We start from the raw sequence: 46,322 nt of genomic DNA on the forward strand, positions 1-46,322 counted from the left end.
CTCGGAGACCGTACGCGCGGCGCTAGAGTTAACCAAGCGGCGCGGGCGCCCCAGCGCATCTCGGCCCGGGTTATCTGGACAATATGGAGAAACGTACGGACGCAACAACATTGCCCAAACCGTTGGGGCAACGCTTCTGTTTCCGTGTGGGGCCGGTCGAAGTGCTCGTGCTGTGCCCACCAACTAGCTGTAGCGTAGTGGGTGGAAAGGAGGCTGCGGAACAGCCGCAAACCTCCTGTTCTCACATACTATTAATCGGCAACGTTCTCGGAATCCGGAACGGCTACCTTTTCAGCGACCGGTGCGTTCTCAGCAACCGGTGCGTTCTCGACCGCCGCCGCGCTCTCAGGAACTGCCGTCTTTTCGGGAGCAGCTGCCTTCGACGCGACTCTCGCCAGACGACCTTCTTCGAGCTTGGTCGCGCGGACGCCGTCTTCAGGCGACACCCGTCCGGCTTCCTCTCCGGAGAGGTCAACCCGGATTGCGCCTTCAACCATGGACGTCCAGTAACGGCTGCCACGGCACCAGATCTTGATCGCGGCGCGCAATTCCGTCTCGCTCAGCGCGAGTTCCGTGGCATGGGCGAGAAGATCTTCGAAAATTCCAATCTTCAGCGGCACCTTGGGCGACGGATTTTTCGGGAACGCTTTCGGGAACCGTTTTTGCAGTTTTCCGATGGTCAAGACGACGGGGTCCACGGGTTTCGACCTGACAGCGACCGGAGCAGGAGCAGCCGGCCGCGCCGCGGGCCGGGGATGGCGCGGCGGCTTGGCAACGGGTTTCGAGTCAGGCGCGGAGGCCTGCTTCGAGATCGGCTTGGCGGTCGGCTTCGAGGCGGGCTTCGAGGCAGGCTTGTGCGCAGGCTTCGCCACGGGCTTGGATTGCGCGCGTTTCGCCTGTTTTTCTTTCTCGAGTTGTTGTTTCAATACAGCGAGCTGTTCAAAGCCCATAGCACATGACCAGGCAAGTAAAACGTCAATTCTAGCAGCCCGCCGCGCCCGGCGTTCTGCAAGCCGGGGCGGGAAGGCAATCCTCAGGCAATTGCGACGCCTGTCGACGCCCATAATCGCCCCGAAACGGCAGTCAGACGTCGACAAATAGCGGGGTTAACCAAGATGACATCTGCACACCACGGACGCTCTCAAAGCCCTCTAATCAGGCCCCGGAAGCGTCCACCGCCGCAACTGCAGCAATCGTTCAGAGCGAGATTTCAGTTCCAAGCCGTGCGAGGAACTGACCGAGCCACTGCGGATGAGCGGGCCACGCCGGGGCCGTGATGAAATTGCCGTCTGTGACCGCGCTGTCCACCTCGATGTCCGCATAGTCTGCGCCGGCCAACCGGACTTCCGGTGCGCAAGCGGGGTAGGCCGAAATCCGCTTGCCGCGAATCACATCGGCGGCTGCCAGCAACTGCGCGCCGTGACAGACGGCTGCGATCGGTTTTTCAGCAGCAGCGAATTGCCGTACGATTTCGATTACCCGTTCGTTCAGCCGCAGGTATTCCGGTGCACGGCCGCCGGCGATCATCAGCGCGTCGTAGTGGGTGACATCGACGTCGTCGAAATTTGCATTCAGCGCGAACAGATGTCCCGGCTTTTCAGTGTAGGTCTGGTCGCCCTCGAAGTCGTGAATCGCGGTCTTGATCTTGTCGCCGCTCTTCTTTCCAGGGCATACGGCGTGCACTGTATGGCCGACCATTTGCAGCGCCTGGAATGGCACCATCGTTTCATAATCTTCCGCAAAATCGCCGGTCAGAAATAAGATCTTCTTGGCTGCCATCTTGTTCTCCTGTCAAAGAAAATCACGCACGAACGCGGCCCGGCCTACGCGGCCCGTCCTAACGCAGCCCGGCCTACGCGGCTCGGCCTACGCGGCCCGACCAAACCGGAACCACTCGATTTATCTTAGCGTGTCTTCATGGCAGAACGGGGATACTTTGCCGCTTGCCGGATAAATCGCGATTGAGCATCGAGCCGGAAGGAGGTTTTTCTTCAGAGCATTTTCCGCCTTAGGCCCGCCATTTTTGCTAACGTGCTGAACCTTCACGGGTCCGCGCGACAATGACGCGACCGTGGCCTTTCGAACTTGGTTCGCCGCGTTCCCTCCCTGACATCCGACCCGCATGACCGATCCGCTGATTCCCGCCACGCTTGCATTCCGCCCGAATGGGTCGCCGTATTCGCCCGAATACGGCGATATCTATCACAGCATAGTGGGCAGTCTTGCACAGTCGCACCATGTGTTTTTGCAGGGCAACGGCTTGCCCGGACGATGGCAAGGCCGTCAAACGTTCACCGTGCTCGAAACCGGTTTCGGCATGGGCATCAACTTCCTGACGACCTGGGCCGCGTGGGGCGCGGACCCCGAACGCGGCGAACGGCTGCATTTTGTATCGATCGAAAAGCACCCGTTTTCGGCGGACGATCTGGGTCGTGCCTACGCGGTGACCGTGGACGATGCGTCGGCCCTTGCACTGGCGGACGCGCTCATCGCAGCGTGGCCGGCAATGGAACCGGGCACGCATCAACTCGATTTCGACGATGGCAGCGTCACGCTGACGCTTATATTCGGCGACGCAGTGGATATCCTGCCCACCCTGCAATTGCGCGTCGACGCGTTTTATCTCGATGGTTTTGCGCCGGCGAAAAATCCTGAACTTTGGACGCCGGCGATCTTCAATTCACTCGCCGCCCTGGCAGTAGACGACGCGACGTTTTCCACCTACACCAGCGCCGGCGATGTGAAACGCGCGCTGTTGCAAGCGGGTTTTGAATATCGGAAAGTAGCAGGCTTTGGATGGAAACGCGCGATGCTCGTGGGCCGCTTTGCGCCGCGCTAAGAGGCTGGTGGCAAGCCGTATAACGCGCGCGCATTGCGGGTGGGAATCGCGTTGAGCACTGCTTCGTCCGGCGCCGCCGATCCGCAGGATATTCGAGGCGTTGCCGATGATTCCCGCCATGAAACACGCGATCGCTCATTGGCTAAACGATGATCAATGGTGCACAGTACGTCCACCGCTCGAGCACTCGGACCGCGATGGCGGCGGCGCGCCTGATCGAACAGTTGACGGCAGTCAGCTTCACTATGCCGGGAGCATCGCAATAGACTCCATAGACGCTCACGCTGCCTTGGCAAACTGGAATCCAACCGATGCCAAGGCGCGATACATCATTTATTGAATAGGGTATTCCCCAATGACCGATCAATCCGACAAGCCGGATGACAAGCATGGTAAGCAGCAAGCCCCGGCCCCTGCGACCGGCATGAAACGAGGCCTGACCTCGTACGGCGACCAGGACTTTTCGCTGTTCTTGCGCAAGGCTTTCATCAAGGGCGCCGGTTATACCGACAAGGCCCTGAACCGGCCGGTGATCGGTATCGTCAATACGGGGAGTGCCTATAACCCGTGCCACGGCAACATGCCGCAACTGATTGAAGCGGTGAAGCGCGGTGTGATGCTTGGCGGCGGCTTGCCGATGGACTTCCCGACCATCTCCATTCACGAAAGCTTTGCGTCGCCTACATCCATGTACCTGCGCAATCTTATGTCGATGGATACCGAGGAAATGATTCGCGCGCAGCCCATGGATGCGGTCGTTCTCATAGGCGGTTGCGACAAGACCGTGCCCGCGCAATTGATGGGCGCAGCGTCCGCCGGCACGCCTGCCATCCAGCTCATCACCGGTTCCATGCTGACCGGCTCGCACCGTGGCGAACGCGTGGGCGCATGCACCGATTGCCGTCGCTACTGGGCGAGGTTCCGCGCGACCGAGATCGACGAGGAAGAGGTCGCCGACGTCAACAACCAGCTGGTCGCGAGCGTGGGAACATGTTCGGTGATGGGCACCGCGAGCACCATGGCCTGTATCGCGGAAGCGTTGGGCATGACGGTTCCCGGCGGCGCGTCGCCTCCTGCAGTGACGGCCGACCGGATTCGCGTGGCGGAAGAAACGGGCGCGCAAGCGGTTCGGATGGCGCTCGACGGTCTCACCATCGACAAGATTCTCACCGCAAAAGCCTTCGAAAATGCGATGCGCGTGCTGCTGGCCATTGGCGGCTCGACGAATGCGATCGTTCATCTGACTGCGATCGCCGGACGACTGGGGCATCGGATCGATCTGGACACGCTCGACAGGATGGGCAAGGAAACGCCCGTACTGCTGGACCTGAAACCGACTGGCCAGCACTACATGGAAGACTTCCACAAGGCGGGCGGCATGGCTACGTTGCTGCGCGAACTCAAGCCGTTGCTCCATCTGGACGCGCTGACCGTCACCGGGCGCACGCTTGGAGAGGAGATCGAGCTTGGCGGACCCGGATATCATCAGGACGTTGTACGTTCATTTAGTGATCCGATCTATCCGCAAGGCGGCCTGGCGGTATTGCGCGGCAATCTCGCGCCGGGTGGCGCGATCATCAAGCAATCGGCTGCCGATCCGGCGTTGATGGAACATGAGGGGCGCGCGGTCGTATTCGACGATCTCAAGGACATGATTAGCCGTATCGACGACGAAGCGCTCGACGTCACCGCGCAAGACGTTCTTGTGCTGAAGAACATTGGCCCTGTCGGTGCACCGGGGATGCCCGAAGCGGGTTACATCCCCATTCCACGCAAGCTGGCGCGAGCGGGCGTCAAGGACATGGTTCGGATCTCCGATGGCCGCATGAGCGGCACCGCGTTCGGCACGATTGTTCTGCACGTCACGCCGGAAGCAGCGATCGGCGGCCCCCTTGCCCATGTCCGCAACGGGGACCGGATTCGTTTGAGCGTGATCAACCGGGAGATTGCGCTGCTTGTCCCGGAAGCTGAATTGCATCAGCGTGCGCTCGACAACCCTGTGGTTCGTCCGACCGCAGGACGTGGTTACAGAAAGCTGTTTTTGCAGACGGTGACGCAAGCGGATGAGGGGGTGGACTTTGATTTCCTGCAGAGCGAAAGTCTGCGGCAGGAGAACAAGGCGGGTGAAAAATAGAGGGTGTCGGTGGGCTAAAAAAATCGCGTTCCGGGCCGCGCCTGGCATACAGGTGAAAACACAGGCGAATACGCAGGCGAATCGAGGATCCGCGTGCGGCGCAACCGTATCAACCGTATTGCGCCGCAACAGGAGCTAGTCCTGGTCGAGACCCGATGGTGTCTCTGCATCCCGCATGTTGTAGGCGGACAGGATCCGGTACAGGGTCACCCGGGATACACCGAGTTCGCGCGCCGCGTCGCCGACGCGTCCGCGATTTCTCAGCAAGGCCATTTCGATTGCCTGCCGCTCTCCCACTTCGCGCGCCTGCGCAAGGGACATGGGCACGCACTCGGCAAACTCGCCGAGTTCGAGATCATGCGCGCCGATCAGGCGGCCTTCGGTCATTACAATCGCGCGCCGGACGCGGTTGATCAGCTCTCGCACATTGCCAGGCCAGCTATAGTTATGGATCGCGGCGATGGCGTCAGGAGCGAAACCGCGTATGCGCCGGCTAGCGTCTTTCTCGAATCGCTCCAGCATGTGCCGGGCCAGCAATTCAATGTCCTTGCCCCGTGCCCGCAACGGCGGCTCGTCGATCTGCAGCACGCACAACCGATGGTAAAGGTCAGAGCGAAACCGGCCTTCAACCATGGCCGTCTGCATGTCCACGTGAGTGGCCGAAACAATGCGTACGTCCACGGCCGTGGACTCATGGCCGCCCAGGCGCTCGATCTTGCGCTCCTGAAGAAAGCGCAACAGGCTCGCCTGGCTCTCTAGCGGCAAGTCGCCTATCTCATCGAGGAACAGCGTGCCGCCGTTCGCCGCTTCAACGCGCCCTATCTTGCGCTGGTTTGCGCCGGTGAACGCACCGCGTTCATAACCAAATAACTCGGACTGCAAGAGATGAGCGGGGATGGCCCCGCAGTTGATCGCCACAAACGGTTCGTTGCGCCGCACCGAGCGCGTGTGAATGGCGGCCGCCGTCAGTTCCTTACCCGTTCCCGATTCGCCGGAGATGAACACGGGGGCATCGGTCATGGCTACTTTGCGGATCGCGCGAAAGAGCGCAAGCATGGCGTCGCATGAGCCGATCATGTCGCCTTCGGCGTTGCTGTCGTTCTTCGCGTTGACCGGGTCGCGTGAGCCGCCGTCATGCAACGCAGCGATTCCGTATGCGTGGCCCAGTGCGTTCAAGATGCGCTCGCCCGACGCAGGGAGCGTTACATAATCAAAGCAAAAATCCCGGACGAGACGCCTGATAGTTGAATCTTCAAGTTGCGCCGGCGACAAGAGCGCCAGCCAGCCCACAGTCTTTACCGATAGCCAGGTTTCCGCCAGCCGCAGATTGGCTGCAACGTTTCGCGCCGAGAAATCGAGTAACCCCCCGCTGGGCTTCGATGAGAAATTCCCCGGCTCACGGTGCAGTTCCAGGGATTTGACCGTCCAGCCGCGTGTATCCAGGAGCGAGCGAAGTTCGAGCGTCAAAGGATCGCCTACGTAAAACAGATGCCTGGGAAGCGATGAAGAATCAGCCATGCAAGTCATACCGGTTAGTTATAGCGAACACCGCTATCAAGACGCTGCGGGGTCAGCACATTCTGGGCACGTGGCGAAAATTGCAGTTGCCGTCCGTACGAAAACTGCACGCGCCTTAGTTATATCGACTCAGTACGCGAAAACTTGAAGGAATAGAAGTTTGACCGGCTGTCCGTGGTCATGCCATAAAGCCCCGTTTGAATTTCGCGTTTGTCTTGGGTTTGTCTTCGGTGAGCATCAAGAAGAAACAGGTAGCAAGTTTCTTGTCCTCACCGGCAAGCATTTTTTGCGGCAACCCGCTTTTATAGCTCTTAATATCACATGTTGTCTGCGCGTGTTGCCGGGCCGTTTCCTTTTTGCCACCTTGACTCATTATTTCACGAGATTTCACGTTCGCCCATTGCGGCTATGGACCACGGTCGATTGTTATAAGAACCCAACACGTCGGGCGAGTTCGAATCAGCTGCCGATTAACCAGTTTCGGCATCGGCGATGGAGGCAAATAATACTAATCTAGGCTGAAAATAGCGCTTTAGCCAGATTATTTGTATGAAGGTAACGAGGACCCGAGTAGCGGGGCCGGGCCCATATCGGATCTATCGGGTTAGCCCTAACCCGCATCATCCCAACACCAGCCCCGCACCCTTTAGCGCATCGCGAATTCCAAGCGCGGGATAGGCCTGGTCGACGGTGCGCATGTCCGCACGCGTCTCCTCGACAATCCAGTCCCGGATCGCTTCGACCACCGGACGCATCGGCCGGCTTTCTGGCGATACCAGACAACACCGCCTGCTGGTCACGAGCAACTCCTGCTCGGCCGGCAGCAACGCGCCTTCCGCCAGCCAGTGCGAGACGACGTTGAGCCAGCCAAGCGCGATTCCTTGCCCGAGCAGCGCAGCCTGCACGACGATCGCGTAGTCGTTGAAGCTCAGCATGCTGGCCGCACGCCGTTTGTGTTCGCTAAACGCGCTGAAGCGGTCATGCCAGCCACGCTCGCCATCGTCCATGACGATCACGGTGTCTCCATGCGTGGCGGCCTCATCCAGCAGCGCCTGTTCGTGATAGTGGCGGTTGCACACCGGCAGGAGGACTTCAGGCATCACCAGGACGCTGTTCGCACCTATCTCGTCCTGCGTCATGAAGCGCATGCCAAGATCGACGTCGACAAGCGGTCCGCCAATGCGCCCGGAGATCAGTTGAAAGCGCAGGTCGACAGAAGGAAATGCCTGGTTGAGCCGGTTCATGCGCGGCATCAGCCAGTGTGTGGTGAATGCGGTCGAAACCGATAACGTCACCGACTCCACCCCCGTTGCGCGCGCCTCGATCTCGCGGATCGCACCTTCGATTCCGCTAAAGCCCTCGGAGATTTTCCGGTAGAGGATCCGGCCGTTCTCCGTCAGTTCGATGCCGCCGCGCACGCGCTCGAACAAACGCACGCCCAGATGGTCTTCCATGCGCGCCAGCATCCGGCTAACCGCGGGCTGGCTGACGTACAGCTCCTGCGCCGCGCGGGTAAAGTTGCCGCAACGCGCGGCAGCTTCAAACACGAACAGCGCATTCGCGCTTGGCAGTTTCTTGCGTAGATTGGGCATGACCTCATGTTATGCCTGATCCAACAATTCGGGAATTGCCGCCAATAAAAGCGCGCCGTATATTTTGATCAACCGAAGACTGACAGGGCGAGAAAACACGGTATGGATGCAAGGGCGAAAGCAGGTGTATCGATCCGGTCGGCCACGAAGCGCTACGGTTCCGTGGTCGCGCTGGACGACGTATCGCTTGATATTGCGCCCGGCGAATTCGTTTCTCTGCTGGGTCCCTCCGGCTCGGGCAAGACCACGTTGCTCGGCATTCTGGGTGGCTTCGTCCAGCCGAGTTCCGGTGCGGTGTGGGTAGGCGAGCGGGATATTACATACGCGCCGCCGCACAAGCGCGAAATCGGCATCGTGTTCCAGAACTACGCGCTGTTCCCGCATATGACGGTCGGCGAGAACGTCGCGTTCCCTCTGCGCGCCCGGCGCCAGCCGAAAGCGGGCTGGGCTCGCAAGGTGTCGGATGCCCTGGCGATGGTCGAGCTGAGCGGTTATGAAAGCCGCGGTGTTGCCCAGTTGTCGGGCGGCCAGCGTCAGCGCGTGGCGCTCGCTCGGGCGATGGTCTTCGAGCCGCAACTGATCCTGATGGACGAACCGCTGTCCGCGCTCGACAAGCAGTTGCGCGAGACCATGCAGATCGAATTGCGCCGCTTGCACAGGAAGCTGGAAGCGACGATTGTCTATGTCACCCACGACCAGCGCGAGGCGCTCACCATGAGCGACCGCGTGGCCGTGCTCCGCAATGGCCGGCTGGTCCAGATCGATACGCCGGAGCGCCTTTACGACCGCCCGTGCGATGCGTTCGTGGCGAGTTTCATCGGCGAGGCGACGTTGCTCGACGTGACCCGTGCCGGCGATAACGCCGTGACGCTCGGCGGTATTGTTCTGCGAACGGCACATCCTTTGCCGCCCGGCGAGAAGCTTTTGCTGGCGGTGCAGACCGAAAAGCTGGTGATCGACGGCGGGTATGAAAGGCCTGGCGCGAACAAGTTGGTATGCCGTGTCAGTGAGGTGCTGTACCAGGGCGAGAGCTTGCGCGTGTTCGCCACGCTCGCCGACGGCACGCCGATCAGCCTGAGGCAGCCCGGCAGTCACGACGCACGACAACGCATTCCCGCGCCCGGCGCCGAGATGACGGTCTTGCTCGATCCGCAGGACACCATCGTCGTTCCTGCCTGAATTGTCGTATGCCTGTCGTATGCCCGTGAAGACGGGCAACACAGTGAAGGTTTCAAACAAACTATAGAGGATTACGAATCATGAAGCTGAAGGATTTCAAGGTACTGACGTTCGATGTGGTCGGCACGCTAATCAATTTCGAAAGCGGTGTGCTGGCGTCGGTACGGCGCCTGGGCGGCGCAAAGGCGAAAGATCTCACTGACGACCAGATCTTCGAACCCTACATGCGTGGCCGAGCGGCGTTTCCCGGCCGTTCCAGCCAGGCGATGGCAAGCGTTTATCAGTCGCTCGCCAACGAACTTGGCTTAGCCGCGGATGACGAGACCGCTGCTGCGTTCCAGCGCGACGTGCTCGACTGGCCCGCGTTTGAAGACTCGGTGGCGGCGCTCAAGCGGCTGCGCAAGCACTATCGGCTGGTTGCCATGACCAACGCCGACCGCGTGGCGTTGTCGGCCTACGCTCACACGCTAGGCGATCCGTTCGACGACACAGTATGTGCCGATGAAACCGGCGTCGCCAAGCCGGACCCGCAATTCTTTGCGTATAACCGCGGCCGTCAGGCAGCGTTCGGCTATAAGTTCAGCGAGATCTTGCACACGGCGCAAAGCCAGTATCACGACATTGGTGTTGCGACCGAGCTGGGTTATGCGACCTGCTGGATCGAGCGTCGTCAGGGCATGAAGGGTTTCGGCGCGACCCCCACGCCCAGCGCCGTCATCACGCCGACGTTCAATTTCTCCACACTCGCCGCACTCGCCGACGCAGTGGAAGCTGAAGCGCGCGCCGCATGAAGCAAACGGTGATCCGGCCGGGCGCGCCCTCGCTATGGGTCGACATGGCGGGGGCTGCGCCCTCAGCGGACGCGCCCGTCAGCACGGGCGCGCCACTCGATCGCGATATCTCTGTCGAGGTGGCGGTGATCGGCGCGGGCTACTCGGGATTATCAGCGGCGCATGCGTTGCAACAGCGCGGCGTGCAAACAGTCGTACTCGATGCCAATCCGGTCGGCTGGGGTGCGAGCGGACGCAATGGCGGTGTGGTGTCGTCGAAGTTCCGCTTGTCGTTCCCCGCGATCGAGCGCTTGCATGGCATTCAAACCGCGAAGACCATGCATCGCCTCGCCCACGACGGCGTGCGCGTGGTCGAGCAGTTCATCGATGAATTCAAGCTCGGCCAGGCCCGTTTCGAACACACCGGCAGCCTGCGCTGCGCCCACACCGAACGCGCATTTGCCTCCATTCGCGCCGAGGCGGAGTGGGTGAAGCAACAACTCGGCGACACCACGATGACCGTCCAATCGCGCGCCGAGGTCGAGCATGAAACGGGATCGAAGGCGTTTGTCGGCGGCGTGCTCAGCACGGACGCGGGCACCATCCTGCCGCTTGAATACGTGCGTGGAATCGCCGCCGGCCTCACGCGGCGCAAGGTGGATATCTACGAATCGACGCCCGTGCTCGAGATGACCCGCGCAGACGGCAGCGGCGGCGTGACCTTGCGCACGCCGAACGGCACGGTCCGTGCGAAGCAGGTGATCGTCGGCACGAATGCCTATTCGAACCTGACGCCCGCAACCTCTGCTTATCAACGCGAGCTGGTGCCGTTCCGCAGCGCGATGATCGCGACGGAACGTTTGCCTGCCGTACTCGATGCCCGCCTGATGGTCGAGCGCCGCAGCTATACCGAGACGCGGCGCACGATGAAGTGGTTTCGCAAGGTCGACGGCCGCATGCTGTTCGGCGGTCGCGATGCGTTTGGCAAGGAAGGGCAGACGACCGGCTTCGATGCGCTGCAGCGTGCGATGGTCGAGCTCTTTCCGGATCTGGCCGGCGTGCGCGTAGAGTACCAATGGTCGGGTTATGTCGGCATGACGTTCAACTCGCTGCCGCATGTGGGCCGCAGTGACGACACGACGACTTTTTGTCTCGGGTATAACGGGGCGGGGGTCGCGATGGCGAGTTTGCTCGGCCAGCACGCGGCAGCGCTTGCACTGGGCGAAACGCCGGAGCTTTCGCTGCTTGCGGCGTCCGGCTTGAACCCGGTGCCTTTCCATTCACTGCGTGCGCCGGCCGTTCGCCTGGTGGCCGCGTGGTATCAATTCCTCGATGCCGTGGGGGCGTGATGAGGGGCGCCGCACAGACCTTTCAAGGACAGACAGCAATGCACGCAACGCCTGCCGATCCTTCCATCCTGCATCAACGCCGCGAAGATCGCACGATGCTGCTGCTGATGACGCCCGCGCTGTTGGTGATCGTGTTGCTGCTGGTCGTGCCGCTTGCATGGCTCTCGTGGCAGTCCATCTGGGACCACGGCTTCACGTTCGAGAACTACCGGCGCATGTTCTCGGGCGTGTACCTCGACACGTTCTTGCTCACTTTTAAGCTCAGCATGATCGTGACGGTCATGACCTTGCTGCTCGGGTATCCGGTGGCGTATCTGGCGGCGTCCGTACCGCCGAAGGTCAGTGCGCTGATACTTGGCATGGTCATCCTGCCGTTCTGGACCAGCGTGCTGGTGCGTACTTATGCCTGGCTCGTGTTGCTGCAGCGCACAGGCGTGGTCAACAAGGCGCTGATGGCAAGCGGCCTGATCGATCATCCGTTGCAACTCGCTTATAACCAGCTCGGCACGGTGGTCGCCATGGTGCATATCCTGTTGCCGTTCATGGTGCTGCCGCTCTATTCGGCGATGCAGAAAATCCCGCAGAACCTCTCGCAAGCCGGCGCAAGTCTCGGCGGCTCTCCGCTGCATGTGTTTACGCGCGTGTTCCTGCCGTTATCGATGAGTGGGGTGGTGGCAGGCATTACGCTTGTCTTTATCCTGTGCCTCGGCTTCTACATTACGCCCGAGCTGATGGGCGGCGGCAAGTCGGTCATGGTGTCCATGGTCGTGAGCCGCAACGTGGAAATCTACAATAGCTGGGGCGCGGCGAGTGCGGTCAGTGTCGTGCTGCTGGTCTGTGTGTTCGCCATCTTCTATGCGGCGAGCCGCGTGGTCCCGCTTGAAAAAACCCTGGGTGCGAAATGAGCGGAATAACCCACATGAACGATATGAAGCCCCTTTCGTTCGGCCGCGTCGTCCTCGGCTTTGGCGTCGTACTGATCCTCGTGTTCCTGATGGTGCCGATCCTGATCGTCGTGCCGCTTTCGTTCTCCGACACGCGCTTCATGACGTTCCCGCCACCCGGCTACTCGCTGCGCTGGTATCACGCGTTCTTCAGCAATCCGGCGTGGATAGATGCTGCGCGAACCACGCTGATTGCGTCGACCAGCGCCGCGCTGATCGCCACGCCGCTGGGGGTGGCGGCCGCTTATGCGATCCAGAACGGCACGCATCGCAGCATTCGTTATCTGCGTACCGTGCTCATGTTGCCGCTCATGGTGCCTATTATCATTGTCGCGGTGGGTGTGTTTTTCGTGTACTCGCAGATGGGGTACGTGAATACCCTCGGTGGTTTGGTTGTCGCGGACACCATGCTCGGTTTGCCTTATGTGCTTATTTCCGTAGGTGCCGACCTGCGTACCTTCGACCCTACCCAGGAGATGGTTGCGCGCAGTCTCGGCATGAACCGCTTGCGCAGTTTCATGACGGTCACGCTGCCGCAGATCAAGTCGAGCGTGACTTCCGGCGCGGTGTTTGTATTCATCCAGGCGCTGGATGAAACGGTGGTCGCGCTGTTTGTGTCCGGCGGCTCGAACCAGACGCTTACACGCCGCATGTTCGTCACCTTGCGCGACGAAATCGATCCGACCATTGCCGCGATCAGTACCATATTGACTGCCCTGACGCTATGCCTTGTAATGATTGTGGTGGTGAGCCGCAAGTCATCCGCACGCGCCTGAACGAAACTTGACGGGGACCAGAATGAGCCATGCACTGCAGTTTTATATAGGCGGCGAGTGGGTCGCGCCACTGGGCCACGCGCGCCTGCCGGTCGTCGATCCCTCAACCGAGGAAGTCTTTGCCGAGATCGCGATGGGCACGCCCGCCGATGTCGACCGCGCAGTCGCCGCAGCGCGCCACGCGTTCGCGTCGTTTTCATCGACCACGCCCGACGAACGGCTTGCATTGATCCGCAAGATACTCGAAGCCTACGGTGAACGTTATGACGAAATGGCGCGGATCATCTCGCGAGAAGTAGGCGCGCCGCGTGCACTGGCGCATGGTTGGCAAGCCGGACTCGGCACGCGGCACCTGAAGGAACTGATTCGAACCTGCGAGGCATTCACTTGGCAAAGAAGCAAAGGGACGACACTCATTACGCATGAGCCTATTGGCGTTGTCGCGTTGATTACGCCGTGGAACTGGCCGATCAACCAGATTGTCTGCAAGGTTGCGCCTGCCATCGCAGCGGGTTGCACGATGGTGCTCAAGCCTAGCGAAGTGTCGCCGTTGAACGCGCTTCTCTTCGCCGAGATACTGGATGCGGCAGGCGTTCCGCCGGGCGTCTTCAATCTTGTGAACGGCGATGGCCCGACGGTTGGCGCAGCGTTATGCAGTCATCCCGATGTGGACATGGTGTCGTTCACGGGATCTACGCGCGCAGGTATCCAGATCGCCACGCTGGCCGCGCCGACAGTCAAGCGAGTGCATCAGGAACTGGGCGGTAAATCGGCGAACCTGATTCTCGATGACGCCGATCTCGACGCTGCGGTGACCGCGGGCGTCAACGCTTGCTTCGGCAATAGCGGCCAGTCGTGCAATGCGCCCACGCGCATGTTCGTGCCCGCCGCGCGTCATGAGGAGGCGGTGGCCATTGCACGCCGGGCGGCTGAAGCCCACGTAGTCGGTCCCGCCGATGCGCCCGGCATCACGCTGGGACCCGTGGTCAGCGAGTTGCAGTTCGAGCGGATCCAGCGGTTGATTCAAACCGGCGTGGACGAGGGCGCGCGCGTGGTGACCGGCGGCCCCGGCCGCCCTGAAGGACTGACACGCGGTTACTTCGTCCGGCCGACCGTATTCGCCGGTGTGACCCCGGACATGACCATTGCGCGCGATGAAATCTTCGGTCCGGTGCTCGCTATCCTGCCGTATCGCGATGAGGAAGAGGCCATCGCCATGGCAAACGACAGCGTGTTCGGCCTGGCCGCGTATGTGCAATCCGCGGATCTCGAGCGTGCCCGGCGCGTCGCGTTCCGCTTGCGCGCGGGCAGCGTCCATCTCAACTATCCCGCGTGGGATGCGGGCGCGCCGTTCGGCGGCTACAAACAATCGGGCAATGGCCGCGAGTATGGCGAATGGGGCCTCGAAGCATTTCTCGAGGTCAAGGGTATCGTGGGTTACGGCGCCTGACGTGCTTCCGAGTGGATCATGTCGGCGATCCGCTCGGCGATCATGATGGTCGGTACGTTCGTGTTCGCGCACGGAATGGAGGGCATCAGCGAGGCATCGCAGACGCGCAGGTTCTGCACGCCGTAGACGGCGCCCGACGAGTCCGTGACGGCTGCCGGATCATCGGCGGAACCCATCCTGCATGTTCCCGAAGGGTGCCATGTGCCACCGACCGAATGCGTGACGAACTGCGTTAATGCGTGGTCGTTGGCGAGCAGCCCATCGAGGGAAACGCCTTGCGTCACCAGCCGGTGAATCAAGCCCTTTCGCCACGGCCCGGCCCAATCCAGCAGCGCGCTCAACGCCCCGCGCTGAATCGCGTTGGCAGTTCCCGGCACCGCTACTTTCGCGACTCGCGGGGAATAACTCGATGGAAAGATGGCGCTTTGGTGCGCAGCCATTGAGGGGGCCGCCAGCGTCTCTGCACCGAAGCGAATGGCAAGCTTCAGGCGGTCCAGGTCGCGTAAGTCGGAGAGCATGTTGAACTCGACGGCGGGTTCATCGAGCGGGTTCGCCGATGTCAGCGTGACTCTGCCGCGCGAGTACGATTTGTTGACCCAGAAGAAGATCGTCCCCAGCCGATAGCCAATCGAATGCCAGCCCGAACGCGACAGGATCGCGCCGTGCATGTCGCCCTCAACCGTTCCTCCCAACCCCGACGAAAAGCGCACGATGGCCTGCTCATGGTGTTCATCGGGGAAGGGCGTACGGGCGGACTTCGGCAGAAAGGCGGACACGGCGATGGACGGATGTTCCATCAGATTGCCGCCCACTCCAGGCCGGTCCGCAAGCAGTGGAATGTGCAGTGCAGCGAGGCTATCTGCTGGACCGATGCCGCTGCGCAGCAGGATCGCGGGGCTATGGATTGCGCCCGCGCACACGATCACGTTGGCGGCGTGCACGGCCTCGCCTGAACCGAGTAAAGCGCCGATTGCCTGGGTGCAGGAGAACAGTACACGGTCCACACTCTCGCCGGTCCTGATCGTCAGGTTGGGGCGTTGGCGTACGGCATCCGTGAGATAACAGACCGAGGTTGGAATCCGTTCACCCGCGGCGCTGACTGCAATTGCGCCGACGAAGGTTCCGTCTTGCCACGGACCGTTTTGATCATCGAGGCGAGGATGACCGCGGTGCTCAAGGGTTGATAGCACGGCGCGCACGAACGGCGAGATACGCGGCCACTCGGTGCGTTTGATGCGCAGCGGACCGGTCCCGCCGTGCAGTTCGCCGGCGAAGTCGACATCTGTTTCGAGCTTGCGAAAGTAGGGTAGGCAGGTGGTCCAGTTCCAGCCGTGCGCGCCGAGCGTTTCCCATTCGTCGTAGTCGGCGGGGGCGCCGCGATTCGCCATCAGCGCGTTGATGGCCGAGCCGCCGCCGAGGATGCGTGCCTGTTCATAGCGGCGCGGCTGGGATGCGCCGCTCATCCTGGCGGTGAGGCGCTGCCAGATGTTGGTGGGGTCGAGATACGCACGGCCTGGATAGCGGCTGCGGATAGCCGCGGGCATGCTGGTCGCGGAAATGGGTCGGCCGGCTTCGATCAGGCAAACGGTCTTGCCGGCGTCTTCTGATAGGCGCGCGGCGAGCACGCAGCCCGCCGAGCCACCGCCGAGAATGAGGTAGTCGATCAAGGTTTGACTGTCATTTCGTTCGCACTTGGGGGGTGGTCCAGGTTCTGGGGTTAGCCGTTGGGGTCAGTGCCAGGTTCCAGGGTTTGCGGTCGGGGTCGATGCCAGGTTCCTGCGTTAGCGGTCGGGGTCAGTGCCGGGTTGTTGCTTTCAGCGTTAGTGGTCTGCTTAGGTTGCCTAATTTCTTTATCACTATTAGCCACTGTGCGTGGCGGCACGTCATTTCTTTGTCCAAAGCGACAAAGAAACGAAGCAAAGAAAACGCTTTCAGAACGAGGGCTCGTAAGTTGACCTAGCGTGCAGTTTCCACGTTTTTGGCACCCCAAAAGCACGGTGCTCGCCAGAACGACGGATGTTTGAACCCCTCCTTCTCGCGAATTCTTACACGCACACGCTTCGCCCCGTACGCTCTCGGGCAAGCACGCTTGCCCAACAACCAGCTCGGCCTCACGCGTATCTGCTGCCGCGGCTCTTCGTGGGTTAGCTGCTTGGTCGGCATGATCGGCGCGGTTATTTTTGTCGGTAGGGCCTCATCTATCCGAGCGCCTTGTTTCGAGGCGGGTTGGCGACGTGGTTCGGCGCGAGTTCATATTCGGTGGGTGGTCGTCCGCGGATAGCGCGGGGTGTTCCTTGGGCAGGTTCAGTCACTGGTGGCGAAGCGTGTGGGTATCCGTGTTCGGAGAAAGAGGGTTTCACACATCCGTCGCTCTTGCGAGCACCTCGCTTTTGGGGTGCCAAAAACTTGGAAACTGCACGCTAGGTCAACTTACGAGCCCTCGTTCTGAAAGCGTTTTCTTTGCTTCGTTTCTTTGTCGCTTTGGACAAAGAAATGACGTGCCGCCACGCACAGTGGCTAATAGTGATAAAGAGAAAATCCGAATCACGCAGACCGCTAAGGCCGAAAGCAGCAACCCGGCATTGACTCCGACCGCTAACGCAGGACCCTGGCGCCCCGGCACGAACCCCGACCACTAACCCCCGAAACCCCCACCATCGCAACACCACCCAACACCGCCCCAGACCACTCCGCACCGGCAAACCCTCTCGGTCCACCGGCGCGAGCAAAAATCAGAACGGCAATTGGGCGTCGGCCTTCTCCGCCAAAATCACCCGACGAAAATCTTCCTGAATCCGCTTGAGCGCTTCCTCACTATCAGCTTCAAACCGCATAACCACCACCGGCGTAGTATTCGACGACCGCGCAAGCCCGAAACCATCCGGATACTCCACCCGCAGCCCATCAATAGTCAGCACATCGTCCGCGCCGGTGAACTTCGCATTCTTCTGCATCTTCGCGATAAGCTCAAAATTCTCACCCTCATTCAGCTTCAGCTGCAACTCGGGCGTGGACAACGAATTCGGCAAATCATTGAGCAGCTTGCTCGGATCAGCCACCCGCGACAGAATTTCAAGCAGCCGCGCGCCGGTATACAGACCATCATCAAAGCCATACCAGCGATCCTTGAAAAACACGTGACCGCTCATCTCACCCGCCAACGGCGCACCCGTTTCCCGTAGCTTCGCCTTCACCAGCGAGTGACCCGTCTTCCACATCACCGGCTCACCGCCCTGGTCACGAACCCACTTAGCCAAATTGCGCGTGCACTTGACGTCATAAATGATCTGCCCACCCTTGTTGCGCGACAACACTTCCTGCGCAAACAACATCAACTGACGATCCGGATAAATGATCTGGCCATCCTTCGTGACAACTCCCAGACGGTCCCCGTCGCCATCGAAGGCAAAACCGATTTCCGCATCCGTCTCCTTCAACGCCTTGATCACGTCCTGCAGGTTTTCCGCATGCGCCGGATCGGGATGGTGATTCGGGAACGTCCCGTCAATGTCAGTGAACAACTCGACGATCTCGCAACCCAACGCCCTGAACAAACGCGGCGCAAGTTCGCCAGCCACGCCGTTACCCGCATCGAGCACGATTTTGATCGGACGCACAGGCTTGATGTCGCTGACAATCCGGTCAAGGTAGACCTGCTGGATATCGTATTCGGTGTACGTGCCCGCGCCGCTCGTGAAGTCGTCATTCACAATGCGCTGATACAACGCCTGGATCTGGTCGCCATAGATCGCGGCGCCACGCAACACCATCTTGAAGCCGTTGTAGTCGGGCGGGTTGTGGCTCCCCGTCACCACAATGCACGAATCCACCCGGCGCTCGCCCTCAGGCAACGCGATCGGCACGCTGGCGCCGAAATAACCCACGGGCGTCGGCACCATGCCAAGGTCGACAACGTCCACGCCGGCTTCACGCAAGCCGTCAGCAAGCGCGCCTACAAGCTCCGGACCCGACAACCGGCCGTCACGAGCCACGACGACCGAGTCGCCACCCTGATTGCGGATCTCGCTGCCGAATGCGCGGCCAATGGCGCGCGCGACGCCAGCATCGACGGTCTTGCCCACGATGCCACGAATGTCGTAAGCCTTGAAAATGGACTGGGTAACTGGTACTTGCGGTGACTGGCTCATGGAATGGCTACCTGACTAATAATTTAAATGGTTCCGGGGCATCCCGAAGCGTCCCGGGTCACGGAGACCCCTTGATACAGACCTGCGGCCAACGATAAAAAGACCTGACTCGGCCAACGCACGAACGGCCAGAAACAATACCGGACGATGCACGAAAAATAACGAAAGAAATTCGACTCGCGTAGCCTCAAACCCGCTGGCCCCTCTTCAAAGGCCGCTCAGCGAGTATCAACCACACGTCAACCACGCAGTTGCGCTGACTGTTCGCACCTATAATCGCAGTCTTTCCGCGCGGACCTGCGCAAATATTCTAATCCAATGCCCGGACGCTTTTTCACCGCGAAGTACAAACGTCACACCGAATGGCGGGAAACCGCACCCAGGTTGACGGCTCCCGACAGGATCGCCTTAAGGATCGCCGCACGGATCGCCGCCAAGATCGCTGCCGGCCGGGTCCGCTGTTTCACCGCAAGCGCCATGCCTATCATGGCCACGACAGCCACCGCAACGTCAGGCGCCGCCCGCGGATGCTGAACCGGATCAAGAACCCCGACGTTACCAAGGCGCTGGCGAACATCGTCTGGCTCGGTCTCGAACGCCTCACGCAGATCGCGGTCGCCATTGCCATCAGCGGACTGCTCGCGCGCTACTTCGGCCCCGATGTCTTCGGCAAATGGCAATACGCCAACACGCTGCTGCTCGTGCTCTCGCCCATCACCTGGGTGTGCGGCGCCGAAATCCTCGTGCCGACCATCGTGAATCGCCCGCCAGGCCAGCTCGGCACGGTGCTCGGCAGCGCGTTCGTGTTGCGCATGGGCGTTTCCGCGGCGGCGCTCGTCCTCACATGGATCGGCATTGCAGCGGGTTTCACCGATCCCCTCGTCGGCGCCATGCTCGCCGGCCTCGCCGTGACCATGCTGTTCCGCGAGCCGTTCGTCGGCGTCATCAACGCGTGGCTGCAAAGCATGACGTACAGCAAGCCGCAATTGCTGACCAGCATGCTGACAGCCGTGGCCAAAGCCGCGCTCGTGTACGCGCTGGTGCGCGCAGCGGCAAGCCCGGCGCGCTTCGGCTGGCTGTGGGCGCTGGAAGCGGGTGTTATCGGCGGGGTGTTGATGCTGTATTACATGCATCGACACGGTGGCAAGCTCGGCTGGCACATCGACCGCTCGCTGTTCCGCCACTTCGCCAGCGCCGGCACGGTGTTCTGGCTCGGGCTCATTTGTATGTACCTGTTCCTGAAGCTGGACCGGCTCATGCTAGAACGCCACATTTCGTTCGCCGATCTCGGCCGATATTCCGCCGCGCAACAACTCAACGAAAACTGGATCACGCTCGCGCTGATGCTCGCGCAGACGATCGCCCCGGCGTTCGTGTATCGCGTGCACGATGCAGTGCAACTGAAGCGCAACGTCGGCCGGTTGATCGCGATGACGGCCGCGCTGATGATCGGCGGCGCGTTTCTGCTCGATCTGCTCGCCGGTTTCATCATCTCGCGCGTGTTCGGGCCGGCTTATACCGAATCCATCAGCATTTTCCGCTGGGCGGTGTGGCTTTCGGTGCCGGCCGGTATCGAAGCGATCGGGAATCTCGTCGTGCTTAAATACCAGGCGAAATTCGTGTTGCTAGCGAAGTGGCTGCTCGCGCTGGCGGTCGCTTTCGTGGTGAACTTGATCGCGATTCCGCGCATGGGCAGCTACGGCGCGCTGATCGGGCTGGCGGCGGGGTATCTCGCCGCGGCATCGGTCAATTTCTACTACATACGCTTCAGGCTGCAGGTATGACGGCCGACTCATCCACCACGTCAATGCCCTCTCTAACGCTCGACGACGTCACCGTGCTGATCCCGGTGTTCAACGCCCAGCACGACCTGGACCGCACGCTCGCATCGTTCTGCGAGCGTGCGCCGGTACGCGTGCTGATCGTCGATGACGGCAGCCTGCCGCCCATCGTCGCGCCATCCGGGGCGAACTTCACGAACCTCACGATCGACGTGCTGCGGATGCCGCGCAATGGCGGTATTGAACTTGCGTTGCAGACGGGCGTGGCCGCGCTGGCGGAGCGGGGTGTCAAATACGCGGCGCGCATCGATGCGGGCGATCTCGCGACACCGTATCGGCTGGAAAAGCAGCGCGCGTACATGGAAACGCATCCGCAAACGGCGGCGCTCGGCATGTGGACGCATGTGGTGAGCACGGAGGGCGCGCCGCTGTTCGACCTTCGCCCGCCAGTCGAACCGGCCGCAATCCGCCGCGTCATGCTGCTGCGCTCCTGCTTCTCCCATCCGACGATAATGCTGCGCGTCACCGCCGCAATTGAAGCCGGCAACTATCGCGCGGAATATCGCGCGGCCGAGGACCTCGACCTGATCTTGCGTCTGATGCAAGACCACGACTGCGCGAATCTGCCGGAGTTCGGCGTGTATTACGAACTCAACGAGCGCGGCATCAGCGCGACGAAACGCCGTACACAAACACTGTCTACACTGCGGCTGCAATTGAAATACATGCGTTTGACCAACCTGCCCGACTGGCTTGGCATAGCTAAAAATATCGCGCACTTGATACTGCCTTACGGCGCGCTGCGCACGTTGAAAACGCGCCTGTTTCGCGCATGACTGGTTTAAGCCCATGAAACTAGCCCCGATTCAGCGCCCTCTTTAATACCCATCGAATGAACGCAGAGAAATCCCGCCTTCGCATAACCCTCGTCTGCAACACCGCGTGGGCGATCTACACCTACCGGCGCGGCTTGCTGCGGATGCTGATTGAACGCGGCGTCGAAGTCTCCGTAATCGCGCCGCGCGACCGGACTTTCGAGCCGCTGGAAAAAATGGGCTGCCGCTGCGTGGAGCTGCCGGTCGCGTCGAAAGGCACCAATCCCCGCGATGACCTGAAGACCCTGGCCGCGCTGTATCGCGAGTACCGCGCCACCCGGCCGCACCTGGTGTTTCACTACACGATCAAGCCGAACATCTTCGGTTCGATTGCGGCAAAACTCGCGGGCGTGCCGTCCATCGCGGTCACCACCGGCCTGGGTTATGTGTTCATCCAGAAGAGCCGGACGGCGAGCGTCGCAAAGCGGCTTTATCGTTTTGCGTTCCGGTTTCCGCGCGAAGTGTGGTTCCTGAACCAGGACGACCGGCAGGCGTTCATCGACCAGGACCTGCTGGCTCATCCGGAGCGCGCGCGTTTGCTGCATGGCGAAGGCGTTGATCTCGGCGACTACGCATTCCAGCCGCTACCGCGCGCCAACCCGCAGACGGAAGGCTTTTTTTTCGTTTTAATTGGCCGTCTACTGTGGGATAAAGGCGTCGCGGAATACGTCGATGCAGCCCGCCGGCTGCGCGAAAAATATCCGTATGCGCACTTCCAACTGCTCGGCCCCGTGGGTGTCGACAACCCCAGCGCCATCACGCTCGATGAAGTGCAGGCCTGGCAGCGCGAAGGGGTCATCGATTATCTCGGCGAGGCGCAAGATGTCCGCGCGTATATAGGCAATGCGGATTGCGTGGTGCTGCCGTCGTATCGTGAAGGCGTGCCGCGGACCTTGATGGAGGCGTCGGCAATGGGTCGCCCGATTGTCGCCACCGATGTCCCCGGCTGCCGCGAAGTCGTCGAAAACGGCGTCACCGGCCTGCTGTGCGAAGTAAAAAACGCCGACAGCCTCGCGCAGCAACTCGAACGCTTGCTACTGTCGAGCTACGCGGCGCGCGCTGAAATGGGCGTGGCGGGCCGCGCCAAGGTCACGCGCGAATTCGACGAAAACACGGTCGTCGAGCGTTATAAAGGCACAATACGCGCGGTTACCGGCGTTTCACTCTAAATCACCCTCCGGGAGCGTTATTCATGACTGGTCAAACAAACACGAAGGGCACGATCCTCGTGACAGGCGGCGCCGGTTTTATCGGCTCACATACTTGCGTCGAATTGCTGAACGCTGGTTACGGCGTCGTCGTGATCGACAACCTCGTGAACAGCAACGCTCAGGCGCTCAAACGCGTGGAGCAGATTACGGGCAAGACGCTGGCGTTCTACGAAGCCGATGTCCGCGATGAAACCGCCCTCGCCCGCATTTTCGATGAACACGCGATCACCGGCGCGATCCATTTCGCCGCGTTGAAATCAGTGGGCGAATCGGTGGCGAAACCGATCGAGTATTACCGCAACAACATGGACAGCCTGCTCGTTCTGCTCGATACCATGCGCGCGCGTGATGTGAAGAAAATCGTCTTCAGCTCGTCGGCCACGGTATATGGCGTGCCGAAGAGCGTGCCTATCGACGAGTCGTTTCCGCTGTCGGCAACGAACCCCTACGGGCAATCGAAGCTGATCGCGGAGCAGGTTTTGCGCGATCTGGAAATCTCCGATGCAGCATGGCGCATCGCCACGCTGCGTTACTTCAATCCGGTCGGCGCGCATGAAAGCGGCTTGATCGGCGAAGATCCGGCGGGCGTGCCGAACAACCTGATGCCGTATGTCGCGCAAGTGGCCGTGGGCAAGCTGGAACGCCTGCGTATTTTCGGCAGTGACTACGCGACTCACGATGGCACCGGCGTGCGCGATTACATTCATGTGGTCGATCTCGCGCGTGGTCACATCAAGGCGCTCGATGCACTGGAATCGCTCGACAGCAGCTTTGTCGTGAACTTGGGCACCGGCACGGGTTATAGCGTGCTGGATGTGGTGAAGGCGTTCGAAGCGGCGTCGGGCAAGCCCGTGCCGTATGAACTCGTCGCCCGCCGTCCGGGCGATATCGCCGAATGTTTTGCCGATCCGGCCGCCGCTGCGAAGCTGCTTGGCTGGCAAGCGGAACACGGCATCGAGCGGATGTGTGCCGATCACTGGCGCTGGCAGTCGCAGAACCCGAAGGGTTTTGCCTGACGTTTTGGTTCAGGCGCGGCCTAAGCTGCTCAGCCTGACGCGTTCTTTCTAGTGGTTATTTTTCATGCTCAGTTTTGCGCTCGGCTTTCTCGTTTCGCTCTTCATCACGCTGCTGATCGTGCGGTTTGCCCATTTGCACGAAGGCCTTTCCGGCGATAGCGATTTTGCCGGCGTACAGAAGTTTCACGCGCGGTCCGTGCCGCGCATCGGCGGGGTCGGAATACTGATCGGACTCGCCGTCTCGGCGGTGCAGCTTCGATGGACCTATCCGGTCGTATCGAGCGGAATCCTCGCCATTGTTGCTTGCGGAATGCCTGCTTTTTTCTCCGGGCTCGTCGAAGACCTGACCAAGCGCGTCACGCCGGTTGTACGCCTCGTTTGCACGATGGCCGCAGCCGCGCTTGCGTACTTCTTGCTAGGGATTGCGGTCACGCGTATCAGCGTTCCGCCACTGGACTTCCTGCTGACCTACGGGGTCATCTCGTGTCTCGTGACCGTGGTGGCGGTGGCGGCCTTGGCCAATGCGATCAATATCATCGACGGCTTCAATGGGCTCGCGTCCATGGTCGCGTTCATGATGTTTGCGTCGCTCGCGTACGTCGCGTTCCAGGTTCACGACCCGGTGGTGTTGTCCGCCTCGCTGATCATGATGGGCGCGGTGATGGGCTTTTTCATCTGGAACTTCCCCGCCGGGCTGATCTTTCTCGGCGATGGCGGCGCTTATTTCATCGGTTTCATGCTCGCCGAGCTGTCCATCATGCTCGTGATGCGCAATCGCGATGTGTCAGCGTGGTTCCCGGTGCTGCTGTTCATGTACCCGATCTTCGAGACGTGTTTCTCGATCTATCGGAAGAAGTTTATTCGCGGGATCTCGCCCGGGATTCCCGATGGCGTGCATCTGCATATGCTGGTGTACAAGCGCCTCATGCGCTGGGCCGTCGGTGCGCAGAATGCGCGGGAAATCACGCGGCGCAATTCGCTCACGTCGCCGTACCTGTGGTTGTTGTGCCTGGTTGCCGTGATTCCCGCGACGCTGTTCTGGCGTCACACGCTGCATCTGTTCTGCTTCGTCGTGGTGTTTGCGTTCACCTACGTGTGGCTGTACGTCAGCATCGTCCGGTTTAAATCACCCCGGTGGATGGTGTTCCGACGGGCTCATCCAGTGAAGAAATAGCAGTTGCCGCGCCGGCGGATTGACTCGGCCGGCGCGTCCCTTCTTTTAGCTCGACTTTTAGCTCGATACAAACTCGAGCAAGTCCGCATTCACCTTGTCAGCCTCGACCACGCACATGCCGTGCGCGCCGCCCGGATACACCTTGAGCGTCGCATTCTTGACGATCTTCGCCGACAGTCTTCCGGCTGCATCAATGGGCACGATCTGGTCGTCGTCGCCGTGCAGGATCAGGGTCGGTACATCGAATTTCTTCAGGTCTTCCGTGTAATCGACCTCTGAAAATTCCTTGATACACAAGTAGTGCCCCAGTATCCCGCCCAACATTCCCTGCGCCCAGAACGTATCGATCACGCCCTGCGATTTCTTGGCGTTATCGCGGTTGTAGCCGAAGAACGGCAGCGCCAGATCCTTGTAGAACTGCGAGCGATCGGCTGCCACGCCTGCGCGGATTCCATCGAATACGTCCTTTGGCAAGCCACCCGGGTTGGCTTCCGTCTTCAACATCAACGGCGGCACGGCCCCGATCAACACGGCCTTCGATACCCGCCCAGTCCCATGCCGCCCGATATAACGCGTGACCTCGCCACCGCCCGTGGAATGGCCCACCAGCATGGCGTCCTTCACATCCAGTGTGTCGAGCACCGCGGCCAGGTCGTCGGCGTAGGTGTCCATGTCGTTGCCTTGGCCAGGCTGGCCTGATCGTCCATGTCCCCGCCGGTCGTGCGCGATGACCCGGTAACCCTTCTGGACCAAGAACAACATCTGCGCGTCCCAGGCGTCCGCATCCAGCGGCCATCCATGCGAAAACACCACCGTTTTGCCGGTACCCCAGTCCTTGTAGAAAATTTCCGTGCCGTCCTTCGTCTTGATCGTGCTCATCGAACGTGCTCCTTAAGGTGAGATAACGCGCTACGTCCGCCGTCATTTGCCTATGGCGTGAGCGCAACGCGCGGGGTTTGGCGAAGGTTTGCCACGCCTCCGCCATGCAAATCCTGCGCCTCTCATGCGACGTCTCGGTGTTTTCTTCAAGCCTCGATTGATCGTATGAAACGGCGAGGAAATTGATCCGAACCCGGTCGAGAACGCGGGTGCTCGTACAGGTTAGGCGACGAAAGCCGCGTCGCAAAGACTTGCTGAAATCATCTGATCGTCGGTGAGCGGCATGCCGCCCGCACACCTCGGTCCTTGACGCATTACTGCATTTTTCCAATGGCTTTGGGTATGTTTTATGCGCGCAGCAGTAAGTGGAGTTCCCCCAGGACAACGCGAATTAATCGATCGGATGGGTGCGTCCGGTTTATTTCGGCGGAAAGCCAATGCTATAGAGGTTATTACCCATGCTTACCTGAAAACTATTGAAAATTCCTGTTTTTACTCATTCAGAACGACCGAGAGAGGTGAAAGAAAGGATTCTCCTACGCGAAAACAAGGATTGCCCTATCGGTACAACTACTTATGTCTGAAGATATCCTATTGCAACTATGCGATCCCCTATCTATCGTGGGAGGGAAGTACTAAAAAGTTCACATTATGAAAAATTGCATCATATATTCGCCCCCGTCCTTACCCCTTATTCGTACAACCACGCCATGACGATTGAGCGGCTTCTCGGCAGCGCTGCCAAGAGCCTATTGAAGTTCGTCTATAAAAAAAGCAAACGATAAACAGCGCAAATAAACCAGATTGGAGACCCAGAATGAGCTCGCACACCGGCAGCCCAATTACCGGTTCACCCGGATTTTTTTCTAAAGAAGCAACCATCGCAAAACCTGGATTTTCGCGTTGGATGGTGCCACCCGCCGCGTTGGCGGTGCATCTGTGTATAGGCCAGGCCTACGCGTTTTCCGTTTTCAACGCACCCCTCACGCGGGTAATCGGGATCACCGAATCCTCCCCGGACGACTGGTCGCTGACCACGCTCGGCTGGATCTTTTCGCTGGCCATCGTGTTTCTCGGGCTGTCGGCGGCATTCGCCGGCAAATGGCTGGAGAAGGTCGGGCCGCGGCGCACCATGTTCACGGCGGCGTGCTGCTTCGGCGGCGGTTTCCTGGTGGCGGCGCTCGGTGTGCATCTGCATCAGATCGTGCTCGTCTACCTCGGCTACGGCGTGATTGGCGGGATTGGGCTCGGGCTAGGTTATGTCTCGCCGGTGTCCACACTGATCCGCTGGTTTCCTGACCGGCGCGGCATGGCGACCGGCATGGCGATCATGGGCTTCGGCGGCGGTGCAATGATCGCGGCGCCTGCCTCGGTCGCGTTGATGAACCACTTCAAGAGCGCGACCAGCAACGGCGTGACCGAGACCTTCGTGGTGCTCGGCGTTGTCTATTTCATCTCGATGACAATCGGTGCGCTCGCTATCCGTGTCCCGCGTCCGAACTGGACGCCGGCAGGCTGGACGCCGCCGGTGGCCAACGGCAACAAGATGATCACGCGCAATCACGTGCATATCGACCAGGCGTTGAAGACGCCGCAGTTCTACCTGATCTGGCTGGTGCTGTTCCTCAACGTGACGGCCGGGATCGGCGTTCTGGGCCAAGCGTCGGTGATGATCCAGGAGAGCTTCAAGGCATCGATCACGGCAGGGGCGGCGGCCGGTTTCGTCGGACTGCTTTCGCTCTTCAACATGGGCGGGCGTTTCGTGTGGGCGTCGGCGTCGGACTGGATTGGGCGCAAGAACACCTACTTCGTGTTCTTCGTGCTCGGCGCGGTGTTGTATCTGCTGGTGCCGCAATTTGCGCAGAGCGGCAACGTTGCGCTCTTCGTGCTCTCGTATTGCGTGATCCTGTCCATGTACGGGGGTGGCTTTGCGACCGTCCCGGCCTATCTCGCCGATATGTTCGGCACGAAATTCGTAGGCGGCATTCATGGACGCCTGCTGACCGCGTGGGCTGCCGCCGGTATCGCGGGTCCGGTGCTGGTGAACTACATTCGCGCGTATGAAGTGGCGCACGGCGTGGTCAAGGCCGAGGCTTACACCACGACGCTGCACATCATGGCGGGACTGCTGGTGATCGGTTTCATCTGCAATTTGATGGTGAAGCGCGTGCACGAAAAACATCACATGAGCGCGCACGCACTCGCGGCAGATTGAATCCACTGAACCTACTCTAGCGCGGAGAATGCGATGAACACCCACACCAACCTGAACCGCGAGCCGGACGTGCATCCGACCAACAAGCTGCTGCTCAGCGTGTTCTGGATCTATGCAATCGTGCCGCTTACATGGGGAGTGATCAACACCCTGGTCCAGGCGACCAAGCTGTTTCATTGAAGCTGAAGGCATCGGCGCGATTGGATTGCGTCGATTAAACGAAAACGCCGGCTCTTCACAAAGCCGGCGTTTTTTATTCTGTCCTATGTTTTTATACGTGCTTGCAAAACCTCTTGTTAGTCGAAGCGGCGCTGCAATCTCTGCGCTGTCTCCCGTGTTTTAGAGTGCACGGGGTGCGCACCGTGATGGGTGCCGACGTCACCCGGGGATGCTTTCGTAGTTGTAATAGCTGGTATACGCGCTGCCCGACATCAGTTTCGATTGCGGTACGTCCGTCAGCAAGATGCCCTTCATGCTCACACCACCGAGATTCAGGCGCTTCACCGTTTCGTTTATCTCTTCCACCTGGTTGAACCCGTGCCGCACTACCAGCAAGCTCGTGCCGGCGTGCCTGCCGATCAGCGTGGAATCCGTGACGGCGAGGACTGGCGGGGTGTCGATGATAACGAGGTCGTACCGGCACTTGAGGAAATCCAGCACTTCCTGCATACGGTCGCTCATCAGGAGCTCCGACGGATGTACCGGCAACGAACCTTTTGTCAGCAGGTCCACGCCGGGCGACACGTCGTGCAGCACCGCAGCCTCGATATCCGAGCCCATCAAGACGTCCGACAAACCCGGCGCGTGACGCACACCGAAATGCGAGTGCACATCGCCGCGACGCATGTCGCCGTCGATTAGCAGGACGCGTTTTCTCGTCGATGCAACGAGTGTCGCCAGATTCACCGAGACGAACGACTTGCCGGCATTCGGACGGGAGCCCGTCAGCATCAGCACGTTGTTGCGAGAATCGGCCATCTGCAGTTGCAGCGAGGTCCGCAAGCCGCGCATCCCTTCGACTGCAACGTCTTCGGGCGACGTCGAGGCGAGCACGTGAAGCCCCTGAGTGCGCGTACTGACCTTTTGTTGCAGGCGAAGCTGCTGAGTGCTGCGCGGCACGATGGCGAACACGCGCACACCCACTGCGTCCTCGATTTCTTCCGGACGTTCGACACCGCCATACACCGACTTACGGGCGAAGGCCACGAGGACGCCAAGCATCAGTCCGCCAGCGGTGCTCATCAGTATTGCTGTCAGGCGCTTGGGACGGACCGGACTGTCAGGCGCTTCGGCGTAATCGACCACGCGCACGTTGCCCACCTGGCCGGCCTTTGCCATACGCAGTTCCTGTGTCTTGTTCTGCAGATTGGCGACGAGCTCTGTGTTGGCACGGACATCACGCAACAGGCGCGCCGCGTCTTGCTCCGTGTCCGGCAATACCGCAAAACTTTTTGTCATTGCTGCTTGCGCCTTCGTCACCTCGGCGATCTGCGCGTCGAGTGCCGCCACCGCCGGATAGCTCGACGTGAAGCGCGCCGAGAGTTCCGCGCGTTGCTGCTGGAGCCCAAGCAGTTTCGACTTGTTGTCGACCGCCTGCTGCAGCAATAGCTTGCTGCCTTCGTTCACATCGACGACCCCTGACGTGCTACGAAACGTCTTGTAGCTTGTCTCGGCCGCATGCAGTTGTGCACGCGCCTGCGGCAGTTGCTGCTCCAGGAACGCAAGTGTCTTACCGACTTCGACGGACCGCGTATCGAGATCCTGCTGCACGAAACGGCTGACGATATCGTTCACCGTCTTCGCGGTCAGCTCGCTATCCTGGCCTTCCAGGCTCATCGCGACAACCCCGGAGTGCAACGCGGTTTCAACGACTGACAAGCGGCGCTGAAGTGCGGCCACCGTATCCAGCGTGGAAGCCCGCGACAGATCGAACTTCGAAGCGGCTTTGCCCGTCATCCTGTCGACCAGCAGCGTTACTTCACCGAACGTGGTCGCACCTCTAGCTTCGTGGCCTACCGTGCCGCGCAGGACCTCGATGCCGTCCGGGTCCAACAGCACATAGTTGCCATCGCCGGTGGCGGTGAGCGTCAAATTCTTGTTATAGAGAGCTTTCGGCGTATCGAACTTCGACACGGAGATGTCTTCGGCACCGGAGGCTAAGCCCGATAACCAGGTCGCCAGTGGCTGGCCGTTGCGTGCGCGGATGAAGCCGCTGATTGCTGCACCAACGAGCGGGAAATAATGCGGGCGCGCCGAGATATCGAGGTGCAGCTTCTTCACCGTGTCTTCGATGCTGGCCCGGGAGCGCAGCAACTCGATCTCGGCCGCCGTCGTCGACCTCGAATCGAACATCTGCGACACCGCCGGCACCGCATTGGCGTTGCCACCGTCATTGTTTTGCGGATTCGGTTCCGTGACCTGGATAATCGCGTCGGCTTTGTAAACGGGCGACGCGAAAAAGGCATAGGTTGCGCCCGCCAACCCACCAATGAGCGCGGCCATGACAATGATCCGCCAGCTTCTCACGATGGCCGCGAGATAGTCGGATAAGCGGAATCTCTTTCTCGTCGACACTACGTTCGTGTAGCGGCTTTCAAAGTTCATGGCCATTTTTTTATCGCTCACTCAAACGAACAATCGCGGGTCCGGCGCGGGTCGCGCGCCGGACCTGACTCACAGGACTACTTGGTGAGAACTGCCGTGGTCAAGCCAGCGTTGATAGCCGGCAGCAACAGGTCCAGCACGCGGCTGGCTCGCACGAGCCCGCTGTTGTCGACATAGACAACGTCCTTCGCCTCAAGCGGAAACTGGTTCGCAAGCAACATTGACACCGGTGATTTTGCGTCGAGGTGATAAATCACTGGCTCGTCGCCCGGCACCTGGCGGATCACGAAGAGCTGCCTGGCGTTGGAGGTCGTCGGACTCAGGTTTCCGGCCTGCGAGATGGCTTCGGCAAGCGTGAGCGTGCCGTCGCGTAGCGGCGTCACGGCCGTGGGCTTGACCACTTCGCCCATCACGTAGACCGTGTTTTCGTCGCGCGCGCTCACGTGCAACATGTCGCCCGGTTGCAGCACGATGTCGGAGGGATTCTTGCCAGCCCTCAGCATCTGCGCGACATTCACCGGGTAGCTCGTGCCGTTACGGGTGATCACGACGCGGCTCTGGTCAGCAGTCGGCATGAAGCCGCCTGAACGGCCGACGGCCTCGGTCAGCGTCATCGGAATGTCGTTGATCGACTGCGCTCCCGGGGTTTTCACATCGCCGTCTACATACACCTGCGACGCTCGATACGACTCCACGCGAACGGTAACCTGCGGCTTCACGAACACCTTGCTGAGTTCCGTGTAGATCTCGCGCTGGAGCTGCTCGGGCGTCTTGCCGACGGCATGGATAGGCTTGGAAATATAGGGAAACTGAATGTTGCCATCGCCACCGACGACAAAGCCCGGCGCGGCATCGGCGACCCGCGTGTTCGCCGTCGCCTGGCCGAGTGCCGCGGCGAGTTCCGGGTGATCCCAGACCGTGATTTGCAGGACATCGCCCGGCCCGACCTTGTAGGCGGTCGGCTTGGCGAACAGGTTGAGATCGGCCGTCGCCTGCGTGCCGTTCTTCTCAGCCGCATGGATCTGGCGGATCAGCGTCAGATCGATCTGCTTGACCGTAACCGGCACGTCGCTCGTCACATCGCCGTTATCCGCGGTGGTGACCGGCAGCGAGGGCGGCATCGCCATATGCTGGCCAGGTACCCACGCACAGGCTGAAACCATGGCGGCGAGCAGCAGGGAAAGGCCCACACGCGTTACAGGCACGCCATGGCTGTTCTTGTTCGACGTGAAAACGCCGGATTGTTTTTCGCTGTTCATGATGGTCGTCCTCCTACTTTCAGTAAGCATTGGTGTGGCGTAAGCCTTTAAGGATCGTTGCGAAGATGATTTTCATATCAAGTCCGAAAGACCAGTTCCTGACTACTACAAATCGTGAGCAACGCGTCCCCTCCATTTTTCGATCGGATCAGTCTTGCCCGGTGAGCCGTCGGCCTGGGCCAGGCCGCCATGCCTGCTTCAATGCAACAGCGGCTGATGACCTTGGCCAGGACCTTTTGGCCGTGCTCAACCGCAACGGCCGTACTTGTCGTCGAAACGAACGATGTCGTCCTCGCCAAGGTAACTGCCGGACTGCACTTCAATGATCTCGAGCGGTACGCAGCCCGGGTTTTCCAAACGATGCAGCATGCCAAGCGGGATATAAGTCGATTCGTTTTCGCTCAACAGGAACTCTTCTTCACCGCGCGTAACTCGCGCCGTCCCGCACACGACGGTCCAGTGTTCCGCCCGATGGTGATGCATTTGCAACGAGAGCCGCCCGCCCGGATTCACCACGATGCGCTTCACCTGGAAACGCTCGCCACGATCGATCGAGTCGTAAAAACCCCACGGACGCCTAACCTTTCTGTGGTTATCGGCTTCCGGCGACTTTTGTTGCTTGATGCGCGCAACCAGCCCCTTGATGTCCTGAACCCGCGAGCGGTCGCAAATCAGCACGGCGTCGTCGGTCTCCACCACGATCAGGTTCTGCGTGCCGACGCAGGCCACCAGCCGTCCCCCTTCCGAGCGCGCGTAGGTCGCTGTTGCGCCTTCGAACACCACTCGCCCGCTCGCCACGTTGCCCGATTCATCCTTGTCCGATGCGTCCCACACAGCGTCCCACGAGCCGAGATCCGACCAGCCGGCTTCCAGTGGAACAACTACACCCTTGAAGGGCGAATCGGGGGCCCCGAGATGCTCCATCACGGCGTAGTCGATGGAGTTGGACGGCGACTGCCCGAACTGGGCTGCATCTGGTCTCAAGTATCCCCCAGACAAATCAGCTTGTTCGTGCGACGCGACACATGCCGCGTGCATAGTTGGCTGAAGTTGTTCGAGCACGGCAAGCCACACTGATGCACGCACGACGAAAATGCCGCTGTTCCACCAATAGGTGCCCGCTGCAACGTATTGCGCCGCAAGCTCGGCGACCGGTTTTTCGACGAACCGGTCAATCCCATACGCTCCGTCGGCAAGCGGCTCGCCCAGAGAGATGTAGCCAAAACCAGTATCGGGACGCGTGGGGGGCACACCCAGCGTGGCGATATGGCCCGCTTGTGCATGACGCGCCGCAATGGCAATTGAACGGTGCAGCGCCGCGAGATCCGCAATGGCGTGATCCGCCGGCATGGCGACCAGGATTGCGTCCTGGCCGTCCGCGCAGGCGGTCAACGCCGCAAGCGTCAGCGCGGGCGCCGTATCGCGGCGGGCCGGTTCCACCACGATGCGCGCTTTCACGCCGCTTTCGCGAACCTGCTCGTCCGTTGCAACGCGATGCTCCTCGCCGCACACGATGACCGACTCCGCCACCACGTCCCATTCTTGCGGGAAACCTTTCATGCGCTGCACGGTGGACTGCAGCAACGACTCGGAACCCATCACGCCGATGAGCTGCTTCGGGAACTGCTCGCGCGACATGGGCCAGAGCCGCGTGCCCGAGCCTCCCGCGAGGACAACCTGGACGAGGCGCCGGCAAGTCGTTGCGATCCCGGAGGGACCCGTCACGCCGGTTACGTCGCCGAGGTTTTGCGTTACATGGGTATCCATATTAGTTATCCTATCTTCTGGTTGGCCCGGATATCGGGCGCTACTGTTGGCGTTGGTTGTCGAGCGCGGGCCGTTCAATCCGCATGTTTCTCTCGTCGCACCGTGATCAAGACAATCAATATTCTCAGTGGCCTTAGCGACCGTTGCCGCGGCTTTGCATCCGGTATTCGGTCGGTGAAATCAGGAGGCGCCTGCGGAAGATCTTTGCAAGCCGGTCGCCGTTGCCCATGCCGCTGCGGCGAGCGATCTTATCCACGGGCAATTCGGAATCGGTGAGCAGGGTGCAGGCGACGGCAAGGCGCGCTTGCAACAGGTAATCTGAAGGCGTAGTGCCCGTCTCAATCTTGAAACAACGCAGGAAGTTGCGCTCGCTCATGGCGGCCGCTTGTGCTGCATTCACTACCGAGATTGGCCGTTCGCAGTTGTCCTGCAGCCAGCGCGCCGCCGTGCGGATCTTGTCACCGGCAGAAGCCGTGCCGTTGTCGCATAGCAGCGGCGCCAGTTTCGTGGTCCAACCCGGCATCAGGCGTTCCGCGACACCGCGAGCGACCTCGACGCCAAGATCACGCTTGATCAGCAGAAGCGCGCCCTTCATCGATTCATAGCGATCGCTGGATTCGCTCCAGAGCTCGTCGCGCATCGGGCTCGTCATCGAATGGCCGAATTTCATCTGCGATACCCGGGCGTGGCCAATACCGGCTGCGTCCAGCACTTTCCGGCCCTCGGCAATCGACATGACCGAGGTCGTGTTGGAACGCACGCGCTTTAGCCATTCCACGATCCGCTCGTCGCCTGCGGCGCTATCGGCGCCCTTGCCACCGGCCACGAAGAGCGCGTCAAAGCCGCCGTAGTGGCGCGCGTCGAGTCCATCGGTCCAGACGCTCACCGAGGAGGAGCAGGCTACGTTGCCCCCGTCCGCGGAAAGAAAGCGCACGTCGTAGGTCCAGTCGTTTCTAGCCCTGGATAGCGCCAGTTCATTGGCTATATGAAAGACCTCTGCCACGAAGCCTGCGCTGAGCAACGAAAAGCCATCGAACAGGACAATTGCTATCCGGTGTACCTGAGCGTTGAAGATGGTAGTCACAGGTTGCAGCCTCCCCACAACAGCGGGTTCTACATTGGGGTATGGCATGGCGTTTCCCTGCAAGTTTGACGAACCCATCGAGGCCGGACACGAATTTTCATTGCGGTGCATCATGGACGTCCTCATAAGCGTTTAGGCTGTCGTGACGGAATGTAGCGAGAATGTTGCCGGAAAAATCTGGACGCCGCCATTTCAAATCTACTCAATGCGTGTCCTTCCCATCATTCAAACGAAGATTGCTGCCGAGCATGGCGCTCGCACCGATTGGATTTACGATCTTTTAGATTAAATGGTTTACTGGAAGAGTATGTCGAGGCGAACCGGCACTGTTTATCGAGCGTACTTGACGACGGTATCGAGCCTCACGCGAAATTTTGCGCGCACGGCTCCAAGGCCCGTGCGACAAGGCTCCGGCGAACGTACCTGGATCATTGGAAGAACAGCGGCGGCGCGTTGGATGCGGAATATCACATTTCCAAAACACCAGCGTACCGTCAGAAACACGTGGTAGATAAACTATCGGGGCACTATCTGTTATGGGTGCAGCAGCAACGTTAAAATGGCAAACGCAGGCAATCAATGTCTCGGTTTGTCGTGCGGATTAAGAGAAACATTCAAGTAATGTTGGCGAACGCACATACACGTCTTTGTTTATGCTGCTCAATAATAAGTTCGATTATTCGATTTAATCACATGAAGCGAATGTATTCAGATTGGACAGGGGCAATCCCCAAGCTGTTGCGCATGCTCGGCGCACTCCAAAAAGCCCGCCACGGCGGGCAAAAAATCATAGCGCCATCGGGGCGTGATATTCGTTTTGTCTGACTTGGAAAGCACCGGTTGCGCGCCCAGGTTTGGACTCACGCCTCGCGATTTCCTCCAGCTTATTACTCGAATACCGAAGACATCTGCCAACATCTCGCGCTTTTCAGCCGGGTGCACTCTCTCTTTACCCTCGCCGCGTATAGTGCGACGCATGCGACACAGATTCCCGCAGCGCGGAATCGACAACGGAGAAGAGTCGATGGAACACGCAAACCAGCCGGGCCGGCTCCACATCGCGGGTTCGGCCGACGCGAGCACGGCGCCGCCGGTCGGCTCGACCCAGGCAGGCGAATTCGATAGAGCATCGGACACGAGATCGACGCCCAAGCGTATCGGTATCCTGATCTTCGAAGATTTTTCCCTTATCGAAGTGAGTTCGATCTCCGAGGTGTTTGCGCTCGCGAATGAACTTCAGCCGCCGACGGAGAAAGACCCTGACCAACTCAACTACGCGCTGCTGTTCTTATCGAGCGATGGCGGCAGCGTCGCAAGCAGTTGCTCCATGCGCATCTGGACCGAAAGTCTCGATACGAAATGGATGAGCGATTGCGACGCATTGTTCATTGCGGGGGGTGAAGGCGCGCAGCACGCCAAGCTCGATCAGCAGTTGCTGAAACGCCTGTCCCGTGTCGCGTCGAACATCTCGTTCGTGAAGGCCATCGGCGAAGGATCGCAGATTCTGTCCGCGGCGAATCTTTCACCAGACAATCGCGCGACAGACTACGAGGGTCCGACCGTGGCTTCCGCGCTGGCGAGTTCGTTCTTTTTCGCGGGACAAACGCTCGCGCTCAACGATCCCAAGGGTCCGATCGCGGCTGCGCTATCGATCATCCAAAGCGATTATGGGACGGCAATGGCGCGAGAAGTATCGGACCGTTTCGTTCCGGGCGCATGGCCGAAGCTCTCGTCGATGCTCGACGACACCGAAGCCGGCGGCGTTCGTCAAAAGATCGACGCGGCCGCGCGCTGGATGCGCGAGAATTACGTCCACCGGATTTCAATCGCGGATGCGGCAAATATCGCCACCATGAGCGAACGAAATTTCCTGCGCTGCTTCAAGGCCCAGATCGGACTGACACCGTCGGAATATTTGTTGCGCGCGCGGCTGGATGCGAGCTGCATGCTGCTCGCGGCGACCGACCTTCCAGTCGACAAGATCGCGCGCCGATGCGGTGCCGGGAGCGGCGATGGATTGGCTAAAATATTCCGCAAGCGACTCTCCATTTCGCCATCCGAATATCGGTTGGCCGGGCGCAGGAAAGCCACCGAGAAGTAACGTAATAGGCCAGTAATTTCAGCAGTAATCACAGCGCGACAAGCACTGCCGCGGCGCTTTGCGCCGCGGCAGGCGCGCGCGTTTTTGGGGGATGGATGACGAGCATTACAGTTTTAAACTGGATCACCAATTTTGGCGATGCGGGCATGACCTTGCCTGTCGCGGCCGGTTGCGCGTTATGGCTGGGCACGAGCGACAAGCGACAAGCGTTGATCTGGGTTGCATCGCTTGCGGCCGCGCTCGCCCTGGTGGGCGCGACCAAGATTCTCTACGCCGGCTGCGGTATTGAAGTGCGTTCAATCGATTTCCGGATGATCAGCGGCCACACCATGCTAACGTCGTCCGTATGGGGTGTCGCGTTCGGTTTGCTCGCCGGCAGCAGGAATGTGAAGTGGTATCGAATGGGTGCGGTGTCGGGGCTGGCACTGGGCGCGCTGATCGGGTTCTGCCGCGTGGCCGATGGCGCGCACACGCCGAGCGAAGTGATAGCGGGGTGGATCCTCGGCAGCGGCATCGCCCTGTTCTTCCTACGACGCTTTTTCAAGCAGCCACGCCGGATGCCGGGTTCGATCTTTGCCGGACTCGGCCTGCTCGCGGTGTCGACGATTGCATACGGCCATCACGCGCCGATCCAGCAGATGCTCGTGATGTACTCGCCGTGGCTGTGCAACTGGTTTGAATTCTAGTCTGGCCGGATGGCACCGAGCGCTGGCAGAACAACTACCGGGGAGCCTGCGCGGAAAGCCCCGTGTAACGCCCAGGCACAGTTGCAACTCCCTGGCTTCACAAGAGCCCTTCCGCGCTAGAGGGGCTCGATCAGTTCGGGCTGTTCTGCGATAGGCTCGGGAAGCAACGCCGGAAGCAGCGCAGGCATGCACTCACGCAGATACGCTTCGAACCCTTCACCCACTTCCGGATGCTGCAACGCGAGTTGCACCGTCGCCTTCAAATAGCCGAGCTTGCTGCCGCAATCGAAACGCGTGCCATAGTAGCGATAAGCCAGCACCTGTTCCACCGCCAACAGCGACGCAACAGCATCGGTTAGCTGAATCTCGCCACCACTGCCCGGCCGCATATTACGAAGATGCGAGAAAATGCCGGGCATGAAGACGTAGCGCCCCACAACCCCCAGATTCGATGGCGCCAAAGCCGGCTGCGGCTTCTCCACGATGCCCGAAAGCTTGATGATGTCCTCTTCCCACTCGCGCCCTTCAATCACGCCATACGATGCGCTATCGACACGGTTGATGCGCTCCACGCCAATCACCGAGCTGTGGTAATGATCGAAGACATCGACTAATTGCTTCATGACCGGCTCTTTGCTATGGAGCAAATCGTCGGCAAGAATCACGGCGAACGGGTTGTCGCCAATTAGCTTCTCCGCGCACAAAACCGCGTGACCCAGCCCGAGCGCAGTCGGCTGGCGCACGTAAAAGCAGTGCACGTTCGCCGGCTTGATGTTGCGCACGACTTCCAGCAACGCCTCCTTACCGCGCGCTTCGAGTTCCGCCTCGATCTCGTACGATTTGTCGAAGTGATCTTCAATGGCCCGCTTACTTCGGCCCGTCACGAAAATCATTTCCGTAATTCCGGCGGCTATGGCTTCTTCGACCGCATACTGAATCAGCGGCTTATCGACGATAGGCAGCATCTCCTTCGGACTCGCCTTGGTGGCGGGCAGAAAACGAGTGCCAAGTCCGGCGACAGGAAATACGGCTTTGGTGACTTTCAGCATCGCGCGCGCTATCCAAAAATGCTTTCAAATTAATACACGAACGCCCGTTCGTGCAGTGTCCAATACGGCTACTTTGCGTCTGCCCAAATTTTGTCGAAGAAGGCATCCATCGCGGCGTTATAGCTTGTTTTGAGCCCACTTTGAAAGCTCAAAGCATGCGCTGCGACACGAAACGGTCACTCACTGCCCGGGAACCTTCCGTGGTCATGGCTGAACAAACTGTGGCCCGAAAAAATAGTCAATGCATCTGCCGCACGTTCGTTCACTTGAATATTTATTCCAGGTCGTCCGAATGAGGAAACCGAACGCCGGATGCGCTCAATTTCGACATTGGATCGTTGCGCAGCGCGTCCCGATAAGCGGAAACCGCGGCGAGTACTAGCAAAACAGCAATACCGGCGAGTGCGTGCATGTCCATGGCGTAACCTCGTTTTTGAATGGTTTGAAATGAAGTTAGCAGAAAAAAAACGACAAATAATTGCCGAATAAATTCGTTACCTTTTCGAACAGCCCGAGGACGTTTTTTTCTCATCATCCGCATGACGCGCTATTCGCCAAGCATATTTTTCCATTATTTGCGGGACTAATATGACACTTGCCTAATGCGCCGCCTGGCTAGCTGGAAGTACGCCTGATAAGGCGTTGCGAGGCCGGGTGTCCGTTTGCGGCCTTTATTCAACCTGGACACGAGGTCTTCAATGAGCGATTCGTCCCTGCTCGATCCGGGCGGCTCTTCCCTGCAGTTACCCCTTGAACGCGCAGTCGCTGTCAGCATTGACGACCGTGACGTCGCCATCAACGCGTGGCGCGGTTTCGCGGCGTTATTGGTCGCATATTTTCACTGCCGCCAGATCACCTGGATCGGCATACAGCAATTCCACAAAAGCGGGGCCGGATTCGACCTCAACACCATTTTCAGCTATCTCACCTTTCCGATTGCGTGGGGCTCGGCCGGCGTACCGATCTTTTTTGTGATCAGCGGCTACTGCATCCATCGCGCAACGGCACGCAAGCTGCTCGCCAATCCCGTCGCGCCCTTCGATACCCGCAACTTCCTGATGCGCCGCTTTGCGCGTATTTATCCGGTGTTGCTCGCCGCACTGGTGCTGACGTATGTGCTGGACACGTTCAGCATCGGCTTCACGCCGATCAGTCCAAAGATTGGCACGGCGAATCTGCATTTGTTCATCGTCAACCTGCTCTCGCTGCAAGGTGTGGCCGGCGGCACGTTCGGGTCGAACGGAGCGTTGTGGACACTGTCGCTCGAAGTTCAGTTCTACCTTGTGTATCCGTTGCTGATTGCATTGCGCCGGCGGATCGGCATGAAGGCGGTGCTGGCTTGCGTGGGTATCGTCAACGTAATTTCGGCGTTCGTATTCGAGCGCCACGAGATCGTGCTGTTCACCTCGTACTGGTTCTCATGGACGCTCGGCGCGTGGATCGCCGAGGCGAAAGCCGCGCCCGATGCACAGAAGATGCCGAATGGGTCGATGACGTTGAAGATCGCGGCCGTAGTGATTGCATTGACTGGCTGCGGCGCGTTCAAGTTCGGGCAATACCTGGCGTTCCAGTTCTGGGCGCTCGCGTTCGCACTCTATCTGTTCCAGGCACTCGACAAACCCATGCGCAACTCGTTGCCGGTAAGAGGCTTTTCGTGGCTCGGCGAGTTCAGCTTCTCGCTGTATATCGTGCATATTCCGATCCTTATCCTGCTAGGATCGGTGCTGTTCCACTCGGCGTTGCAAACCACCATCTGGGCGTCGTTTGCGTTCATGCTTGTGCCGGTCGCCGTGGCTTACGTGTTCTATATGCTGGTCGAACGCCCCGCGATGAACTGGTCCGCAAGCCTCAAGCGGCGTCAGTCGGCAAGCGCTTAAGGTCATTGCCGGCTTACAACGAAACGAACAAGCCCCGCGTCGCAGCAAGATCGTTCAGTGAGGCTTCCTGTAAAAAACCGCGCTCAGTAATGAGCGCGGTTTTTTTCTGTCTGAGTGCGTGGCGGATGCGGCACGTGTTTGGGCAGGTTTCCAGCGCAGCCCTTAACCACGATAAACTGAGCCACGGCAAATCCGCTTGCAGGATCATTGCCGTCCACCAGGAAATCAATCATGTTGCAGCTCAGTGAGCGAGACGCGGCAATGTTGAACGCAGACATGGGCAGCGGTGTCGCGCTGGCCATGAGGATCGTTACGCGCACGGCGAACGTCATGGGCGCTGACAGGTTGATCGATATCACGTCGGCGCATATAGACGGTTGCCTTTATCACGGAGCGGCAAGCCTCGATTTCGTCGAACGATTCGTCCAGAGTGAAACGCGGGTAGCCGTGCCCACGACGCTGAACGTCGGCTCTCTCGACTTGATCCATCCCGAGCTGTATCAGGGAGATCAAAGCACTCAGCGCGCCGCCGAACGGCTCATGAAAGCCCATCTCGAACTGGGATGCGAGTCGAGCTTCACGTGCGCGCCTTACCAACTCAAGCATCGTCCCAAGCCTGGAGACCAGATAGCCTGGGCGGAATCCAACGCCATCGTATTCGCGAATTCGGTCCTGGGCGCCCGCACCAGCCGATACGGCGACTTCCTCGATCTGGCCGCCGCGATCACGGGCCGGGCACCCTATGCCGGCTTGCATGTCACCGAAAATCGGGCGGCCCGGATCCTGATCCGGGTTGCCGATTTCGGCGCACTTCCCGGCCGCGATGTGTTCTTCGCTGCGCTCGGCTTCGTGCTTGGCAAAGTCGCGGGCGCGAGTGTTGCGGCCATCGATGGTCTACCTCCCAATACCTCCGAGGACGAGCTGAAGGCGCTCGGAGCAGCCGCGGCTTCGAGCGGCGCGGTGGCGCTTTTTCATGGCATCGGAATCACACCGGAAGCGCCGACACTCGACGCAGCGTTTCAGGGCAAGCCGCCCGCTCGGGTGATCGATGTTTCGCTGAATGAGCTTCGCGACGTTCGCCGGCATCTCAATCATGCGAAGCCCGGTGATGCACTGGTTGCTGTCAGCCTGGGAACGCCGCATTTTTCCGTCAGCGAATTCGAGCAGCTCTCCGCGCTGTTCGCAGCGTTCTCCGCTCCGCTCGCGTGCGACTTCTATGTGAACACCAGCCGATTCGTATTGTGGCAACTCGAGTCGTCGGGCATAGCGAATACCCTTGCGTCCAGAGGCGTGCAGATCGTCCTCGATACCTGCACTTACATCACGCCCGTCATGAAAAAGATGAGCGGTCTGGTCATGACGAACTCGGGCAAGTGGGCCCATTACGCACCCGCGAATATCGGCGTCCAGGTGGCCTTTGGAAGCATGAACGAATGTGTGCGCTCCGCTTTCGCGGGAAAGGTTTGCTTCGATGAATCCACAAGCCAGCTTTAAAGCCGAGGCCCTCACGGGCGGATTCGCGCGGGGGCCCTGCGTCTCGATTGAACCGCTGAGTTTCTGGGGCGGGTACGACGCCGGGACCGGGACCATTGTCGAACAATCGCATCCGGCCTTCGGTCAGAGCCTTGCCGGCGTGATCTTGCTGATGGCACGGGCAAAGGGGTCGAGTTCGAGCAGCAGTGTGCTTGCCGAAGCCATACGCAACAAAACTGGACCTGCGGGCATTGTGTTATGCGAGCGCGACCTGATTATTGCCATTGGCGTGATCGTCGCGAACGAACTTTATGCGTCACAGGTCCCGCTCGTTCTCGCGAGCAGCGAAGATTTTGAACGTCTGTCCAAAACCAGCGGCGTCATCCAGATAGACGCGCGGGCCGGCGAAGAGACAGCGCGGGTTGCGATCGAAAGTTTTCGCGCGCTTTAGTTTGAGCTTTACTGCGTGGGGCTTCTTCGGTTCCGAACCGGTGCATTGCGATTGCGGAGCGGACCGCCAAGTCCCCCTACGCCCGTTTCAACCGAGACTTCCCGGCGACATCGGAGAGAATCTTCTGGACGCTTTCCACGTACCGCTCGGTCCCGAAGCGGTTGATTGCATTCGCATAACCTTGCTCGACCAGCCGGTTGCGCAAACCCGCATCAGCTGACAGCTCGCCCAGCGCGCCCGCGAGCGCACGGACATCGCCGGGCGTGCACATGATGCCGTTCTCGCGGTCCTCGATAATGTCCGTCACGCCGCCCGCACGCGCAGCCACGACCGGCCGCTTCGCCAGCATGCCTTCAATAATCACGCGCCCGAACGGCTCCGGGCTGATGGAGGTGTGCGTGACCACGTCCACGGCTTTCATACACGCCGCGATGTCATGCTGGAAGCCGAGGAAGTGCACACGATCGGTGAGACCATGTTCGAGCACGTAGGCACGCAATTCCGCCTCGTAGGCGTCCTCGCCGAAGAGCGCCGCCCCTACCAGCACGGCGTGCATCTCGGGCGCCTCCAGGAGCGCTTCAAGCAGGATGTGCTGCCCTTTCCAGCGCGCGAGCCGGCTGAACGAGCCGACAAGAAACGCGTCCCGCGGCAAACCAAAGCGCGCTCGCAACTCGTGCTGCGCAACGGACTCCAGTTGAGTGAACGGCTCGGCGGAAATGCCGTTGAACACCACATCCAGCCGCTCTTCTTTCAGCCGCGTCAACGCGGTAAGCGCAGCGGCGGACGCCGTCGAATTCGCGATCACGCGTTCCAGCATCAGCTTCGTGCACCACTTGATGATGGTGAGCTGGGTCTTGCCGAAATGCTCCGGGCTGACGATATCGCGCAGATGCCACACGACCGGCCGCCGCGAGATCAGTCCGGCGATTGCGCCGACCACCATCGCGCGCTGCGTGTTCACGTAGATCACATCCGCGTTGCGCGATTTCGCAAGCGTGCCGCGCACGAGGCCCATCAGGCCGCCGATCATGCCGGCGCCCGGCCGCTTCATGCCGCCGTCCTTGCTCAAGTTGCCGAGCGCGGCGCCATCGAGCACATCGACTTTCACGCCGACTGCTTCGAGTGCGATGCGAAAAGGGCCGTCGTCGAACAGCACGGTCTCGTTGGTGCCACGCATGCTCTTCATCACCTCAAGCAACGATAATTCCGCGCCGCCCAGCACACCGCTTTGATCGACAGCGAGCACACGCATTGCATCGGCCGCTTCGTGATCCCGGTCCAGCTGCGAAGGTGCGGCCTTGATTGCCGGGGCGACCACTGGCACCGGCGGCATGGCAGGCGGTGCGAGCGTGAAGTGAGGCGCGACACTTTGCACGTAGGCGCGCAGGCCATCGCGGAAATGCTTGATCGAAAAACGCTCCGCATTCGCACGGCAATCCGCAGGAAGGATTTTCACCACGCCGCGTTCGAAACCGTCTACTGCATCGATGATTGCAGCTGTTGTCTGTGCATCGAAGAACAGGCCCGTCGGGCGTGCGTGCGAACCATCCAGTACGGTCTCCAGTGCGCCGCCCTTGCCGTACGCGATCACTGGCGTCCCGCACGCTTGCGCCTCGACCACCGAGATGCCGAAGTCCTCTTCCGCCGCGAACACAAACGCCTTCGCGCGACGCATCTTGTCCTGCAGAACCGAGAACGGCTGATAGCCCATGATCTCGATGTTCGGTGTGGCCTTGTCGCGGATCTTGCGCATGTCGGGGCCATCGCCGATCACGATCAGTTTGCGCTCAGGCATCTTCGCGAACGCTTCCACGATCAAATCGATCTTCTTGTAGGGGACCATCCGCGACGCCGTCAGATAGAAGTCCTCTTTCACTTCGCAAAGCTGGAACGCCTCCACATCGACGGGCGGAAAGATCACATGCGAATCGCGGTGATAGACCTTGTTGATCCGCCGCGCGATGAACGCCGAATTCGCGATGAAATGGTCCACCGAATTCGACGTGCGGTTGTCCCAGTTGCGCATGTAGTGCAGCACCAGACGCGCGAGCAGCGACTTCACGCCGGCCGTGAGGTTGGATTGCTGCAGGTACTGATGCTGAAGATCCCATGCGTAGCGGATAGGCGAATGCACGTAGCTCACGTGAATCTGGTCGGGACCCGTCAGCACGCCCTTCGCCACCGCATGGCTGCTCGAAATGACGAGGTCATAGCCGGACACGTCGAGCTGTTCGATCGCGAGCGGCATCAGCGGCAGATACGAGCGGTAGCGTTTTTTTGCCTGCGGCAGTTTCTGGATGAACGAGGTGGTGACCTTCTTGCCGCGCATCCACGACCGCTCTTCCATGAAGTCGACGACGCTGAAAAGATCAGCATCGGGAAAGCACATGACGATCTGTTCAAGCACCTTCTCGGCGCCGGCGAAAGCGACGAGCCAGTCATGCACGATCGCGACTCGCGGCACGCGTTTCGCGACTCTTGCGCGATGCCGCGGTGGCGTGTCCTGCACGGCAGGCGGCAGCAGGCCGACAGGGTCGAGCGGCGCTCGCACCGTGTCGATTACCGCTTCATCGAGATCATGTCTCATGTGTCTCTCCTCACCTTAAACCGTGGATTTCACGCGCCGTTTCAGGCGCACATTCAACTCGTGGACGAAGCTGCGCGCCATGGAGCGCAACGCGGGCCGCGTGAGAAGGGAGCAGCAGCAATTGAGGCCTGAGATGACGAACGCTGCTGCGATTGATTGCAGCGGGTACTCGATTGGATCGATGAAAAACGCCACGCCGAGGCCTGCGACAAGAAACGCGAGGTGCATCAGCATGTCGGCGGCGATCGGCCGGGCGTGAATACGCGAGATCCACAACAGCAGGCCATAGTCGGCGAGCGAGCGCAGCACGACGACACTGGCCGCACCGATAGGACCGAAGTGCGCGATGGCGAACCACAGTGCCGTCACGAAGAACGGCAGTTGCACCACGCCGATACGCGCTGCCGTGGCGGGATTGATTTGCGACTGGATCATGATGCGCGTGACGCTGGCCTGTCCGACGAGCCACACGCCGATGATCAGGATCCGGCCTACAGGTGCGCTCGCGATCGCGATTTCCTGTCCGACCCAGAGGTGCAGGAAGGGCGCGAGCACGAGCATGACGAAGAGCGCGATGGGCGTGAAGACGCCGTTGAGGAATTCGAGTGACTGCTGGACCATGGCATCGGCGTGTTCGCGTTTGACGGCGGACAAGCGCGGGAACAGGGTGCGAACCAGTGAGTTCGGCAGCATGTTCAGGCGGGTGACGAGATTCTGCGGGACCGTGTAGTACGTGACGAAACGCGCACCGAGATTTGCGCCGAGGAGAATGCGGTCGAGGGAGTCGGTGATCATGCTGGAGATGGTCGCGACCAGCATCCAGCCGCCGAATTTGAATAAGCCGCCGGCCACGCCTAGTTGCGGCCATTCGATGCGTTTGAGGTCGAGTACCTTGATGCTTGCTCGCGCCAGAAGTATGACGGCGAGGACACGTGCGACGACGGCGGCGGCGAGTACGGTTTGCAGGTTCGGTGCGATTTTCCAGGCGGCCGCGAGCGGCAGCAACTGGAACAGGAAGGTGCCGATAGTTTGATTGGTGTTGTAGATGCCAAAGCGCTCGACGCCGTTGATGGCGCCGGCGCAGACCCATGACACGTTAGCGATGGGAATGGCCAGGGCGAGCCACGGGAGCGCGTGGTAGACCTCGCGTTGCATGGCCGGGGATGAGTGGGCGACGTAGGCGGTGTAGGCGAACGCGCCGAAGTAGATGAGGATGCCGCCGATGATGCCGGTGCCGAGGTTGAGCCAGATGGCGCTCCAGAACACGCGCGAACGGGCTTCGGGGTCGTTGGCGGCGTGGGCCTTCGAGATCGCATGTTGAGCGGCCATGCCCATGCCGAGATCCAGGATGCCGAAGTAGCCGATGAGGGTCCAGACAAGGCTGATCACGCCGTAGCGCTCGACGCCGACGAGATGGATGTATGCGGGCACAGTGATCAACGAGACGAAGGTAGGTAGTACCAGTCCCGAAAAGTTGATCGCCATGTTCTTCACCATCGATTTTTCCATCGTTCGCACTCGTTCCTGAGGGTTC

Annotated in this window: 35 protein-coding genes and 1 pseudogene; 20 read left to right on the forward strand and 16 right to left on the reverse strand. The window is 60.2% G+C overall.

Translation table 11 applies throughout. From position 1 onward, the window contains the following. Positions 1 to 251: 251 nt before the first annotated feature. Positions 252 to 950: a ProQ/FinO family protein gene (locus tag FH08_RS54055; protein ID WP_063771246.1), complete on the reverse strand. Its 699-nt coding sequence runs from the start codon at positions 948 to 950 to the stop codon at positions 252 to 254. Positions 951 to 1,197: 247 nt separating this feature from the next. Next, positions 1,198 to 1,779 (reverse strand): DJ-1/PfpI family protein, encoded by a 582-nt coding sequence (locus tag FH08_RS0130785; protein WP_031362046.1) that lies wholly within the window; start codon positions 1,777 to 1,779, stop codon positions 1,198 to 1,200. 343 nt (positions 1,780 to 2,122) lie between these two features. Here FH08_RS0130785 and mnmD point away from each other — a divergent pair. Together mnmD and FH08_RS0130800 are read left to right on the forward strand one after the other, a co-directional pair. Then, positions 2,123 to 2,836: pseudogene (gene mnmD, locus FH08_RS0130790) on the forward strand (tRNA (5-methylaminomethyl-2-thiouridine)(34)-methyltransferase MnmD); the annotation flags it as partial. 358 nt (positions 2,837 to 3,194) lie between these two features. Next, entirely contained in the window at positions 3,195 to 4,973 is a 1,779-nt protein-coding gene (locus tag FH08_RS0130800; RefSeq protein ID WP_031362048.1) for an IlvD/Edd family dehydratase, read from the forward strand. A 135-nt stretch (positions 4,974 to 5,108) separates the two neighbouring features. Here FH08_RS0130800 and FH08_RS0130805 read toward each other — a convergent pair whose 3' ends face one another. From FH08_RS0130805 to FH08_RS0130815, 3 genes are all read right to left on the reverse strand, one after another. Further along, a complete protein-coding gene (locus FH08_RS0130805; protein ID WP_081889629.1) occupies positions 5,109 to 6,491 on the reverse strand; it encodes a sigma-54 dependent transcriptional regulator in 1,383 nt (460 codons plus the stop codon). Positions 6,492 to 6,669: 178 nt separating this feature from the next. Next, on the reverse strand, positions 6,670 to 6,882 hold the full coding sequence (locus FH08_RS0130810; RefSeq protein WP_152602960.1) for a hypothetical protein: 213 nt from the start codon (positions 6,880 to 6,882) through the stop codon (positions 6,670 to 6,672). A 229-nt stretch (positions 6,883 to 7,111) separates the two neighbouring features. After that, positions 7,112 to 8,083 carry a LysR substrate-binding domain-containing protein gene (locus FH08_RS0130815; RefSeq protein WP_031362051.1) on the reverse strand — a complete coding sequence of 324 codons (972 nt, stop codon included), beginning with the start codon at positions 8,081 to 8,083 and terminating at the stop codon, positions 7,112 to 7,114. A gap of 102 nt (positions 8,084 to 8,185) precedes the next feature. On the opposite strand from FH08_RS0130815, the gene FH08_RS0130820 reads away from it, so the two are divergent. The 6 genes from FH08_RS0130820 to FH08_RS0130845 all read left to right on the forward strand — a co-directional run bounded on the left by FH08_RS0130820 (position 8,186) and on the right by FH08_RS0130845 (position 14,551). After that, positions 8,186 to 9,262 carry an ABC transporter ATP-binding protein gene (locus FH08_RS0130820; RefSeq protein WP_031362052.1) on the forward strand — a complete coding sequence of 359 codons (1,077 nt, stop codon included), beginning with the start codon at positions 8,186 to 8,188 and terminating at the stop codon, positions 9,260 to 9,262. An 80-nt stretch (positions 9,263 to 9,342) separates the two neighbouring features. Then, on the forward strand, positions 9,343 to 10,053 hold the full coding sequence (locus FH08_RS0130825) for an HAD-IA family hydrolase (protein WP_031362053.1): 711 nt from the start codon (positions 9,343 to 9,345) through the stop codon (positions 10,051 to 10,053). Next, positions 10,050 to 11,381 (forward strand): NAD(P)/FAD-dependent oxidoreductase, encoded by a 1,332-nt coding sequence (locus tag FH08_RS0130830; RefSeq protein ID WP_031362054.1) that lies wholly within the window; start codon positions 10,050 to 10,052, stop codon positions 11,379 to 11,381. The genes FH08_RS0130825 and FH08_RS0130830 overlap by 4 nt, the downstream gene beginning before the upstream one ends. A gap of 38 nt (positions 11,382 to 11,419) precedes the next feature. Beyond that, on the forward strand, positions 11,420 to 12,286 hold the full coding sequence (locus FH08_RS0130835; protein ID WP_031362055.1) for an ABC transporter permease: 867 nt from the start codon (positions 11,420 to 11,422) through the stop codon (positions 12,284 to 12,286). Positions 12,287 to 12,309: 23 nt separating this feature from the next. Further along, positions 12,310 to 13,101, forward strand: coding sequence for an ABC transporter permease (locus FH08_RS0130840; protein ID WP_031362056.1), 792 nt, complete (start codon positions 12,310 to 12,312; stop codon positions 13,099 to 13,101). Between the two features lie 22 nt (positions 13,102 to 13,123). Continuing rightward, positions 13,124 to 14,551: an aldehyde dehydrogenase family protein gene (locus tag FH08_RS0130845; protein WP_031362057.1), complete on the forward strand. Its 1,428-nt coding sequence runs from the start codon at positions 13,124 to 13,126 to the stop codon at positions 14,549 to 14,551. Here FH08_RS0130845 and FH08_RS0130850 read toward each other — a convergent pair. Both FH08_RS0130850 and FH08_RS0130855 read right to left on the reverse strand, forming a co-directional pair. Then, entirely contained in the window at positions 14,539 to 16,218 is a 1,680-nt protein-coding gene (locus tag FH08_RS0130850) for a GMC family oxidoreductase (RefSeq protein ID WP_031362058.1), read from the reverse strand. The genes FH08_RS0130845 and FH08_RS0130850 overlap by 13 nt on opposite strands. Before the next feature lie 1,065 nt (positions 16,219 to 17,283). Next, entirely contained in the window at positions 17,284 to 18,699 is a 1,416-nt protein-coding gene (locus FH08_RS0130855; protein ID WP_031362059.1) for a phosphomannomutase/phosphoglucomutase, read from the reverse strand. A gap of 527 nt (positions 18,700 to 19,226) precedes the next feature. Between FH08_RS0130855 and FH08_RS0130865 the strand changes: the two genes are divergently transcribed. The 5 genes from FH08_RS0130865 to FH08_RS0130885 all read left to right on the forward strand — a co-directional run bounded on the left by FH08_RS0130865 (position 19,227) and on the right by FH08_RS0130885 (position 24,756). Further along, entirely contained in the window at positions 19,227 to 20,483 is a 1,257-nt protein-coding gene (locus FH08_RS0130865) for an oligosaccharide flippase family protein (protein ID WP_031362060.1), read from the forward strand. After that, positions 20,480 to 21,316: a glycosyltransferase gene (locus FH08_RS0130870; RefSeq protein ID WP_031362061.1), complete on the forward strand. Its 837-nt coding sequence runs from the start codon at positions 20,480 to 20,482 to the stop codon at positions 21,314 to 21,316. The genes FH08_RS0130865 and FH08_RS0130870 overlap by 4 nt, the downstream gene beginning before the upstream one ends. Before the next feature lie 56 nt (positions 21,317 to 21,372). Then, positions 21,373 to 22,524 (forward strand): glycosyltransferase family 4 protein, encoded by a 1,152-nt coding sequence (locus FH08_RS0130875; RefSeq protein ID WP_031362062.1) that lies wholly within the window; start codon positions 21,373 to 21,375, stop codon positions 22,522 to 22,524. Between the two features lie 23 nt (positions 22,525 to 22,547). Continuing rightward, positions 22,548 to 23,582: a UDP-glucose 4-epimerase GalE gene (galE, locus tag FH08_RS0130880; RefSeq protein ID WP_031362063.1), complete on the forward strand. Its 1,035-nt coding sequence runs from the start codon at positions 22,548 to 22,550 to the stop codon at positions 23,580 to 23,582. Between the two features lie 64 nt (positions 23,583 to 23,646). Then, positions 23,647 to 24,756, forward strand: a complete 1,110-nt coding sequence (locus tag FH08_RS0130885) for an MraY family glycosyltransferase (protein ID WP_031362064.1) — start codon at positions 23,647 to 23,649, stop codon at positions 24,754 to 24,756. A 57-nt stretch (positions 24,757 to 24,813) separates the two neighbouring features. Here FH08_RS0130885 and FH08_RS0130890 read toward each other — a convergent pair whose 3' ends face one another. Further along, positions 24,814 to 25,635, reverse strand: coding sequence for an alpha/beta fold hydrolase (locus FH08_RS0130890; protein ID WP_031362065.1), 822 nt, complete (start codon positions 25,633 to 25,635; stop codon positions 24,814 to 24,816). Positions 25,636 to 26,452: 817 nt separating this feature from the next. On the opposite strand from FH08_RS0130890, the gene FH08_RS0130900 reads away from it, so the two are divergent. Continuing rightward, positions 26,453 to 27,850, forward strand: coding sequence for an OFA family MFS transporter (locus tag FH08_RS0130900; RefSeq protein WP_031362066.1), 1,398 nt, complete (start codon positions 26,453 to 26,455; stop codon positions 27,848 to 27,850). Between the two features lie 33 nt (positions 27,851 to 27,883). Then, positions 27,884 to 28,030 carry an MFS transporter small subunit gene (locus tag FH08_RS0130905; protein WP_035567510.1) on the forward strand — a complete coding sequence of 49 codons (147 nt, stop codon included), beginning with the start codon at positions 27,884 to 27,886 and terminating at the stop codon, positions 28,028 to 28,030. Between the two features lie 198 nt (positions 28,031 to 28,228). Here FH08_RS0130905 and FH08_RS0130910 read toward each other — a convergent pair whose 3' ends face one another. The 4 genes from FH08_RS0130910 to FH08_RS0130925 all read right to left on the reverse strand — a co-directional run bounded on the left by FH08_RS0130910 (position 28,229) and on the right by FH08_RS0130925 (position 34,612). Further along, a complete protein-coding gene (locus FH08_RS0130910) occupies positions 28,229 to 30,460 on the reverse strand; it encodes a polysaccharide biosynthesis tyrosine autokinase (protein ID WP_031362068.1) in 2,232 nt (743 codons plus the stop codon). A 71-nt stretch (positions 30,461 to 30,531) separates the two neighbouring features. Continuing rightward, positions 30,532 to 31,713 carry a polysaccharide biosynthesis/export family protein gene (locus FH08_RS0130915; RefSeq protein ID WP_031362069.1) on the reverse strand — a complete coding sequence of 394 codons (1,182 nt, stop codon included), beginning with the start codon at positions 31,711 to 31,713 and terminating at the stop codon, positions 30,532 to 30,534. Positions 31,714 to 31,959: 246 nt separating this feature from the next. Further along, complete coding sequence (locus tag FH08_RS0130920) at positions 31,960 to 33,480, reverse strand: mannose-1-phosphate guanylyltransferase/mannose-6-phosphate isomerase (RefSeq protein WP_081889630.1); 1,521 nt, start codon at positions 33,478 to 33,480, stop codon at positions 31,960 to 31,962. Between the two features lie 133 nt (positions 33,481 to 33,613). Further along, on the reverse strand, positions 33,614 to 34,612 hold the full coding sequence (locus FH08_RS0130925) for a GlxA family transcriptional regulator (protein WP_031362071.1): 999 nt from the start codon (positions 34,610 to 34,612) through the stop codon (positions 33,614 to 33,616). A 976-nt stretch (positions 34,613 to 35,588) separates the two neighbouring features. On the opposite strand from FH08_RS0130925, the gene FH08_RS0130935 reads away from it, so the two are divergent. Together FH08_RS0130935 and FH08_RS0130940 are read left to right on the forward strand one after the other, a co-directional pair. Further along, positions 35,589 to 36,665, forward strand: a complete 1,077-nt coding sequence (locus FH08_RS0130935; protein ID WP_031362072.1) for a GlxA family transcriptional regulator — start codon at positions 35,589 to 35,591, stop codon at positions 36,663 to 36,665. A 95-nt stretch (positions 36,666 to 36,760) separates the two neighbouring features. Further along, complete coding sequence (locus FH08_RS0130940) at positions 36,761 to 37,351, forward strand: phosphatase PAP2 family protein (protein WP_031362073.1); 591 nt, start codon at positions 36,761 to 36,763, stop codon at positions 37,349 to 37,351. 116 nt (positions 37,352 to 37,467) lie between these two features. Here FH08_RS0130940 and galU read toward each other — a convergent pair whose 3' ends face one another. After that, complete coding sequence (gene galU, locus FH08_RS0130945; protein ID WP_051888671.1) at positions 37,468 to 38,400, reverse strand: UTP--glucose-1-phosphate uridylyltransferase GalU; 933 nt, start codon at positions 38,398 to 38,400, stop codon at positions 37,468 to 37,470. A 698-nt stretch (positions 38,401 to 39,098) separates the two neighbouring features. Here galU and FH08_RS0130955 point away from each other — a divergent pair. Beyond that, positions 39,099 to 40,277: an acyltransferase family protein gene (locus tag FH08_RS0130955; protein ID WP_031362075.1), complete on the forward strand. Its 1,179-nt coding sequence runs from the start codon at positions 39,099 to 39,101 to the stop codon at positions 40,275 to 40,277. An 83-nt stretch (positions 40,278 to 40,360) separates the two neighbouring features. Here FH08_RS0130955 and FH08_RS52685 read toward each other — a convergent pair whose 3' ends face one another. Then, positions 40,361 to 40,510: a hypothetical protein gene (locus tag FH08_RS52685; RefSeq protein WP_160172516.1), complete on the reverse strand. Its 150-nt coding sequence runs from the start codon at positions 40,508 to 40,510 to the stop codon at positions 40,361 to 40,363. Here FH08_RS52685 and FH08_RS0130965 point away from each other — a divergent pair. Beyond that, positions 40,509 to 41,771: an aconitase X gene (locus tag FH08_RS0130965; RefSeq protein ID WP_031362076.1), complete on the forward strand. Its 1,263-nt coding sequence runs from the start codon at positions 40,509 to 40,511 to the stop codon at positions 41,769 to 41,771. The two genes, FH08_RS52685 and FH08_RS0130965, sit on opposite strands and share 2 nt — an antisense overlap. Next, on the forward strand, positions 41,749 to 42,201 hold the full coding sequence (locus FH08_RS0130970; protein ID WP_031362077.1) for an aconitase X swivel domain-containing protein: 453 nt from the start codon (positions 41,749 to 41,751) through the stop codon (positions 42,199 to 42,201). Before FH08_RS0130965 ends, FH08_RS0130970 begins: the two co-directional genes overlap by 23 nt. A 76-nt stretch (positions 42,202 to 42,277) precedes the next feature. Here the strand turns inward: FH08_RS0130970 and FH08_RS0130975 are convergent, their stop codons facing one another. Together FH08_RS0130975 and FH08_RS0130980 are read right to left on the reverse strand one after the other, a co-directional pair. Then, positions 42,278 to 44,788 (reverse strand): glycosyltransferase family 4 protein, encoded by a 2,511-nt coding sequence (locus FH08_RS0130975; RefSeq protein ID WP_031362078.1) that lies wholly within the window; start codon positions 44,786 to 44,788, stop codon positions 42,278 to 42,280. A 15-nt stretch (positions 44,789 to 44,803) separates the two neighbouring features. Further along, the gene (locus tag FH08_RS0130980) at positions 44,804 to 46,297 is read right to left on the reverse strand and encodes an oligosaccharide flippase family protein (RefSeq protein ID WP_031362079.1); all 1,494 of its coding nucleotides are present in this window, start codon (positions 46,295 to 46,297) and stop codon (positions 44,804 to 44,806) included. Between the last annotated feature and the right edge of the window lie 25 nt (positions 46,298 to 46,322).

It is taken from the genome of Caballeronia sordidicola, assembly GCF_000729995.1.
GTDB lineage: Bacteria > Pseudomonadota > Gammaproteobacteria > Burkholderiales > Burkholderiaceae > Caballeronia > Caballeronia sordidicola_A.

Excerpts from the sequence above, each read along its gene's own strand:
- FH08_RS54055 (WP_063771246.1), bottom strand. The coding sequence starts at position 950 with ATGGGCTTTGAACAGCTCGCTGTATTGAAACAACAACTCGAGAAAGAA.
- FH08_RS0130785 (WP_031362046.1), bottom strand. The coding sequence starts at position 1,779 with ATGGCAGCCAAGAAGATCTTATTTCTGACCGGCGATTTTGCGGAAGAT.
- FH08_RS0130800 (WP_031362048.1), top strand. The coding sequence starts at position 3,195 with ATGACCGATCAATCCGACAAGCCGGATGACAAGCATGGTAAGCAGCAA.
- FH08_RS0130805 (WP_081889629.1), bottom strand. The coding sequence starts at position 6,491 with ATGGCTGATTCTTCATCGCTTCCCAGGCATCTGTTTTACGTAGGCGAT.
- FH08_RS0130815 (WP_031362051.1), bottom strand. The coding sequence starts at position 8,083 with ATGCCCAATCTACGCAAGAAACTGCCAAGCGCGAATGCGCTGTTCGTG.
- FH08_RS0130820 (WP_031362052.1), top strand. The coding sequence starts at position 8,186 with ATGGATGCAAGGGCGAAAGCAGGTGTATCGATCCGGTCGGCCACGAAG.
- FH08_RS0130825 (WP_031362053.1), top strand. The coding sequence starts at position 9,343 with ATGAAGCTGAAGGATTTCAAGGTACTGACGTTCGATGTGGTCGGCACG.
- FH08_RS0130830 (WP_031362054.1), top strand. The coding sequence starts at position 10,050 with ATGAAGCAAACGGTGATCCGGCCGGGCGCGCCCTCGCTATGGGTCGAC.
- FH08_RS0130835 (WP_031362055.1), top strand. The coding sequence starts at position 11,420 with ATGCACGCAACGCCTGCCGATCCTTCCATCCTGCATCAACGCCGCGAA.
- FH08_RS0130840 (WP_031362056.1), top strand. The coding sequence starts at position 12,310 with ATGAAGCCCCTTTCGTTCGGCCGCGTCGTCCTCGGCTTTGGCGTCGTA.
- FH08_RS0130845 (WP_031362057.1), top strand. The coding sequence starts at position 13,124 with ATGAGCCATGCACTGCAGTTTTATATAGGCGGCGAGTGGGTCGCGCCA.
- FH08_RS0130855 (WP_031362059.1), bottom strand. The coding sequence starts at position 18,699 with ATGAGCCAGTCACCGCAAGTACCAGTTACCCAGTCCATTTTCAAGGCT.
- FH08_RS0130865 (WP_031362060.1), top strand. The coding sequence starts at position 19,227 with ATGCTGAACCGGATCAAGAACCCCGACGTTACCAAGGCGCTGGCGAAC.
- FH08_RS0130870 (WP_031362061.1), top strand. The coding sequence starts at position 20,480 with ATGACGGCCGACTCATCCACCACGTCAATGCCCTCTCTAACGCTCGAC.
- FH08_RS0130875 (WP_031362062.1), top strand. The coding sequence starts at position 21,373 with ATGAACGCAGAGAAATCCCGCCTTCGCATAACCCTCGTCTGCAACACC.
- galE (WP_031362063.1), top strand. The coding sequence starts at position 22,548 with ATGACTGGTCAAACAAACACGAAGGGCACGATCCTCGTGACAGGCGGC.
- FH08_RS0130885 (WP_031362064.1), top strand. The coding sequence starts at position 23,647 with ATGCTCAGTTTTGCGCTCGGCTTTCTCGTTTCGCTCTTCATCACGCTG.
- FH08_RS0130890 (WP_031362065.1), bottom strand. The coding sequence starts at position 25,635 with ATGAGCACGATCAAGACGAAGGACGGCACGGAAATTTTCTACAAGGAC.
- FH08_RS0130900 (WP_031362066.1), top strand. The coding sequence starts at position 26,453 with ATGAGCTCGCACACCGGCAGCCCAATTACCGGTTCACCCGGATTTTTT.
- FH08_RS0130905 (WP_035567510.1), top strand. The coding sequence starts at position 27,884 with ATGAACACCCACACCAACCTGAACCGCGAGCCGGACGTGCATCCGACC.
- FH08_RS0130910 (WP_031362068.1), bottom strand. The coding sequence starts at position 30,460 with ATGGCCATGAACTTTGAAAGCCGCTACACGAACGTAGTGTCGACGAGA.
- FH08_RS0130915 (WP_031362069.1), bottom strand. The coding sequence starts at position 31,713 with ATGAACAGCGAAAAACAATCCGGCGTTTTCACGTCGAACAAGAACAGC.
- FH08_RS0130920 (WP_081889630.1), bottom strand. The coding sequence starts at position 33,480 with ATGGATACCCATGTAACGCAAAACCTCGGCGACGTAACCGGCGTGACG.
- FH08_RS0130925 (WP_031362071.1), bottom strand. The coding sequence starts at position 34,612 with ATGCCATACCCCAATGTAGAACCCGCTGTTGTGGGGAGGCTGCAACCT.
- FH08_RS0130935 (WP_031362072.1), top strand. The coding sequence starts at position 35,589 with ATGGAACACGCAAACCAGCCGGGCCGGCTCCACATCGCGGGTTCGGCC.
- FH08_RS0130940 (WP_031362073.1), top strand. The coding sequence starts at position 36,761 with ATGACGAGCATTACAGTTTTAAACTGGATCACCAATTTTGGCGATGCG.
- galU (WP_051888671.1), bottom strand. The coding sequence starts at position 38,400 with ATGCTGAAAGTCACCAAAGCCGTATTTCCTGTCGCCGGACTTGGCACT.
- FH08_RS0130955 (WP_031362075.1), top strand. The coding sequence starts at position 39,099 with ATGAGCGATTCGTCCCTGCTCGATCCGGGCGGCTCTTCCCTGCAGTTA.
- FH08_RS0130965 (WP_031362076.1), top strand. The coding sequence starts at position 40,509 with ATGTTGCAGCTCAGTGAGCGAGACGCGGCAATGTTGAACGCAGACATG.
- FH08_RS52685 (WP_160172516.1), bottom strand. The coding sequence starts at position 40,510 with ATGATTGATTTCCTGGTGGACGGCAATGATCCTGCAAGCGGATTTGCC.
- FH08_RS0130970 (WP_031362077.1), top strand. The coding sequence starts at position 41,749 with ATGAATCCACAAGCCAGCTTTAAAGCCGAGGCCCTCACGGGCGGATTC.
- FH08_RS0130975 (WP_031362078.1), bottom strand. The coding sequence starts at position 44,788 with ATGAGACATGATCTCGATGAAGCGGTAATCGACACGGTGCGAGCGCCG.
- FH08_RS0130980 (WP_031362079.1), bottom strand. The coding sequence starts at position 46,297 with ATGGAAAAATCGATGGTGAAGAACATGGCGATCAACTTTTCGGGACTG.